We start from the raw sequence: 57,038 nt of genomic DNA, 5'->3' as shown, positions 1-57,038 counted from the left end.
CTGGCCCGGCGTGCGTGCGGCCTACGGCTTGCCGCAAACCGCCACCGGGCTGGATCACGATCTGGCTTATCGCGCGCTGCAAAGCGGGGCGATCGAGGTCACCGATCTATACAGCACCGATGCGGAGATTCCGTATTACCAGCTGCAAGTGCTGCGCGACGACCGCCAATACTTCCCGGAGTATCAAGCGGTGTTTTTGTATCGCAAGGACCTGGCGCAGCGTGCACCGGCGATGCTCAAGGCTTTGCAAGGTCTGCAGGGACGGATCGACGAATCCACCATGCAGCGGCTCAATGCGCAGGTGAAACTGCAGCGGCAGTCCGAGGCGGCGGTGGCCGCGCAATGGCTGGGCGTTGCGGCCACGGCGCAGGCGGATTCGCGCATCGGCCGGTTGCTGCGCCACACCCGCGAGCATCTGGCACTGGTCGGCATCTCGCTGGGCTTCGCGTTGCTGATCGCGCTGCCCTTGGGTGTGCTCGCAGCGCGGCGGCCGCGGCTAGGCCAGGTGGTGTTGTCGTTGACCGGTGTGTTGCAGACGCTGCCCTCGTTGGCCGTGTTCGTCTTCATGATTCCGTTGTTCGGCATCGGCGCAAAGCCGGCAATTGCCGCGTTGTTTCTGTATAGCCTGCTGCCGATCGTGCGCAATACCCATGCCGGGCTCACCTCGATTCCGCGCGAGCTACGCCAGACCGCCGAAGCGATCGGGTTGCCGGCCTGGACGCGGTTGTGGCGCGTGGAATTGCCGCTGGCCCGCCGCACCATCGTGGCCGGTATCCAGACCGCTGCGGTCATCAACGTGGGCACCGCCACCTTGGGTGCGCTGATCGGTGCCGGTGGGTATGGCCAGCCAATTCTCACCGGCATCCGTCTCGACGACATTGGCTTGATTCTGGAAGGCGCGATCCCCGCCGCCATCCTCGCCCTGCTGGTACAGGCGGCATTCGAAGGGCTGGAGCGTTGGGCAACCCCACGCGGCCTGCGGCTCAGTCAGCGCGGTTAAGCAGCGGGCAACCAATCCCCCCATGAACCCGTAGGAGCGGACCCGGCCGCGACACCGCGTTACTCGGACAACGCCCCGTCGCGGCCAGGTCCGCTCCTACATGCGCTGGCGTACCGCTTCACTGCCCTGGCAGCGCAGCAATCAAGCGTCATAGCGAATCTTCGGCGACACGCACGCACTACTTGCGACTCAGCCAGCGCGGTGGTGCAGCGATTCAACCGCAGACAACCAATGCGCACGAACCCGTAGGAGCGGACCCGGCCGCGACACCGCGTTACTCGGACAACGCTCCGTCGCGGCCAGGTCCGCTCCTACATACGCTGACGTACCGCTTCACTGTCCTGGCAGCGCAGCAATCAAGCGTAGGAGGGCATCGTCGGCAACACTCAGGTGCGGTGCGATACGTAAACGTCCATGCCGCCGCGTGCAGATCGCGCCCTGCTCGCCGAGCGTCTTTGCCACCGCATCCAATTGGTTGGCCGGCGGCTGCAACGCGGTCAGATGCGGCGCATGGCCGGGGGTGCACCAGCTGCCGAGCCCGTGCGCGGATAACGCCGCATCCCACTGCGCGGTCAGTGCGCCGAGCGCCACAGCGATACGTGCGGGTTGCCAGGCCGTCACCTGCTGCAGGGCGGCCGTTGCCATCGCAATCCGCAACGGGTCGGCAACGCCGCCGGCATCGAACCGCCGTGCCCCTTCGCGATACTCCGGCGCCTGCGCCACCGGAAATTCCCAGCTGCTGCCGGCATCCCGGCCGATCCAGTGTTCTTCGATCGGCACGCCCTGCGTGCGCCACTGCGGCGCCACCCATAGCCAGGCCAGGCCCATCGGCCCCAGCAGCCATTTATGGCCGACACTGACCACGAACTCGGGTTTCCAGCGCGGCAGGTCGGTCGGCATGACGCCCAGGCTTTGGCTCAGATCCAGCACCAGCGCCGCACCGCGCGCATGCACCGCCGCGCTGATCCGGTCCAGGTCCAGCTGCCGCCCGTCCAGCCAGTACGCATGCGGCAGGCTGACGATGCGCAGCGCAGGCGTCTGTTCAACCGCCTCCAGCACCGCGTCGGTCAGCACCGTGCCGGCAGTGGTCGGTACCGCCACAATGTGTGCACCGACCTCGGCGCAGCGCCGTTGCCAGATCAGCAGGTTGGACGGGAATTGCCCGTCCAGCAGCAGCACCGCGTCGCCGCGATGCAGTGGCAGATTGCGTGCAGCCGTGGCCAGCCCATGCGCGGCCGACGGCAACAGCGCCACCGCATCGACATCGTTGTCGAACAGACCTGCGGCCAAGCTGCGTAACTGCTCGATGTCGTGCAGCCATGCATCGAATGGCAACCGCCACGGCGTGGCCATCGCATCGACCGCCTGATGCGCCACAGCCTGCACCGCAGTCAGTAATGGCCCGCGCGAAGCAGCGTCCAGATAGATGACCTCATCGGGTAGCGCAAATGCGCGGTGCCGGTGTTCCCAGGCGACAGGAGTGGGGAGCGAACTGGGCAGCGAAGACGATGGCATGCCAACAGCTTACCGCTGGCTGCCATGCCGCCGACACGGCGCGTTCACGGACGCTCCTCAAGCATATGGCGATGTCTGCACTCTCACCCCTGGTGGTCGACCGCCAGCAACAGCAGTTGACGCTGCTGCGACGCTATGCGCAGACCCGCGCGCTGAGCGACCGTCTTGCCGCACCTCTGAGCGCGGAAGACGCGATGGTGCAGAGCATGCCCGATGCCAGCCCCAGCAAATGGCATCTGGCGCACACCACCTGGTTTTTTGAACGCTTCGTGCTGCAGGCCGACCCTGCGTACCGCGTTTTCGACCCGGCGTGGGATTTCTTGTTCAATAGTTACTATCAAAGTGTGGGCCCGATGCATGCGCGTACACGTCGCGGGGTGTTGTCGCGGCCATCGTTGCAGCAGGTGCGCGACTATCGCGCGGCCGTCGACACCCACATGCAGCAGCGCTTGCAAGATGGCGCGCTCGACGCGCAGGCCTGCACCATCGTGCAACTGGGCATCCAGCACGAGCAGCAGCATCAGGAATTGTTGCTGACCGACATCAAGCACGCGTTGTGGAGCAATCCGCTGCAGCCGGCCTACCGCGATGCGCCCGCCCCCGAAGCTGCATTGCCGAGTGCACTGCGTTGGCATGCGCGCGATGAGCAGATTGCAGAGATCGGTGCAGCCACGTGGCCGCAGTGCGACACGTTTGCCTACGACAACGAGTCGCCGCGCCACCGCGTGCTGATCGGGGCGCATGCCTTGGCCAGCCGTGTCGTCACCAATGCCGAGTTCCAGGAGTTCATCGACGCCGGCGGTTACCGCAGCGCCGGTGCCTGGCTCAGCGATGGCTGGGCGATGGTGCAGGCGCAGGGTTGGCAGCATCCGCTGTACTGGGATGCAGATGGACGCGAATTCACCCTGGATGGCTGGCGCACGCGCGATGCGCACGCGCCGGTCTGTCACCTGAGCCTGTTCGAAGCCGATGCGTTCGCACGCTGGGCCGGTGCGCGTCTGCCCACCGAAGCAGAGTGGGAACAAGCGGCTGCCGGGGTGCCGGTGCAGGGCAATTTTGTCGATACCGACGCACTGCATCCACGTGCTGCGCAGGCCGTGGACACCGGCATGCAGCAGCTGTTTGGCGATGTGTGGGAGTGGACCGGCAGTGCCTATCTGCCGTATCCGGGTTTCGCACCATGGCCTGGCTCGTTGGGCGAATACAACGGCAAATTCATGAATGCGCAATGGGTGCTGCGCGGTGGCAGCTGCGCCACGCCGGCCAGTCACCTGCGCGCCAGTTACCGCAACTTTTTCCCCTCCGATGCGCGTTGGCAGTTTGCCGGCGTGCGTCTTGCCAAGGATCTGCCTTGAACGCCGCCGCCCATGCCATGCAACGCGCCCATGCCGCGCTGACCGATCTGCGTCCGCAGCCGGACGACATCACCGCCGACGCACTGGCGGGCCTGTCGCAAACACCCAAGACGCTGCCGTCCAAGTATTTCTACGACGCCCGCGGCTCGCAGCTGTTCGAAGCCATCACCCGGCAGCCGGAGTATTACCTCACCGGCACAGAATTGACGCTGCTGGAAGCCAGCATGTCCTCGATCGCGCACGCGATCGGCCCCGACGTGCATGTGGTCGAATACGGCAGCGGCAGTGGCCGCAAGACCGAGCTGCTGCTGCAAGGCCTGCGCGATGTGGTGGCGTACACGCCGTTGGAAATTTCGCGCACCGCATTGCTGGAAAGCACGGCTCGCTTGACCCAGCAATTTCCGCAGATTCAGATGCTGCCGGTCTGCACCGACTTCACCAAACCGTTGCGTCTTCCCGATGCGCAGCGCCCTTCACGCCGACACGTGGTGTTCTTCCCCGGCTCGACGCTAGGCAACTTCACCGACACCGCCGCCATCGCCTTGATGGATGCGATGCGCCAGACCATGGGCAGCGATGGTTGCGCCTTGATCGGCATCGATCTGGACAAGGATGCCGGCCTGATCGAAGCCGCCTATAACGATGCGGCCGGCGTCACTGCCGAGTTCACGTTGAACCTGTTGGCGCGGCTCAATCGCGAGATCGGCAGCGACTTCGATCTGGATGGTTTCCGTCACCACGCGGTGTATGCGCGCGAACGCGGCCGCATCGAAACCTTTTTGATCAGTCAGCGCGACCAACGCGTGCACGTGGGCGGAAAGGAATTCGCCTTTGCCGAAGGCGAAGCCATGCAGGTCGAATACAGCTACAAATACACCGATGCGCGTTTTGCCGAACTGGCCGCCGCCGCCGGGCTCAAGGTCACGCACGGCTGGAACGATGCGAAGGATTGGTTCGGGCTGCGCCTGCTGCGCCCGGTGTGAGCGAACCGGATTGCCACCATGGCCGAGTGCGGCGTGGCGATACGGTTCCAACCATCGATCAGTTCGATTGCAACAGTGTGCGCATGCGTTGGCACGAAGCGGCGATGGCATCCACCAGCGCATCCAGAACCGGATGCGCGACGCCTTCCTGCCGAAGCACGACGGCAAGATCACGCGCCTGATCGGGCAGGTCGCTTGCGGCCATCTCCATCCAGGCGAGGCAGGTCATGGCGTCCAGGCGCAGCGTTTCGGCCAGTTGCCGCCAGTCGCCTGGACGAATGTCCCACCAGCGATAGTGGCTGCCGACCTTCATTTTCGAAAAACCCGTCGTATTCGCCGCTCGGTGGTTTGAGGAGATGCGTGGTCGGGACGCGTCCGGCCGGGATGACCCACTGTTGCCCGTCGTGCAGCAATGCGATCTTGGCCTGCGCGCCGGCGAGACCGAACTGCCCGACGACATTGGCGCAATGTCGTCGATCGCTTACATCGACAGGCCGATTCGCGCTCAAGCACCCAGTCGTCTCCAGCTGGATGTTGCCGATCGCTTACATCGGCGAGGTGTCATCGCTCGGCGACATCAAGCCGCCTGCACCACATGCAGCACCTTCGGGTTGCGCCACTGCGCCAGCAAGGCCGCTTCGCGCGCCTTGGCCTCACGCAGATGCGCCTCCTTGACGTGCCCATAGCCGCGGATGTGTTCGGGAATGCTGGCGATCTGCGCGGCGAGCCCCACGTTGTCGGCATCCACGCTATCCAGCAGCCCGTCCACGGTGGCGAGGTAATCGACAATCAGCTGGCGCTCGCTGCGCCGCTCGGCGGTGTAGCCGAACACATCGAGCTTGCCCCCGCGCAGGAATTTCAGCCGTGCCAGCAGCTTGAAAGCGCTGAACATCCACGGCCCGTATTCGCGCTTGATCAGATGGCCGTGTGCATCCTTCTTGGCCAGCAGCGGCGGTGCCAGGTGAAAGCGCACCGTGTAGTCGCCTTCGAACTGCTGCTGCAGGCGGCGCTGGAAATCACCACGCGTATATAACCTCGCCACTTCATATTCGTCCTTGTAGGCCATCAGCTTGAAGGCGTAGCGCGCCACCGCTTCGGTCAACGCCGTGCTGCCGGGTGCGCGTTGGGCCTCGTGTGTGCGCACGCGTTCCACCAGCGCGCGATAGCGCTGCGCGTAGGCAGCGTCCTGGTAGTCGGTGAGAAACGCGATGCGGCGGGTAATCGCCTCGTCCAGCGACTGCGTCAGCTGCTCATCGTCGAGTGGATGCACCGGTGCATCCACATCGCCATGCAGTGTGCTGCCATCGGTTTGCGCCAACGCACGCGGTGCGTTCTGTCCGCTGAGAGTGTGGTCTTCCCAGCTACCGGGCGCACGCGCGGCGGGTGTGTCACCGTGTCGATGTGCAGACGCGTCAGCGTTGGCCAGACCTGCAGCGCGTTGCACCGCCGGCAGATCCACCGCCGCCAGCCGGCCCCAGGCGAAGGCTTGCTGATTCATTGCCACCGCCGCGCCATTGAGTTCGATCGCACGCATCAATGCCGCATGCGACAACGGCACCAACCCGTGCTGCCAGGCATAGCCCAATACGAACAGATTGCTGGCGATCGCATCGCCCAGCAGTGCAGTGGCCAGTTGCGTGGCGTCGAGCAATAACGGCTCCTGTCCGCCAAGCGCGGTACGCACACCGGCAATGATCTCGGCAGCCGGGAACTGCAGGTCCGGCTGCGTGGTGAAGCTGCCCGGCATCGCTTCATAGGTGTTGAGCACCACCTGGGTGCGGCCATCGCGCACCTTGGACAGCGCCCAATAATCGTTGACCACCACCATGTCGCAGCCCACCACCAGGTCGGCTTCGCCGGCGGCGATGCGCACCGCATGGATGTCGCCGGGCGTGCGCGCGATGCGGATATGCGTGGTGACCGCGCCACCTTTTTGCGCCAGGCCGGTCTGGTCCAGCACCGTGGCGCCCTTGCCTTCCAGATGCCCGGCCATGCCCAGCAGCGCACCGATGGTGACCACGCCAGTGCCGCCGACGCCGGTGATCAGGATGTTCCAGGGTTGCTCCAGCGTGGTGCGTTGCGGCGGTGCGGGCAGGTTATCCAGCAATGCGCTGGCATCGCGTTGTTTGCCCTTGCGCGGCGCACCGCCATGCACGGTGACAAAGCTCGGGCAGAACCCGGAGACGCAGGAATAATCCTTGTTGCAATTGGATTGATCGATTTGCCGCTTGCGCCCGAATTCGGTTTCTTTGGGCAGCACTGACACGCAAAAACTTTTCTCGCCGCAATCGCCGCAGCCTTCGCAGACCAGCGAATTGATCATGACGCGCTTGGGCGGGTCGACCAGCTTGCCGCGCTTGCGGCGTCGGCGTTTTTCGGTGGCGCAGGTCTGATCGAAGATCAGGATCGACACACCCTTGACCGTGCGCAGGTGCTGTTGCACCGCATCCAGCTCGCCACGATCATGAAATGCCACATCAGCGGGAAATAGATCGCGCCGCCGCGTCCACTTGCCGATGTCGTCGCTGACCACCGCAATCTCATGGATGCCTTCGGCGCGCAGCTGATGGGCGATGTCGGGCACGGTGAGCGTGCCGTCCACCGGCTGGCCGCCGGTCATGGCCACCGCATCGTTGTAGAGAATCTTGTAGGTGATGTTGACGCCGGTGGCGACCGATTGGCGAATCGCCAACGAGCCGCTGTGGAAATACGTGCCATCGCCCAGGTTCTGAAACACGTGCGGGGTGTCGGTAAACGGCGCCTGCCCCGACCACGTCACGCCTTCGCCGCCCATGTGGGTGAAGGTGTCGGTGGAGCGGTTCATCCAGGTCACCATGTAATGGCACCCGATGCCGCCCAGCGCGCGGGAGCCTTCCGGCACCACCGTGGAGGTGTTGTGCGGGCAGCCCGAGCAGTAATGCGGCACGCGCGGGAACTGCGCGCGCGGCAAGGCCATTTCCGCTTCCTTGGTCTCCATCCAGCGCAACCGCTGCTCGATCGAATCGGCAGTGAAAAACCGCTGTATGCGCTTGCCGATCACCGCGGCGATCGTGGCCGGGGTCAGCTCGCCGGTCGACGGCAAAATCCATGCGCCGAGTTCGTCGTACTTGCCGACGATGCTCGGCCGCGCACCGGCATTGGCCGGCCAGTTGTAGAACAGCTCCTTCATCTGGCGCTCGATGAAGGCCTTCTTTTCTTCCACCACCACGATGTCGTCGAGCCCCTGCGCGAACGCGCTGATGCCCACCGGTTCCAGCGGCCAGGTCATGCCCACCTTGTACACGCGGATACCGATCTGCGCGCAGGCCTGCGCATCCAGGCCCAGGTATTCCAGCGCCTGCAATACGTCCAGATAGCTCTTGCCGGTGGTGACGATGCCCAGCCGCGCACGTGGCGAATCCAGCACGATCCGGTCGATCTGGTTTGCCCGTGCGAATGCCTGTGCCGCCGCCACCGCATAGCGATGCAGACGCATTTCCTGGTCCACCGGCGGGTCCGGCCAACGGATGCTCAAACCGCCCGGCGGCAGCGCGAAATCCTCCGGCAGCACGATGCTGCGCGCGAACGGGTCCACCTGCACCGACGCGGACGATTCCACCGTCTCGGCGATGGTCTTGAAGCCGATCCAGCGCCCGGTGTAGCGGCTCATCGCCCAGCCCAGCAAGCCCATGTCCAGGATGTCCTGCACCCCGGCCGGGTTGAGGATGGGCATCATCGCGCTGACGAATTCGTCTTCCGACCCATGCGGCAGCGTCGAGCTGCGGCAGGCATGGTCGTCGGCGGCCAGCGCCAGCACGCCGCCAAACGGCGAAGTGCCGGCAGCATTGCCGTGCTTGAACACATCGCCGCTGCGGTCCACGCCCGGGCCCTTGCCGTACCACATGCCGTACACGCCCTGCACCTTGGCGCCGGGGAGCAGGTTGGTCTGCTGGGTGCCCCACACCATGGTGGCGGCCAGGTCCTCGTTGAGGCCCGGGGTAAAGGTCACCCTGGCGGCATCCAGATGCTTGCGCGCGCGCCACAGTTCCAGATCCAGCCCGCCCAAGGGGCTGCCGCGGTAGCCGCTGATGAAGCCGGCGGTGTCCAGGCCGGCCGCGTCGTCGCGCAGGCGTTGCAGCAACGGCAGCCGCACCAGGGCCTGCACGCCGGACAGATAGATGCGCCCATCGGTGCGCGTGTATTTGTGGTCCAGCGTGTAGTCCGCATCCACCCGGCCGAGCTCCGGCGTGTTGGCAGAGTCGGGAGAAGAGAGTGCAGCGGTACTGGTCATGGCGTGCCCGGAAAGGGTGGCTGGGACCCGGTGCGTGTCATCTGAAACCAATGACCCGCCCGACGGATTCCAAAACGGCGGCGCAAAGTGTAACAGTCAGCCTTCACGCGCCCGTTCGCATGCGGATGCACAGCCGTCGCGCTGCGGGTAGGATGGGGACGGGAAGGGTCGTTTGCTGTTTCAGGGGAAAATACAGTGAAAAGGAAATACGCATGGGCCGCCTTGGTCCTGCTCGGAGGCGTGTGGTCGCTGGCGCAGGCGCAGAGCCTGCCCAAGCCCAAGGAGTTCTATTTCGACGAAGACCGCAGCACCACCAAGGCCGTGGTCGCTGTGCCGGGGCAGGGCGATGCCGTGGTCGACCGTCTGGCAGCGATGGTGCAGCGTGACGCACGCGCCGCCGAACCGCGCGCCCAGCTGGCGTCGCTGGCCTATGCCGGCGGACGGACGCAACTGGGTGACGAGCTCTACCAGGGGGCATTGGCATTGGTCTCCAATGGCAGCCAGCAATATCGCACCATCACCTGGAACTACGGCTGGGACCTGGTGCGCGCCGACAAGCCCGACAAGGCGCTGCAGCAGTGGGCCAACCTGGCCAATGGCCGCCCGGCCACGCCGGAATGGTTGCCCATCACCGCCGCACTGACGTTGTGGCGGGCCGGACGCAAGCAGGAGGCTACCGAGTGGTATGCCGCCGCCGTGCGCACCTGGCCCGATCGCTGGAGCAGCACCGCCAATTACGCCAGCCTGCTGCCGGATTGGCGCGACGCAGAGCGCACCAGCCTGGCCGAGGTCTTTGCGGCATGGCAGGCAAGCCCGCCGGCGTTTCCGTAAGCGACGCACCGCGCTGCAGGGATCGCCTGCAGCGCATGCCGTGCAGTGGTCTGCAGGTTTGCTGCAGGGTCCGTGCCCGCCGACCATCGCGGGACACGCTGCAAGGACCTCCTTGTCAGCCCTTACGCGGCAGCCATACCGCTTAAGGTCCCGCGACGGTGAGCGGGCAAGGGCCAGTCGAGTTGGTCGGTATGCAGGGCTTTCAATAAAACAGCCAGCAACCTGCCGGGTACGGTGTCCTCGCCGATTGCGGGACCGTTGGCGGCATGGATACCGCCATCGAGCCCGCAGCGATGGGTTCACTGCTTGTGCCGCGAGCGGCGAGGGCACCGCGCCCTCGACAGACTGGCTTCGGAATAGGCAAACGATGGAAGTCTCGCTGCGCAGCGACGGCGACGCGTTCTTCGTGCAGGGATTCAATGGCGCGCGCGACCGATTGTTCCGGCTTCGATCTGGTGCGCCCTAAAGGGCTTGCCCATCTGGCCGACGCGTTCCTCGCGTAAGCGCGACGCCAAGCTAGCCCTCCTCCACTCCTTCCCCCGATGCCTGGACCCGGCGCTGTGCGATTCTGTGCATCGCTCTCCAACAGACACGATCAGCCATGGCGGTGGATGCATTTGCGTTGATCCTGGCGATGCTGGGGCTTGGCCTGGTGTTCGCGCGGCTCAAGGTGCTGCCGGACAACAGCGCCGACGTGCTCAACCGCATCGTGTTGTACATCTGTCTGCCAGCCTCGGTGCTGACTTACGTGCCGCGCCTGCACCTGGACGCCTCGCTCGCCGGGGTGATCGCCACACCATGGCTGCTGACCGCGATCATCGTGCCGCTGCTGTGGGGCTGCAGCCGCGTGTTGCGCTTCGGCCGTGCCGAGTACGCCGCGCTGCTGATGTGCGTGGTGTTCACCAACTCCAGCTTCATCGGGTTTCCGATGGTGCGCGCGCTGCTGGGCGACCAGGCCCTGCCGTACGCGGTGGTGTACGACCAGTTCGGCACCTTCGTGCTGCTGTCCACCTTCGGCCTGTACGTGCTGGCGCGCTACAGCGGCGATACGCCGCCCACCGCAAAAATCATACTGACCCGTGTCCTCAAGTTCCCGCCGTTGTGGGCCCTGCTGTTCGCGCTGACGCTGATGCCCGCGCAGCCACCGGCCTGGATCGGCGCAGGCCTCAAGAGCCTGGCCGATGCGATGTTGCCGCTGGTGATGCTGGCGGTGGGCTTTTCGCTGCAGTTGCGTCTGCCCGCCGACGAACTCAAGCCACTCGCGGTGGGGCTGATCTTCAAGCTGGCGGTGATGCCGATCCTGGCGCTGCCGCTGTCCTGGGCGCTCGGCCTGCGCGGGCTGATGCTGCAGACCAACGTGCTCGAATCGGCCATGCCCACCATGATCACCGCCGCCGCGCTGGCCATCTCGCATCGGCTGGCCCCCAGGCTGGCAGCCGCCATGGTCGGCTACAGCATCCTGCTCTCGCTGCTGACCTTGCCCGCCTGGTCCTGGTTGCTGGCGCGCCTGGTGGCTTGATACGCCCGCAGCCGCATGAAATGCTGGCCTGCGGCATGGCGCCGCGCTCACACGGAAGACAAGCATATGCAGGGATATCGTCAGATCGCAGTTGCGCTGCTGTGCCTTGGCACCAGCCTGTCGGCCTCTGCGGCAACAGCGCCTGCCATGCCCGAGCCCGCCAATGCACCCGAGGTGCAGCAGTGGGCACAGCAAGTTGGCCAGGCCATGCAGGCGCGGCTGCAGACCCTGGCCGCCAGCCAACAGCCGCGTCAGCGTTATGTTGCAGGCCTGCTATGGCTCAGCGACGACGCGCAGGCTGATGCGCAGTCCGCCGCCACCGGCTACGCGCCAGCCCAGCGGGCAGTGCTGCAAGGAGCGCTGGATGCACGGCCCCGCGATCTGCTGGTCGCGCGCGTAGAGGCCAACGGCTGCCCGGCGGAGCTGCGCTGCGACCCAGCCGGCGCAGTGGTTTTTCTGGAACAGGCCGATGCCGGCAACGCCGATGCGCCGTTGCGGGCCTTCAGCGCCGCGCAGCGACGTGGCGATCGGCTCGCCGCCGAATCCGCCTGGCAGGCCGCCGCACGCGCAGACCATTTCGACAGCGGCGCCGTTGCGCTGGGGCAGGCCTTGCACGCCGCCTATGCCGGGATGCAATGGCCACAACTGCAATCGGTGCAGCTGCGCGCGCAACTGCAGGCACAAGATCTGCCGTCCACTGGTGCGGAGATGGCGATGGGCTACGTGATGGGCGCCTGGGCGGCGCACGTGATTCCGTCGCTGGCCGAGGTCACGCGCCGATGCACCCCGCCCATCGCCGCACCTGCATTGCGCGATGAGTGCATGGCCATCCTCGGCAACCTGGGCAACGACGACGCAATGCTGGTAACGGCGTTGATCGGCTCCGAGCGCATGGCAGACCTGAGCACCGGCCGCGATGCTGCGTATTGGCACGCGCGGGTACGCGAGTTGCGGTGGTTGCAGCAGCATCAACAGCGCCGCACGCCCAGTTTTGCCACGGCCGCTGCTGAGGTCGAGATCACGTTGACGCAAGGTGAAATCCCCTCATTGCGCGCGTCCTTGCAACGCAGCGGCATTGCCGCTTTGCCGCCGGCGGACTGGCATCCCGTCGCCGCAATTCGCTGAGACACAAGGTGCGCCGCAAACGTGCGCGGCTGAACCGTGCGCCGATGCTGCACTGCGATGACAAACGCACGCATCGCGTTTAACGCGTTTCGACTACTTCCTCACCTTGCCGCGGTGTACGCTGCCGGCTTGCTCCCGGAAGCGAGGCGTGCATGAAGACAGTCCTGGTGGCCGCTTCCAAAGGCGGCGTCGGCAAGACCACGATCGCCACCAACCTGGCCGCATATGCGGCCCTGCAGGGCCAGCGCACCGTGCTGGCAGATGCCGATCCGCAAGGTTCGTCCACGCGCTGGGCGCAGCGACGCGCCAGCCTCGAAAGTGCGGTGCTGCCGATCGACGCCACCAAGCGCCGCAACTGGCAGGCGGCGGTCCCCGATGGTACCGACCAGCTGATCATCGACGCGCCGGCCGGTGCGATGGCCGACGACCTGAGCGGGTTCCTGGACCACGTCGACGCCATCGTGGTGCCGGTGCTGTCCTCGGCACTGGATATCGAAGCGGTGGTGGGCTTTCTCAACACGCTGGCCAAGGTGCCGCGCGTGCACCAGCGCAAGCTCCCCGTCGGCCTGGTGCTCAATCGCGCCCGACCCTGGACCCAGACCTCGCAGCAGGCCGCCGAGATGATCGGGACTTGGCCATATCCGCTGGTGACCCAATTGCGCGACACCCAGGCCTACGTGGTCATGGCCGGGCTGGGGCGCAGCTTGTTCGATTACCGCTCGGCGCAGGTGCGCGACCATCAACAGGACTGGGAGCCGCTGTTGAAGTGGCTCAAGAAGTCCTAGAACCGGAAAGTTCCTATGCGCGAATTGATCTTGTTGCGACACGCCCATGCAGAGCCGGCCGATACCGGCCAGGCCGATTTCGACCGCCCGCTGTCCCCGCACGGCATCGCCGAGGCGGAGTCTGCCGGGCGCTGGCTGCGCGAACAGCGGCTAGTCCCCGACCGCGTGCTGTGCTCGCCGGCCCGGCGCTCCCGCGAGACGCTGGAGGCGGTGCTCGAGCTCACCGGTTACATCGAACAACGCCTGGACGAACGCATCTACGAGGCCACTCCCGGCACCCTGGCCAGCCTGGTGGACGAACACCGCGAGGCCGAGCGCCTGCTGCTGGTCGGCCACAACCCGGGCCTGGAGCGGCTGGCCGCGCTGATGCATAGCGGGCAGACCGGCGACTACCGCGGCATGCCGACCGCGTCGATCGTCTTGCTGGCCCTGCCGCTGGACGCCACCATCGAGCCGGGGATCGCCCGTTTGACCGCCTTCTGGTGGCCTTGATCTGTGTCATCGTCGCTGCGCTGGTTTGCCTGGCTCGCGCTCTGGGTCACGTTTCCCTGCCTTGCACAGCAGAAAGTGCACGCCATCGACCCGGCGCAATCGCGCTTCGGGTTCGAGATCAAAACCCGCTTCGGCATGAAGATGGAGGGGTTTTTCCCGCGCTTTCGCGGTGAGCTGGTGGAGTTGCCCGATCGGCGCATGCAGGTGCGCTTCCGGCTGGATGCTACCCAGGTGGAGATTCCGGGCAAGGACCGCTACACCAGCTGGATGCGGGGCGAGGATTTCTTCGACGTGGCGCGCTACCCCGTGGTGGAATTCGAGTCGCTGCCCTATGCCGAAGAGGTAGTCAGGGGAGGGGGCGACATCACCGGCAACCTGACCATCCGCGGAATCACCCACATCGAGACCCTGCATGTGGCACCGGCTGAATGCGCGCGGCCGGGCTATGATTGCGACGTGATCAGTCGAGGTACGGTCCTGCGTGGACGTTACGGAATGAATGCGTGGCAGATGGCCCTGGGCGACAGGGTGACGTTCATTCTGCGTGGGCGGTTGCAGGAGGCGCGGCGCCCGTGAGGTTCCTGTTGAGGGTCCTCGTGCTGGCAACCCTGTTGCTCGGCACCGGATGCGCCGGCCTGTCGCAAATAGAGCGCAACCGTGCCGCCGGCGTTGCCGCTGCGGCACGCAGCACCGTGGTGAGCTGCACCCAGGCCAATCACTGCGCCCAGCCCTCGCCGCTGCGCACCCTGGGTGGCGACGCCATCACTGCCTCCACGCCGGCCGCGCCGCGGCATTACGCCACCATCGTCGACCACGGCGAAGAATCGCTGGTGGCGCGGCTCAACCTGATTCGCAGTGCAACCCGCACTATCGACCTGCAGACCTACATCTTCGACAAGGACGACAGTGCGCGCATGATTCTGGATGCGCTGACCGATGCGGCGCAGCGTGGGGTCAAGGTCCGCATATTGATCGATCAGCTGTCGGCTATCGCCGACCTGCAGATTCTCGGTGCGCTCGCCAGCACCCACGAAAACCTGCAGCTGCGCATCTACAACCCCACCTTCGGCAAGGTCAAACCCAACTACTTCGATTACGCCGGTAGCGTGGTGTGCTGTTTCCGGCGCTTCAACCAGCGCATGCACAACAAGTTGCTGGTGGTGGACGACGTACTCGGGGTGGTCGGCGGGCGCAATTACCAGGACGACTATTACGACTGGGACAGCGAATACAACTTCCGCGACCGCGACGTGATTCTGGCCGGCCCGGAAGTACGCGCGATGGCGGCCAACTTCGATGCATTCTGGCGCGCGCGGCGCAGTGTTCCGGCCGAGCGCCTGAACGATGTGGGCAGGCTGCTGCTGGAACAGGGCGCACCGCAGATGCCGACCGCACAATTCCGCCGCCCGGATCGGGTGGCGCGGGTGGATCAGGAAGCGCGCGATCCGCAGTTCGTGCGCGATGCCTTCGTCACCCCGGCGATGTCGGTGCAGCGTGTGCTGTATGTGGCCGACCTGCCGCAAAAGCATCGTAAGGAACATGCCTCTAAAGCAGTGTCGACGGCGCCGGAGCTGGATAGCCTGATCGCCGGCGCACAGCAGGAAGTGCTGCTGCAAACGCCGTATCTGGTGTTGTCCGACGAGGCCCAGGCGATCTTCCGGGAGCTGCGCAAACGCCCGCAGCCGCCGCGCATCGTGGTGTCGACCAATAGCCTGGCGGCCACCGACAACCCCATCGTGTATGCGCTGTCGTACAAGTTCAAACGCCGCAACATGCGCGAGCTGGGCTTCAATCTGTACGAGTTCAAGCCGTTTCCGCTGGATGCGCCGGTGGATTACGCCAACCTGGTGCCGGACCCGCTCAATCCTTCCTCCGAAATCAACGAAGACAGTCGCGACAATCGCCTGATCGGCGGCAGTGCGGCCGGCAATGCGGTGCGTGGCAGCAGCGGTGCAGACACCCGCAGTACTGGCGGCAGCGTGATTCGTGGCAGCAGTGGCAGCAGTGGCAGCAGTGGCGCCGGCCGTACGCCCGGCGGCAGCGAAGTCGATCGCCGTGTGCTGCGCACCGAAACCCGGCCCTCGTTTCTGGGAACGCGTGCGGTCAACAAACCGCTGCCGGTGACCCGCGCCGGTGCGCGCATGGGGCTGCACGCCAAATCGCTGGTGGTGGATCGCCGCATCGGCGTGATCGGCACGCACAACTTCGATCCGCGCAGCGAAAACTACAACACCGAAGCGGCGGTGGTGATCGACGATCCGCGCTTTGCGCAGGCGCTGGCGGCCAGCATCGAACGCGATATGAACCCGGAAAACGCCTGGACGGTGGCTCCGCGCGAAAAGCCGCCGGTGTTGAGCGGATTGAACTACAGCGTGGGCAAGGTCTCCGAAGCCTTGCCGGTGCTTGACTTCTGGCCGTGGCGCTACGCGACCAATTACGAGTTCCAGCCCGGCCCGGGCTGCCCGTTCCCGCTTAAGCGCCAGGACCCGCAGTTCCTGCAGTGCTATGTGGCAGTGGGCGATTTCCCCGAGGTCAACGTCGGCCCCAAATGGTTGCTGGTACGCATGCTGACCGCATTCGGCGCCGGCCTGGTGCCGATTCTTTGATCGACAGCTAAGAACACCTAACAAAACGACTGTGCTCACCGCCAGGTGGGCGCGGCCTGCGCTCGGTGTGGGCACGTACCACGCGTACACTCCGGCTCTGAGCGCGCCGTCCACGCCTTGACGACTGCTCGCTACGGTTTGTTAGCCGCTCCAAGGCGGCAATGGTTCGACGGCGGCAAGCGGCGCGCGCGCTGTCGGGAGCTGGTAAAACCACCCTGGAATCTAGCGGCGCGGCCGCTCCCGCCACTCCGGGGCAAGCAGCGACACCGACGATTGCAGTAGCCTTGAATCCACCAGACAGCGGCAGGCGTTGCACCAGTCGCAATCTCGCAGATGCTGTTGCGATTCCCGATTCCCCCCAAATCCCAAATCCCAGCCCATGACCTTCCGCGCTCCCGTCGATCTTGCTGTCCTCAACGCCTCCAGCCGAAATACCCTGATCGAACATCTGGGCATCGTGTTCACCGAGGCCGGTGACGATTGGCTGCGCGCCACCATGCCGGTGGACACGCGCACCAAGCAGCCGTTTGGCCTGCTGCATGGCGGCGCCTCGGTGGTGCTGGCTGAAACCCTGGGCAGCAGTGCCGGCAATCTGTGCGTGGAGATGACCACCCAGACGTGCGTGGGGCTGGAGATCAACGCCAACCATCTGCGCGCTTCCACCGAGGGCCTGGTCACCGGTACCGCACGCGCGGTGCATGTGGGGCGCAGCACCCATGTCTGGGACATCGTCATCGAAAATCCGGCCGGCAAGCGCGTCTGCGTCTCGCGCCTGACCCTGGCCGTGGTGGCGCGCACCAGTGGCTGAGCACGCCTGGCAGCTGCATGGGTGGAACAGCGCCATCCGCTGCCGGCACTGCGCCGCGGCCGAGCTGCTGTCACAATAGTCGTGCCTTCTTCCCCCGTTACCGGTCCCGTTCGTCGAATGAGCGAGTCATCCCTGGACGCCACGCGCGACGCTGGCGGCCCGCTGCGTTGGTTCCGGTACCTGTACCGGGTGCCGCTGCTGCTGTTGCATCTGTCTGTGTTCCTGCCGATCACCATGCTGTGCGTGGTGACGCCGCCGCTGGCGCGCATCCGCACCGGCGCTGAGGACACCCTGGACGAGCTGATGATCCGCTGGTGGCAGGGCAACCTGATGCGCATTTTCGGTTTTCGTCTGCGTCGCTTCGGCACGCCGCTGTCGGGCGCCACCCTGTTCGTGGCCAACCACGTCAGCTGGGTCGACATCTCCATGCTGCACAGCCAGCGCGTGATGGGCTTTGTGGCCAAGCGCGAAATCGCCGGCTGGCCGCTGGTGGGCTGGCTGGCGGCCAAGGGCCAGACCATCTTCCATCAACGCGGCAACACCGAATCGCTGGGCGGGGTGCTGCTGGAAATGCTGCAGCGTTTGCGCAGTGGCAAGCCGGTCGGCGTGTTTCCGGAAGGGCGCACCCGCGGCGGTACTGAAGTGGGCCCGTTCCATGCGCGCATCTTCCAGGCGGCGGTGGAAGCCGGGGTGCCGGTGCAGCCGGTGGCGCTGCGCTACGGCACCCGTGGCGCTGCGCAGGCGGTGGTGGCGTTTGGCGAACGCGAAAGTTTCTTCGCCAACATCGTGCGCCTGCTCGGCGAGCCGTCGCGCCTGGCTGAAATCCATTTCCTGGAGCCGATCGGCGCGTTCGATATCGAAGGACGTCGCCGCCTGGCCGACACCTCGCGTCAACGCATCATCGCCGCGATGGAGTCCTGAGCCGGCGATGTGCGCGCTCATCCATCCTGCGGCCAGCGCTTTCGTGGCTGGCCCGATGAGCGCATGAACGCCTCCGACTTTCAGCCGCCGCGCTGGCTGCGCAATCCGCATGTGCAATCGGTGCTGGCCAGCAGCGGCTTGCGCCGGTTGCGCAGCCGCCAGTTGCTGAGCGCCAGCGGCGCGGTCACCAGCGAACATATTCTCGACGGCGGCGACGGCGTGCGGCTGCAGGGCTGGATGAGCGTACCGCCCGGCGATACGCCGGTACGTGGCACCGTGCTGTTGCTGCACGGCTGGGAAGGCAGCGCCGATTCCAACTACATGCGGCTGACCGCCGCGCGCCTGCTCGGCCTGGGCTACCAGGTATTCCGGCTGAATTTTCGCGATCACGGCGGCACCCACCATCTCAATGTGGACCTGTTCCACTCCGATCGCATCGACGAGGTGGTCAACGCGGCCGGCGATCTGTGGCGGCGCTTTCCTGCGCCGCAGCTGCTGGCGGCGGGGTATTCGCTGGGCGGCAACTTCGCGTTGCGGCTAGCGTTGCGGGCACCGGCGGCGGGCTTGCCGCTGGCGCGGGTGGCGGCGGTGTGTCCGTTGCTGGACCCGGCCGCCACCATGACCCAGCTGGAAAAAGGCCCGCAGTTCTACGACTGGTACTTCCGCCGCAAATGGCGCGAATCGCTGCTGCGCAAGCGCAAGCTGTTTCCGGACCAGCACGGCTACGACGACGCCACCCTGGCGCTGGACATGCGCGAGCTGATGGCCTGGCTGGCGGTGCAGCACACCGGCCACGGCTCGCTGGAAGCGTATTTCGACAGCTATTCGATCGCCGGCGAGCGCCTGGCCGGCCTGCAGGTGCCTTCGGACATCCTGATGGCCGAAGACGACCCGGTGATTCCGTTCGAGGACTTCGCCGGCTGGCAATTGCCGCCGCACGCGCATCTGGAAATCGCGCGCTGGGGCGGCCATTGCGGCTTTCTGGAAAACGCCCGCGGCGACGGCTTTGCCGAACGCTGGGTGGCCGAGCGGCTGGCCGCCGCTCTTTAGGGCGACTAACAAACCGTAGCGAGCAGTCGTCAGGTGGCTGCGGACGGCGCGCTCAGAACCGGCGTGTCTGCGTGGTCCATGCCGTACCGAGCGCCGGCCGCGCCGCCTGGCGGCCGCCTAGGAGTTTTGTTAGCTACTTTTAAGGAACCTCTGAATAACTTATGGCCCAGCGAGAGAGAGTTGCAATCTAGCCTAATCAAGACAAGCGCCGGCGCTTAAAATCAAGCACTTGCGCGTGATTTAGTCTGTCCAAGGGATCGATCGGAAGCCTATGAAAGAGTTGTTCAGAGCTTCCTTAAGTCATGTTGAAAAGACATCCGTCTCTCGATGCCTTGGTCGCGGTTTTATCAGCGGTTACAGGCGGTCTGTTGGCCTACTTCAGCTCGGTCAGGCTCTACGCGTCTCTGCAGACCGGCGAGATCCTGTTCCGTCCACGGCTAGGACCGGCCTCCGTTGGTCCCCAAGCTGCGATCTGGTACACGGAGCATCTGGTCCTTGGGGTGCCCTGCGTGGCCGACGGCGCAAGCGTGCTGCGCCGGATGTCGGCACGCGTCTCAACGCCCGACCTGCGCGATCAATCGCTTTGAGAACCGCAATGGTGCTGGGTGCAGGGCCTTGCACAGGCGTTGAACTTCCACTTGAACGCCGGGCAGTCACAACGCGGGCGTGGCGATAGGTCGCAGCGTCCGTCGCACACCAAGCCGCCGCAGCGCGCATCGTTACAATAGCGGTTTGTCCGGGACACGCCGCCGCCATGCAAGACGCCATTCTTCAAGCCCTGCGCCGCAATGCGGCCGACGATGCGGTGGCGCTGGCCCGCGAGTGGGCGACCACCGCGCCCGATAACGCTGCCGCGCACCGCTGGCTCGGGCTGTCCTTGCAACAGCAAGGCCAACCGGCGCTGGCGCTGGCCAGCATCGAAACCGCGCTGACGCTGACCCCGGAAGACGCCGATCTGCACCTGCTGCACGCCGGGCTGCTGCTGGCCACGCGCAATTTGTCGGCGGCCGATGCCGCGTTGTCGCGCAGTACCGCGCTGGACCCCAACCAGTTCAACGCCTATGTGATGCAGGCGCATCTGGCGGTGGGGCGCGGCGATCTGGACGACGCCGAGCGACTGAGCCGTACCGCCGCACGCCTGGCGCCAGACCACCCGCAGCTGCTGGCGGTCGATGGCGTGGTGGAGATGCGTCGCGGCCAGAGCGACCGCGCGCTGTCGCTGCTGACACGCGCCGCCGAGCAGCTGCCGGACGACCCACGGGTAATGTTCGCGCTGGGCTTTGCGTATCTGCAGAAGGAACATTTTGCGTTTGCCGAACGCGCGTTCGAGCGCGTGGTGGAGCTCAATCCACCGGGCACCGCGCTGCGCGCCTTCATCGCCCAGCTGGCCCAGCGCCAGGGCCGCCTGGACGATGCGCTGACCGCGATGCAGGGCGTGCTGGCCCAGCCCGATGGCGACATCCCGGCGATGCGCCGGCTGGCCGGCGAGATGGAATTGCAGGCCGGTCGCCCCGATCAGGCGGCTGCGCATCTGCGCCTGGCGCTGGCCCACTGGCCGGCCGACCGCCGCACCTTGCATGCCTTGCTCACCGCCTGGGAGCGTCTGGGCGCGGTGGACGATGCGCGCGACACGCTGGATGCGGCGCTGGCCACCTCCAGCAATGCGCACGATCTATGGCTGGCGCGGCTGGCGGTGGAGCCGGTCGGCGGGCCGCAGGCGCAGGCGGTGATCGAGCGCTGGCTGCTGGGCATGCCCGAGCACCTGCCGGCGCTGGAAGCGTTGATGCGCGTGCACGACATGCAGGGCCATGCCGAGGACGCGGAAATGGTGGCGCGGCAGATCGTGGCGGTGGAGCCGGGCCGCATCAGCGGCGAACAGCGCATCGTCGAAGCGCTGCTGGAGCGCGACCCGCCGGCGGCGATCGCCTGCGTCGAATCCTTGATCGAGTCGTTGCCCGCAGCGCAGCAGACCGTGCTGCGGCCGTGGCTAGGCAATGTGCAGGACCGCGCCGGCCAGCCCGACGCCGCCCTGGCCACCTGGATGCAGTTCCATCGCGAACAGGCCCAGCACCGCCTGCCGTTGCCGCCGCAGGCTGCCAAACAGCCGATGCAGTGGCCGGCGTTGGGTAGCATTCCCGACACCGTTACCGCGCGTCCGCTGTTCGTCTGGGGCACCCCGGGCTCGCATGTCGAACGCCTGATCGCGGTGATGGACGCCGCCACCCCGCTGGTGCGCGGCGACCGTTACGGCGCCACGCCGCCGTCCGATGCGTTGCAGAGCTACCGCAGCGTCGAGCAATTGGTATCCGGCGAACTGGCGCCAATGGCCTTGGTGGAAGGCTGGAAAGCGCAGCTGCTGCGCCGCGGTATCGACGATGGCAATGTCATCGACTGGCTGCTGTGGTGGGACAACACCCTGCTCACCGCGCTACGCCCGCATCTGCCGGAGGGGCGCCTGGCAATCGCGCTGCGCGACCCGCGCGACATGCTGCTGGACTGGCTCTCGGCCGGCGCATCCGCGCCGCTGGCCGTGCAGTCGCCGCAGCAGGCCACCGACTGGTTGTTGGCGGCGCTGGAACAGTTGGCCGTGCTGCACGAACGCGATCTGTACCCGCACCGGATCATCCGCCTGGATGGCATCGAAAGCGACCCGCAGGGCATTTCCACCGCGCTGGAGCAGGCGTTTGGGCTGAACTTCCCGCTGGTCGAACCGCGCGGCCCGGCACGTCTGGCGTCCGGTCGCTGGCGCAGTTATCGCGGCGTACTCGGCGCCCAGTTCGACCTGCTCACCTTGATCGCAGTGCGCTTCGGGTATCCGCAGGACTGACGCACCGCCTGCCGCTTGCATCTTGCAGCCGCAGTGCTGTCGTAGGAGCGGACCCGGCCGCGATGAGGCATTACCGATACCGGTGAAGCCCGTCGCGGCCAGGTCCGCTCCTACGGATGTCCGGATGTCGCGGTGCGCGTGGACGCGGGCGGCGGATAAAGCGAGCTACGGATAACGATGGCAGCGATCCGCGCTGTAGCGGTGACAGTGGCGGTGACATAGGTACGGCTGGTGTGGTGCTCGCCGCTGCCGCGCTGCTCGCCATGGCATCGACGGAGGATGTTGAACACTGACCAGCACACCGCCTGCCGCTTACATCTCCCAGCCGCAGTGCTGTCGTAGGAGCGGACCCGGCCGCGATGAGGCGTTACCGATACCGGTGAAGCCTGTCGCGGCCAGGTCCGCTCCTACGGATGTCGCGGTGTGCGTGGACGGCGGGCTACAGATAAAGCGGGCTATGGATAACGATGGCAGCGATCCGCGCTGTAGCGGTGACAGTAGCGCTGACACAGGTACGACTGGTGTGGTGTTCGCCGCGGCCGCGCCGCTCGCCATGGCATCGACGGAAGATCTTGAGCACTGACCAGCACACCGCCTGCCGCTTACATCTCCCAGCCGCAGTGCTGTTGTAGGAGCGGACCCGGCCGCGATGAGGCGTTACCGATACCGGTGAAGCCCATCGCGGCCAGGTCCGCTCCTACGGATGTCCGGATGTCGCAGAGCGCGTGGGCGCAGGCGGTGGATCACATGTGCGCGATCAACGATGCATGCGATCCGCGGCAGTGGAGTGACATGCGGGTGGCCGGCAGTGCTAGCCCAGGCCGCACGACTCGCTGCACGGTCAACTGTTTCGCAACGCATGCACCCAACCGCGCCACACAAGGTTCCATCGCGACCGCTTCCGCTGCCGTGCCAATCCAGGCAGGCTGAGGGCTTCGATCCACGGAGACTTTGCATGCGTCTGACCAGCAACAGCATCGAAAACGGCAAGCCCATCGCGGTGGAATTTGCCGCCGGCACACCGGACGGCTTCGCGCCCAACCGCAACCCGCACCTGGCTTGGCGCGATGTTCCGCCAGGGACGCGTTCGTTCGCGCTGCTGTGTCTGGACCCGGATGTACCGACGGTGCCGGAAACGGTGGGGCGCGAGGATGTGCAGATCCCGGTCGAGCAACCACGCGCCGATTTCGTGCATTGGGCGATGGCCGATATCCCTGCCGACGTGCACGAGATCGCGGCAGGCAGCTGCAGCGACGGCTTTGTAGCCAAGGGCAAGCAGCAGCCTGCCGGCCCGGCCGGCGCACGCCAGGGCCTGAACTCTTATACCCAATGGTTTGCCGGCAACCCCGACATGGCCGGCGACTATCTGGGCTATGACGGCCCGTATCCGCCGTTCAACGACCTGCGCCTGCACCGCTATTTCTTCCGCGTGTTCGCGCTGGATGTGGCCACGCTCAGCCTGCCCGCCACCTTCACTGCAGCCGATGTGCTGTCGGCCATCCAGGGCCACGTCCTGGCCGAAGCGGCGCTGCATGGCACCTACACGCTGAACCCGTCGCTGCGCTGAGCGCAGATCGGCACGACCGCATGGCTGCCAAGCCGTGCGGTCGTGGCGGTACCGACGATCAAGAAAGCTGCAAGCGCCGCATCCGCACGTTGTGTCCGGACGATCCGGCCGACGTGCGGCTGCTCAAGGCCCGCATGGAAGCGCGTAAAGATCGACTTCCGTCTAGCGGAACGCTCCCGGAAGAGGTGCGTAGATGCCCGTCAAGCGTAACAACAGCGCGCATTGATCTGATGCATGCGTTGACTGGCGGCTGAGCATCATCCTGGATGGAAGGGAAGCCGATCCGCCCACACACGCGTGGTACGCGCGGATGTGCTCAGCCCGTAGGTTCTTTGCGGCGAGCCGGGGTGCCGGCGACCTGGTCTTGATGCCGTGCGACGCAGAAGCCAAAAAGCGAATCCGGCATGGCGTCTGCACCAGGCGACGATGACCGGGCCGCTGCTGTGACGGCACCCAGCTGGCCAAACCTCACTTGCGTTGCAGTGCAGAGCGCGTCAACGCTGCCGATGCGCCAATCGCATCACCAATCGGGCAACGCTCGACGATTTCCGATTTCCGATTTCCGATTTCCGATTTCCGATTTCCGATTTCCGATTCCCAATTCCCAATTCCCAATTCCCAATTCCCAATTCCCAGGGCTAGCCGCTCGCCTCAATCATCTGATCCAGCACATACACCGGCGCACCGTCCGTCCCGGCCGCAGCCGGATAGCGAGTGACGCGCAGCAGGGTGCGGATGCCGGCTTCGTGTTCGAAGCCTTCGATCCTGCCGTCGAAGGTTTGCCAGGACGCGGTCGCAGGCTGTCCATCGGCGCGCTCGCGCAGCTGCAGGCAGGCGCGCGACGGGTCGGAGGCGCATGGCACCGTATCGGCCGCCACTTCGATCAACAGCGTCTGCCCGGGCCCGCCGTAGCGGGTATCTGCCGTGGGCGCGCCGGCGAACAACAGGCGGGTGCCGTCGCTGCGGGTCAGGGTCAGCCGCGGTGCGGCTTGCGCCGTGTCCAGCGCCACCGCAAAACGGCCGGACAACAGCTCGCTGGCAGCGCGTTCCTGCGTCATCTTTTGCGGCTGCGCGCACAGACGTTTGCTCGATACCACCCGGCCGATCTGCAGCTGCGCCGCGGCCACGCTGTAAGTAGCTCCCAGCGCGTTGCAGGTCTGGCTGACCTGGATGCGTTGATCGCCGAAATCCAGCTGCAACGGCGCGCTACCGGCCACGAACAGGCTGCGCAGTGCGGTGCCGTGCGCATCGCTGGCCTGCTGCAGTTGCCAGTGTTGTGCCTGCAGGGCGGCCCGTAACGGCGCGTTGTCGCTGACGGGGGTTGTCGCTGCGGTCGAAGCCGCAGTCGCGCCCGATCCGGAGCCGTCGGCACCGGGCACAGCGGGGCTCGCGCCCGAGCCGCAGGCCGTCACGCCTGCCGCCAGCAGGGCTGGGGCAAAGAACACGGCACGCATCGGCGGCTCCCGGTGGTCAAGGCCTCAGTGATACCGCCAGCGTGCGGCCAGGGCAATGACCGGCGTCACTGCCCGGCAACGTGCCGCCGATGCGCGTCTGCACAAACGCGCCATCGGTTGCCTTGGCGAGTGATCGCCGCCAGCCGCCGACAGGGCGGCTTGGACGGGGCGCCAGCGACAACTGCTGCCGCCCGCCGGTGGCAGGCCGGTAACAATCGGCGACGGGCAGGGCCTGCGCGCTTGGCGGCTCAGGCCGCGGCCGGCAACCACAACAGCAGGGCCGCGCCGAGCACGATGCGGTACACCGCAAACACCGTGAAGCGATGCTTCTTGATGTAGCCCAGCAGCCACTTCACCACCACAAAACCGGTGATGGTCGCTGCCACGAAGGCCACTGCCACGTCGGTCCAGTTCTCGCTGCCGAACCCGCCTTCCTTGTACATCTCCAGCAGCGCGTAACCGCTGGCCGCGAACATGGTCGGAATGCCGACCATGAACACGAAATCCGCTGCCGCCGAGCGCTTGCTCAGGCCCAGCAACATGGCCAGGAAGATCGCCGAGGCCGAGCGCGAGGTGCCGGGGAACACGCCGGCCACCACCTGCGCCAGGCCCACGGCAATGGCGACTTTCCAGGTCACCACGTCGCGCTCCGGCAACTTGCCGGCAAAGTGCTCGGCCACCAGCATCCACAGGCCGCCGATCAGCAGCGCCCAGGCCACCGGATGCACGGTTTCCGGCAACTGCCAACCGGCCTTGCGCACGATCAACCCGACCACAGCAGTGACCATGAAGGCCACGCCGATCTTGAGCACATAGTCGCGGTTGGCACGCTCGCCCAGCCCGGTGGCCAGGCTCCACAGCTTCTGCCGCAACGCCAGGCAGATGGCCAGGATCGCGCCGGCCTGGATGACGATATTGAAGAAGTCAGAACGGCGTCCGAGCCATTGTTCGGCGATCAACAGGTGGCCGGTGCTGGAGATCGGCAGAAATTCGGTCAAGCCTTCGAGAATGCCCAAGAGCAGGGCGGAAATCAGATCGGACATCGGACGAGAGGGGAGGATTGGGGGAGGCGTCAGGATAGTGCATTGCGACATGCACCATATCGGTGCACCATCAATGCAGATAGCACCAATAAGGTGCTATCGCGTGTGTAGCGGTCTCAAGTGAGGCAAGCAAAATCAACGACTTGTGAACATCGACGATTTGGCATGGTCCCTGCTGTAGTACCGCCCACGATCCACTTCACTCCAATCCGAGGTTTCTTCCGATGTCCGTGGAAAACGTTGAAAAGCTGATCAAGGACAACAAGGTCGAGTTCGTCGACCTGCGCTTCGTCGATATGCGTGGTGTACAGCAGCACATCACCTTTCCGGCCAACATCATCGAGCCGGCGTTGTTCGAAGAAGGCAAGATGTTCGATGGCAGCTCGATCGCGGGTTGGAAGGGCATCAACGAGTCGGACATGGTGTTGCTGCCCGACGCCGGCACCGCGTATCTGGATCCGTTCTTCGCCGATCCGACCATCGTACTGACCTGCGACATCCTCGATCCGGCCACCATGCAGAGCTATGAGCGCGACCCGCGCGGCATCGCAAAGCGCGCCGAGGCCTACCTGAAGTCTTCCGGCACCGCCGACCAGGCCTTCTTCGGCCCGGAGCCGGAATTCTTCATCTTCGATTCGGTCCGCTTCGCCAACGACATGGGCCACACCTTCTTCCAGGTGGGTTCCGAAGAGGCCGCCTGGAACACCGGTGCCAAGTACGACGGCGGTAACAGCGGCTATCGTCCGGGCGTGAAGGGTGGCTACTTCCCGGTGCCGCCGACCGATACGCTGCACGACCTGCGTGCGGAAATGATCAAGACGCTGGAACAGGTCGGCATCGAAACCGAAGTGCACCACCACGAAGTGGCCACCGCCGGCCAGTGCGAGATCGGCACCAAGTTCAGCTCGCTGGTGCAGAAGGCCGACGAACTGCTGACGATGAAGTACATCATCAAGAACGTCGCCTACCGCAACGGCAAGACCGCCACCTTCATGCCCAAGCCGATCGTCGGCGACAACGGCTCCGGCATGCACGTGCACCAGTCGCTGACCAAGGGCGGCACCAACCTGTTCGCCGGCGACGGCTACGGCGGCCTGTCGCAGATGGCGCTGTGGTACATCGGCGGCATCTTCAAGCACGCCCGTGCGATCAATGCATTCGCCAACTCCGGCACCAACAGCTACAAGCGTCTCGTGCCGGGTTACGAAGCGCCGGTGATGCTGGCCTATTCGGCGCGGAACCGCTCGGCCTCGTGCCGCATTCCGTGGGTCACCAATCCGAAGGCGCGCCGCATCGAAATGCGCTTCCCCGATCCGTTGCAGTCCGGCTACCTGACCTTCACCGCGCTGATGATGGCCGGCCTGGACGGCATCAAGAACCAGATCGACCCGGGCGCTCCGAGCGACAAGGATCTGTACGACCTGCCGCCGGAAGAAGAGAAGTTGATCCCGCAGGTGTGCTCCAGCCTGGATCAGGCACTGGAAGCGCTGGACAAGGATCGCGAGTTCCTCAAGGCCGGTGGCGTGATGAGCGACGACTTCATCGACGGCTACATCGCGTTGAAGATGCAGGAAGTCACCAAGTTCCGTGCGGCAACGCATCCGCTGGAATACCAGCTGTACTACGGCAACTGAGTTCCACCGCGGTGATGGCGGAGGCCCCCCCTCCCACCTCCGCCATCGCCGCACATGTTCGATGGCTCCCTGGCACCGCCACGGAGTCGAGGGGTACGAGAGAGCACACAGTTCGCGGCGCGCGGGCCTGACCTCTCCCACGAGGCGGATGCATGGCATCCGTCGGGGTCTGCGCGATCCGCGAACGATTGGATGCCGGGGTTGGCATCCAGGTGACTGACACCGCCGGGCGGCGCAATGCCGGCCGGTTCCTTCCACCTTTCGGGGTATGCGCATGAAATTGATCACCGCCATCATCCGGCCGTTCAAGCTCGACGAGGTCCGCGAGGCCCTGTCCGCCGCTGGCGTGTCGGGTATCACCGTCACCGAGGTCAAGGGCTTCGGGCGTCAGAAAGGCCACACCGAGCTGTATCGCGGGGCCGAGTACGTCGTGGACTTTTTGCCCAAGATCAAGATCGAGACGGTGGTGACCGACGATCGGTTGGACGCTGTGGTCGAGGCGATCCAGAACGCGGCCGGCACCGGCAAGATCGGCGACGGCAAGATCTTTGTGACTGCGATCGAGCAAGTGGTGCGGATCCGCACCGGCGAAATCGGCGCCGATGCGCTCTGAGTCCCCCACCTCTGGAGGTCGTATGAAGACAGCTCTTTTTGCCGGGTGGAAAGCCCGGTTCTACAGCGTGTGCATGCTGATGCTGTTCAGCGCGCTGGTGGTGGGCGGCATGGGCAGCGCCCAGGCGCAATCCACCCCGCAGGTCACCCCGTTGCCGACCGAACCGGTCACCACCGAACCGCTGCCGTCTGCGCAGCCGGCCGCCGCGCCGGCCGCTGCCGCCGAAGTCGCGCCGGTGGTCGACAAGGGCGACGTCGCCTGGATGCTGACCTCCACGCTGCTGGTGTTGCTGATGGTGGTGCCGGGCCTGGCGTTGTTCTACGGCGGCATGGTGCGCGCCAAGAACGTGTTGTCGGTGCTGATCCAGGTCGCAACGGTGTTCTCGCTGCTGACCATCCTGTGGGTGCTCTACGGCTACAGCCTGGCGTTTTCCGGCGAAGGCCCGTGGATCGGCAATCTGGACAAGGCGCTGCTCAAGGGCGTGACCATCGAGAGCCTGTCGGCCACCTTCACCAAGGGTGTGAGCCTGCCGGAATACGTGTTTATCGGGTTCCAGGCGACCTTTGCCGGCATCACCGGCGCGCTGATCGTCGGCGCCTTTGCCGAACGCGCCAAGTTCGCCGCGGTGCTGCTGTTCTCGGTGATCTGGTTCACCTTCGGCTATCTGCCGCTGGCGCACATGGTCTGGGCGACCGGTGGCTATCTGTTCGGGCTGGGCGCGCTGGATTTTGCCGGCGGCACCGTGGTGCACATCAATGCCGGTATCGCTGGTCTGGTGGGTGCCTACTTCGTCGGCAAGCGGGCCGGGTTGGGGCGTGAGGCGATCAAGCCGCACAACGTGACCCTGACCTTCGTCGGCGCCTCGCTGCTGTGGGTGGGCTGGTTCGGCTTCAATGCCGGCTCCAACCTGGAAGCCAATGCCGGTGCGGCGCTGGCCTTCCTCAACACCTTGCTGGCAACCGCGGCCGCCATCCTGGGCTGGTCGCTGACCGAGAAGATCATCAAGGGCAAGTCGTCCGCCCTGGGTGTGGCCTCGGGCATGGTCGCCGGTCTGGTCGGCATCACCCCGGCCTGCGGCACCGTGGGTCCGTTCGGCGCCATCGTGATCGGCCTGGCGGCTGGCGTGCTGTGCGTGTGGGGCGTCACCGGTCTGAAGCGCCTGCTGGGTGCCGACGACAGCCTGGACGTGTTCGGCGTGCATGGCCTGGGCGGCATCATCGGCGCGATCCTGACCGGCGTGTTCTCGGCGGCCTCGCTGGGCGGCCAGAAGGGCGGCGATTACGACATGCTGCATCAGGTCGGTATCCAGGCCCTGGGCGTGGGCATCACCGTGGTGTGGATCGGCGTGGTGTCGGTGGTCGGATTCCTGGTCGCCAAGCTGGTCTTCGGCCTGCGTGTCACCGAAGAAGCCGAGCGCGAGGGGCTGGACATCACCTCGCACGGCGAAGCCGCATACGAGTCCTGAGCATGCACACCCGCGGCGAGATCTCCGCGGGTGGCGCAACGACCCGGCCGGCGCTGCCCGCGCCGGGTCGGTTTCTACCGCGGCCGCTGCCGGCGCGGATCCATTGCCGAGGTGCCTGCATGACCAGCCTCACGCCCGTCACTGTCGGCGCGGATGCGCGCCGGGTCGGTGCATTCCACTGCCACCCGGCCTCAGATGCTTCGATGCAGGCTGCGTTCGGCGCGCCATTCGCGCACGCCGATGCTGTTTGCACTAAATTGGTGCAATGCGGATGACGACCTCCACACCGTCGCTCGACAGCCTGGGCACCCCGGTGGCCTGGGCCGACCGCGACGGCCGCGTGCTGGGGGTCAACCCGGCATTCGCGCGCTGGCTCGGCGTCAGCGCGCGGCGGCTGGTCGACCAGCCGCTGGCTGCACTGGAAGTGCAGGGCGACGCACTCGCGCGCTTCCTGCTCAACGACGAACGCGACGTGCTGCGCCTGCATCGGCTGGCGCTAGGCCTGCCCAACGACGCGCCACGCTTTGCCGAAGGCTGGCTGTCGCGGCTGGACGACGGCGGCTGGCTGTTGGAAACGCACCCGGTCGACGAATTCCCCGCGCTGGACCCCACCCACGCGCTGCCCAATGCCTTGAGCGCCGCGCTCAAGGGCCTGGCGCACGAACTGCGTAACCCATTGGCCGGTTTGAAGGGCGCCGCGCAATTGCTGGCGCGCCGCTCGGCCGGCCGCGATGAAGACGAGCGCGAGCTGATCGAGCTGATCGGCACCGAAATCGAACGCCTCAACACCTTGCTCGAACGCCTGCTCTCGCCGTCGCCGCTGCGTCCGCACGAGGGCCTCAACATCCACGTGGTGCTCGAACGCGTGCTGCGCCTGGCCGAGGCCGAGGGCGGCTGGTCGGTGCAGGTGCAGCGCGATTACGACCCCAGCATTCCCGACATCCTGGGCGATGTGGATCGGCTCACCCAGGCGGTCTGGAATCTGGTCCGTAACGCGTTTCAGGCGGGCGCCACCCGCGTCACCCTGCGCACCCGCGTCGAGCACGGCCAGCGCATCCGCGACCGCGTGCACGCGATGTCGCTGCGGCTGGAAATCATCGACGACGGCGGTGGCGTGCCGGAAGAGTTGGCCGAGCACCTGTTCCTGCCGCTGGTCAGCGGCCGCGCCGAGGGCAGCGGGCTGGGACTGGCGCTGGCCCAGCAGGTCTCGCGCGAGCACCACGGCACCCTGACCTACCGCTCGCGTCCGGGCCATACCGTTTTCACACTGCTGCTGCCCGAGCTGGTCGGCGATCACGACAAGGAGCATCTGCATGGCTGAGGCCGCCGCCGCATCCCACCACATCTGGGTGGTCGACGACGACCGTTCGGTCCGCTTCGTGCTGTCCACGGCCTTGCGCGATGCCGGTTACGCGGTGGATGGCTTCGACAGCGCCGCCGCGGCGTTGCAGGCGCTGTCGATGCGGCCCATGCCGGACCTGCTATTCACCGACGTGCGCATGCCCGGCGAAGACGGCCTGAGCCTGCTCGACAAGCTCAAATCCAAGCACCCGCAGCTGCCGGTGATCGTGATGTCGGCCTATACCGATGTCGCCAGCACCGCCGGCGCCTTTCGCGGTGGTGCGCACGAATTCCTGTCCAAGCCGTTCGATCTGGACGATGCGGTGGCGCTGGCCGCTCGCGCGCTGCCCGACGCCGATGCCGGTGTCGACAAGATCATTGGCGCCCCGCTGGCCGAAGGCTCCGCCGCGCTGATCGGCGACACCCCGGCGATGCAGGCTTTGTTCCGCGCGATCGGACGGCTGGCACAAGCGCCGCTGTCGGTGCTGATCAACGGCGAAACCGGCACCGGCAAGGAGTTGGTGGCGCGCGCGCTGCACAACGAATCGCCGCGCGCACGCAAACCCTTCGTCGCACTCAACACCGCCGCCATTCCTGCCGAGTTGCTGGAAAGCGAGTTGTTCGGCCACGAAACCGGCGCCTTCACCGGCGCCACCAAACGGCACATCGGCCGCTTCGAACAAGCCGATGGCGGCACCTTGTTTCTGGACGAAATCGGCGACATGCCGCTGCCGTTGCAGACGCGCCTGCTGCGCGTGCTGGCAGAGAACGAATTCTTTCGCGTCGGTGGGCGCGAGTTGATCCGTGTCGATGTACGCGTGATCGCCGCCACTCACCAGGATCTGGAAGCGTTGGTCGAACAAGGCCGCTTCCGTGCCGATTTGCTGCACCGCCTGGATGTGGTACGCCTGCAGCTGCCACCGCTGCGCGAGCGTCGCGGCGACATCGCGCAACTGGCGGAAAATTTCCTGGCCATGGCCGGGCGCAAGCTCGACATGCTGCCCAAGCGGCTATCGTCGGCCGCACTGGAAGACCTGCGCCAATACGACTGGCCCGGCAACGTACGCGAACTGGAAAACGTCTGCTGGCGCCTGGCCGCCCTGGCCACCGCCGACATCATCGATGTGGTCGACGTGGACGCAGCGCTGGCGCGCGGCCGCCAGCGCACCGGCCGTAGCAGCGTCGGGCAATGGGACGACTTGCTGTCCAGCTGGGCCGCGCAACGCCTCAGCGAAGGCGCCCAGGGCGTACACGCCGAAGCGCGCGAACGCCTGGACAAGACCCTGCTCGAAGCCGCCCTGCAACTCACCCAGGGCCGTCGCGCCGAAGCTGCCGCACGCCTCGGCCTGGGCCGCAACACCGTCACCCGCAAACTCGGCCCGGGCCGCAAGCGCCGCTGAGCGGTCCGGCGGCTAGCCCAGGCGGGGTCGGGATCGTGCTTGGGTGGTTGCGTGGGCGTTTTTGCGCTTACGTGAGCGCAATTGCACCGGTCACTCGGCGGCAAGCGCTGCCCCCATCCGCCCTTCGGGCACCTTCCCCCGCACGCGGGAGAAGGCAGGCAGGTGATCGCTGCGGTAAAGCCCTGCCGATCACTGCGATGAAATGCCTCGATCACTGCGGCGAACCCTGCCGATCGCTGCGATGAAGCCCCTCTCCCGCCTGCGTGGTGAGGAGGTACGGCTTGCGCGCTGCGCGCGTGCCTTGGAGCACCCGCGCCGCAAGCGCGGGCCGGGGCGCGGAGCTGGGGGTGGGGTGAGGGCACCCAAGCCGATAAAAGTGCAGCCGCCTGCGTCGCTCCTTTGAATCAGCTCGCGCACGAAACGCGTGAATCACCTAGTGCACGCAACGAGCACGCAACGAGATTGACCAGCATCACCACACATTGAGCACCCTCACTGCACGTGTTTCACCATCCACACGACACGCATCCCCCTGGCCATCGATGAACCCGTGGTAGCCCCTGATCGGCCTACGCCATCGTCGAAGCCGCGCAAGGCTCCCCGCACCGCATCCCGCACCGCGGGCACGCAAACGACCCGACCATCCACACCAACCCCGTAAACTCCTGCGCTGCCCCAGACGCATTTCATGACACGTGAACATGCGCCCGCATAGGTTTCCAGCCTGACCAGGAGAACAGCTCGATGCGTTATCGGTCGTCCACGATCGTTGCCCTTACCGCTCTGGCGCTAGCCGCCTGCAGCAGCACGCCGCCACCTCCCCCGCCACCGCCGCCAGCGGCGCGCGTGGTGCCTGCGCGTCCGGTGCAGCAGGCCGAAGCCGCGCTGGCTTCGGCATCGGGCAGCCTGGTCAGCGGCCGGGTCGTGCTGGTGCCGGCGCTGCAGGGCATCCGCATCACCGGCACGGTCGGTGGCCTGCGCCCAGGTGGCGTGGCCGGTTTCCATGTGCACGAACGCGGCGATTGCAGCGCGGCCGATGCCAGTAGTGCGGGCGCGCATTTCAATCCGACCGGCGCCTCGCACGGCCGCGCCGGAAGCGGCGGCCATCACCTGGGCGATATGGACAACCTGCGTGCCGACGCCGAGGGCGTCGCGCATCTGGACATGATCCTGGCCGGCATCAGCCTGGGCGATGGCGCGCCCAGCGATGTGATCGGCAAGGCGCTGATCGTGCACGCCGATGCCGACGACTATCGCAGCCAGCCCAGCGGCAATGCGGGTGCACGCCTGGCCTGCGGCGTCATTCGCGTCACTCAATGGCGCACACCCCCTTCGCAGCCCTGAGTTGGGGCATCAATGGCCGCAGCTGCGGTCTCTACAGGAGCTTTCCCATGCGCATTCTTCCCACAACCCTGTTCCTGGCGACCGCCCTGGTGTTGACCGCGTGCAAGCGCGACGAGCCCGCACCGGCCGAGCCCACACCCGCACCGACGGCCAGCACCCCGGCCGACGCGGCGCACAGTGGCGAGCATGCCGCCGCCATGGTGACCGGGGCGGCCGCCACCACCACGGCCACCGCCGAGCTCAAGCCGACCAAGGGCAATGACGTCAAAGGCACGGTGACCTTCAAGACCGTCGATGGCGTGCTGCGCGTGACCGGCCAACTCAGTGGGCTCACGCCCAACACCGAACACGGCTTCCATATCCACGAAAAGGGCGACTGCAGCGCCCCGGACGGCAGCAGCGCCGGCGGCCATTTCAACCCGGCCCAGTCCGATCACGGCAACGTCAGTGCCGACCCGCATCACGGCGGCGACATGCCCAACATCAAGTCCGACGCGCAGGGCAATGCCAGCATCGACGGCCCGGTTTCCAGCAACGTCAACCTGGGCAAGGCCGATCAGTTCGACATCGCAGGTCACGCGGTGATCGTGCACGCCGATGCCGATGACTACAAAACCCAGCCCACCGGCAACGCCGGCGGCCGTCTGGCCTGCGGCGTGATCACCACCGACAACGCGCAGGCTGCAACCAAGTAAGCGCATGGACGCGGCGGCATTCGATGGCCGTCGCGTCTTTTGTCTTGTAATGCACAACCGCCGCGGTAAGCAGCTGTGTGTCAGGCTTCGGCGCGTTGTTCCGCCGGACATAATGGCCTGTTGGCAACGCGAACGCGGCATCCCGCTCATGGTCTTGCAGACGCTGATGCTGCTACGGCGCGGCAACGTTGCTCAGCGGAGCGTGCATGGTTGGACCGTGCATCGATAGAGCGGTAAATACTGCAGTTGACGCATCAGTGCGCCAACTGCTGCGCTGCCGAGCGTGTGCACGCATACGCGCTCTGAGCAGCCAATCCGTAGCAAGCAATCTTCAGCTGGGTAGATGGCGCAGTGGTAACCAGTGCGGATGAATCGTAAGCGGATCCGAGCACGAGCGGTACGTGTTGCGGTGAGTGGCTTTGCCAACCGCGCTCAGTAATCTGGCCGAAGGCCAGGCGTCGCCACCCAGCAAGTGCGCATCGGTATCGCGGAAGTGAATACGTTCCCGCCACCGGCAACTGCGTGCAGCCTTCGATCAGCGCGCCGCACGCCTGCAAAGGCGCTTCCTAACCGGTCAGTGCATCGCTAGCGATCGCCAGTGCATAGCGCGCGCGTCCGCTACTGTTGTGCGGTGGAATCGTCCCGCCGGGTCATGTAGCCGTGTTCGAGGTACTTCCCTGCAAGAATCAGGAGCAACACTTGCCCCGGCGCAATCGCGTACGCCGGCATGCGCGCATCGGCTGCAGGCCAAGTACACGCGCATGAAACGCGCAGGCACGCTCCAGGTCTGCCGCATACACGCCGGTGTCCAAGACGCCCTGCAATGCAGGCGCGGTGGACACCGACATCGCTTATGCAGATAAGGCCTGGCGCGGGTCCTGGCCCGGCTCCACATGCACGTACAGCACCGGCAACCCGTGCGCTTCCAGTACGGCAGCCATCTGCCGCTGGCGCGAGAGGAATTGCTCGTAGACGCCGCGCAGGCGCTCGCAATTCTCGCGGTCGTGCGTGTAGTAATCGCACCAGCCGGCCGGGTCGAACAATGCAATGCGCACTTCGCCATCGACATAGCGCAACACCGGCTCGGGCGATTGCTGCAGCCATTCTTCGCTGTCGGGGGCGAGCAGGGCGGCTTCGATCAGCGGCCACAGCGGTGCCAGGCCCTGGTTGTCGTACTGCATCGAAATCATTGCCGCCAGATCGTGCGCGGTGAGATAGCGGGCGTGCTCGATGCGCGCGCCGAAGCTTTCCTGCGCCAGCAGCGCGGTGTCGGCCTGGGCCATGCCCTGGGCCAGCAGCACTTCTTCCATCGCATCGGCCACGCTCGCCACGATGTCAGGGTCGCCGGACAGCAGGAACGGCAGGACGCGCAGGCCGCCACCGGTCAACTGGGCATCGGCCTGGAACGGCAAGGGAATCTCGCCCTGCGCATCGGCACCGAAGGCCAGCACCCGCGGGCCCTGGTCGCGGCCCGGCGCGCGGGCATGCAGTTCCTCCAGCCGGCGATGCAGCGGCCAGCCCGGCCGCAGCACTTCGGCGGGGTCGAAATGCGCCATCGCCACGCTCAACTCCAGCGCGCGGATCTCCGGGATCCATTGCGCCAGGTCGCGGCCAATGCGTTCGGCCAGCATGCCGGCCTGCTCGGGCGCCAGGGCGCCGCGCTCGGGGGCGGTGCCGCCCGTCAATTCCAGCGCCATCACACCCATGGCGGTCACGCCGTGTTCGGTCTTGCTCATGATTCGCGGTTGGCCCATCACGGGGTCGAAGCTACACTGCGGCCATTATGCCTGCCGGCCCTGTGCAGGCCATGTCCCCGAGTCCTCCATGCCAGGTCAACCGATGCCCGCAGCCCGTCCCGTCGCCATTCTGGGCGGCGTTCGTATCCCGTTCTGTCGTCAGAACACCGCTTATGCGGACGTGGGCAACCTGGGCATGTCGGTGCGCACGCTGGGCGCGCTGGTCGAGCGCTTCGGCCTGCATGGCCAGCAATTGGGCGAAGTGGCGATGGGGGCGGTGATCAAGCACTCCTCGGACTGGAACCTGGCCCGCGAGGCTGCGCTGTCGTCGGGTCTGTCGCCGCTGACGCCGGGCATCACCTTGCAGCGCGCCTGCGGCACCAGCCTGGATTCGGTGATCACCATCGCCAACAAGATCGCGTTGGGGCAGATCGATTCGGGCATCGGTGGCGGCTCGGACACCACCTCCGAAGTGCCGATCGTCTATGGCAAGAAGTTGCGCGCGCGCCTGATGGCCGCCAACCGCGCCAAGGCCACCGGCGACAAACTCAAGGCGTTGCTGCGCGGCTTCAAGTTGAGCGAACTCAAGCCGGACTTCCCCGGCGTGGCCGAGCCGCGCACCGGCAAGAGCATGGGCGCCCACTGCGAGGACATGGCCAAGGAGTGGAACATCTCGCGCGATTCGCAGGACGAATGGGCAGTGGCCTCGCACCACAAGCTGGCGGCTGCGTATGAGCGCGGCTTCTTCGATTCGCTGATCGCCCCGTTCCGTGGGGTCTCGCGCGACAACATCCTGCGCGCCGACACCTCGCTGGAAAAGCTGGCGACCTTGCGCCCGGCGTTCGACAAGACCTCCGGCCGTGGCACCTTGACTGCCGCCAATTCCACTCCGCTGACCGATGGCGCCGCCGCAGTGCTGCTGTCCAGCGAGGCCTGGGCGCTGGCGCACGGCCACACGCCGATGGCGTATCTGCGCGATGCGCAGGTGGCGGCAGTGGATTTCGTGCATGGCGAAGGCCTGCTGATGGCGCCGACCATCGCGGTACCGCAGATGCTGGCGCGTCAGGGTCTGACCCTGCAGGACTTCGACATCTACGAAATCCACGAAGCCTTTGCCGCGCAGGTGCTGTGCACGCTGCGCGCGTGGGAGAGCGAGGATTACTGCCGCACGCGTCTGGGGCTGGACGCACCGCTGGGCCGCATCGACCCGGACAAGATCAACCCGCTGGGTTCGTCGCTGGCCACCGGCCACCCGTTCGCCGCCACCGGCGCGCGCGTGGTGGCCACCGCCGCCAAGCAACTGGAAGAACGCGGCGGCGGCCGCGCGCTGATTTCGATCTGCACCGCCGGCGGCATGGGCGTGGTGGCGATCGTCGAGCGTTGACGCTGCTGCGCAGCGTGGGATTTGGCATTCGCGATTAGGGATTGGCAACATCAGGAGCGGAATCCTGTTTTTGCGAATCTCTAATCCCCAATCCCCAATCCCAGATCCTCAACCAGCAAGGACGCATGGATGTCGAATGACGCGTTGCGCGAGCCGCCCAGTCTGTCTCTGCCGCCGGTGAACGGCGATGTGTGGCGCGAGGGCGATGTGCTGGTGTGTACGGCGGGCGCCAATCTGCCGCCACGGTGCGTCAAGTGCAATGCGCCTGCCGACATGCCGACATGCCGACATGCCGCCACGTCGCTACATCTTTCATTGGCACCACCCGGTGATCTACGCCGCGCTGCTGCTGGGCGTGTTGCCGTACGTGATCCTGGCCATTGCGCTACGCAAACGCAGCGCGCATGTGCTCACCCTGTGCGCGCAACACGAGCGCCGCCGCGCCCGTTTCGTCGCGGTGGCGATGGCATCGGTGTTGACGTTGCTGGTGTGCGGGCTGTCGCTCGATAGCCAGTTCCGCTGGGTGATCGGTGCCGGCGTGATGGCGGCGATGCTGTTGATCGGCCGCCTGGGCTCGCGCGTGTTGTCGCCGACGCAGGTCGACCATGCGCAGGCACGGTATCTGGGTGCCTGCGATGCATTTCTGAGCGATTTGCCGCCACCGCCACAGGCATCGCGCCAGCGTTGATGCAACGCGGCGCACCTGTGGTGTGCGCCGCTGCAAGGTCGAACAACCGCAGCGATTACAGAATGCGATCGTCCGGTGCGAGTGGGTCGGCCGCAGGCGCCGGACTTGCCGACACGATCGGCCCGCGCAGCGACTGTTGCGGCATGCCTTCATGCACCGGCTCGCCGCGTGCGGCGCGCAATGCATTGGCGTAGCAATGCTGCGCAGAGAGCAGGTCGCCGGCGGCAGCAAATCCATGGCCCAACTCTTCCCAGGCCTCGCTGCCGGCGCCATTGGCAAGCGCGCGGTGCAGGAACTCTTCGGCCTGCGACCACTGCTGCTGATGGCGTGCCAGCCGCGCCAGCGTCAACAGCAGGCCCGGGCTGTCCGGATACTGGGTCAGCCAGCGCTGCGCACTGGCCCGACGCGAATCGTATTTTTCCAGCGGCAACACGCCGTACAGGCGCACCAGCGATTCGTCCCATTGCGTATCCAGCGCCTGTTCCAGGCTGTGCACGGCGGCATCGTCCCAATGCAGTACCGCGGCACGTTGCGCGTATGCACCGACCACGGCCGGGTAGGTGCGCAGCGGCTTGGGCAGCGCCTCCCAGCGCTCGGCCAGCGCATTGGCATCGCCGGCCTGCAACAGGGTCTGTTCGGCCAGTGTGGCCTCCAGCGCGCTGTAAGCCTCCGGTGCCAGCACCGCTTGCTGACGCAAGGCACCGAGCTGGCCGTAGGCTTCATCGGCACGGCCGATCTGGGTCAGCGCATGCGTGCGCAGCAACAGGCCGCGTGCCGGCAGCGGTTGGGCATTGGCAGCATCGAGCGCATTGATCGCCTCGACCGGCCGTTGCCGCGCCAGATGTCGCTCACCCTGCAACAGCGCGTACGCGGTGGGATCGCGCTCGGCCAACTGCTGGGCGAGCGCAGTGGCCGATGCCTCGTCGCCGCGTGCATCGGCCACGCGCACCGCGCTGGCGAGCGCAATGCCGCTGACCTCGTCGTCTTCGCTGGCAGTGACCAGCAGGCGCTCGGCGCGTTGCCACTGGCCGTGGTCGGCGGCGCGCAGGCCTTCGATCAGGCGCGCGCGGCCCTTCTTGCGGCGGTACTTGCCCCACACGCGGAACGGCAGGCTGATGAGCGTCCACAGCAACCAGATCACCAGCAGCGCGATGATCAGGATCAGCACCGCCTGCGGCATTGCGGCGCGGTAGTCGTTGCCACCCACGCTCACCACCACGTTACCCAGGTCGTAGCTGTTCTGATGCGACAACCACTGCGCACCGAGCACGCCCAGTGCCACGGCAACCAACAGGATCAAGACGGTACGCAACACTTTCATTGGGTGGATCTCCCTTCACGCATGGCCTGCAGTTGCAGCAGGGTGGTGCCCAGTTCCGGCAGTCGCGGACGCAGTGGCGCTTGTTGCAGCGTGCGCAGGTGCGCACGCATCTGACGGCGTTGCGGCGAGTCTGGCCACAACCGGGTGGTCCAGGTCTCCACGCGGCGTAGCGATTGTGCAAACCCTTGCGGATCGCCACGTTCTGCAGCGGCGCGGGCGAGGCTGATTTCGATCTGCAAGGCATCGCTGGCGGCGTTGCGGTCGCCGGCGGTCAGCAAGGCGTCGCCACGGCTGGGGCGAATATCCACCAGCGGTGCGAGCACTTTTTGCCACCACGGCCGCGCCGCTTCGGTGGTTTGTGCGGAGTGTTCCGGCAGGCGCTGCAGATCGATGGCCAACTGATCGAGCGCCTGCGCCGCCTGGGCCTGCGGGCCGGCGCCGAGGCGGTCCAGCGCATCGCGCTCCTGCACCAGTGCCTGGCGCAGATTGAGATAGCCCGGATCGTCGATCCCGTTGAGTGCGCCGTTGGCCAGCGCGTAGGCGCGACGGGCGCCATCGGCGTCGCCGGCAATGCTCAGCCGCTGCTGTCCGAGCCGCAGCAACAGTTCCACTTCATCCAGCCGCAGCGCCTGTGCGCCATGCCGGTTCGGGTCGGCAAGCTTTTGCACGGTGTCTTCGAGCAGGGCGCTGCGCTGGCTCAGGCCCAGCATTTCATCGCGCAGCACACGATTGGTGGCGGCCGCATCCTGCAGGCGCTCATTGGCCAGGCGTTGATCGCGGCGCAGTGTTTCCAGCAATTGCTGGGTGCCGTCCCAGCGTTGCTGCTGCGCCTGCGCTGCCTGCAATTGCGCGTCGTGATAGCTCTGCCACGCACGCCAGCCGAGAAACAGCGCCACGCCCACGGCGGCAATGGCCAGCACAAGCAGCAGCCAGGCCCAGGGAAACCGTCGCGTGGTGGCGGGCATTTCGGTCATTCGGACATCCTCGGGCGGTCACGACCGGCGCAGGCGCCGCAGTCATCTGGCACAGCATGGCGTGCGCCGGCAGAGCGCCGCAAGCTGTGCTTGAGTTCGCAGTTCAGCAAGGTCGCGATGGTGTCACGATCGCTGCAGCGGCAGCGACCAGTTGCTCCGGCAATGGACCTGCCGCGCGGACGACGTGGCAGAAGCCCGACGCTTGCGCGGCGTCGCACAGACGCTCGCTGGAGGCGACCAGCGGGCGTTGCCGCACCGCCTCGCTCAGCGCGGCGGGCAACTGCTGCAGCACGAGCGTCAGCGCCTCGGCACTGCTCATGGCCAATACGCTGCGCGGCAGTGCGTCGGTCAAGGCGTGCAGTGCCGACGGGCGCAAGCGCAGCGGCACGCGTTGATACACATCCGCACGCAGGATGCGCGCACCGCGGTGTTCCAGCGCAGGCGCCAACATGCCGCGTCCACCCGGCGCGGTGATCAGGCCGACGCTCTGCAACGGCGCTGCGAACAGCGGCAAGGCGAGCAGGCCTTCGCTGTCCATGCGTGCGGGGCGCACAACCGCGTCGATGCCACAGGCGTGCAGCGCACGCGCGGTGCCTTCGCCCACGCTGACCCACTGCGCCTGCACCGGCCGCTGCAAGGGCCGCAGCTGATGCGCGGCGCGCACGGCTGCCGGGCTGGTGAACACCGCGATGGGCGCCTCCAGCGCGCGCTGCAAGGCGGCGCGCGCCTGCGCGGTGTCGTTGGTCTGCAGGCGCCACGGCGACAGGGCAAGCAGCCGCCCGCCATGCCGTGCCACCGCCCGCCGCAATGGCGCGTGCTCCCCGCTGGGACGCAGCGAGAGCAGGGTCCAGGGATCGGCGAGCGGGGGAGGGCGGGTCATCTGGCGATTATGCGAGAGCCATGCCGTCTCGGGGTGGTGCGCGTGCTGCGTTGGCGCGCACGACGATGCAGAGCGGCCAGCGAACACGGCGCGAGCCGCTGCCAGGGGGATGGGCAGTGCACAGAAACCTTATCGGACGATTGGGGCGTGCCGATTCCGGGCACCAGCCGCACCCGTGTGGTGGTCGTGAGCGGTCGTTTTCGTCGTTCCTCCTCCTCGCGCCTTGCCTGGCCACGCGTGCCCGCTCGGCGGGATACCTGCGTTTGTGCGGCCACAACCTCGTACTCGGGGGTGAGCCAATCAGCGCCTCCGCTCACGATCCGCCACGACAATCGAGCTGGAGTGGCACCGTGATCAAGTCATACCTCATCAACATGCAGCGCAGCGGCGATCGCCTGCAGGCCATGGCGGCGCGGTTTCAGGCGTTGGGGATCCCGTTCGAGCGCCTCCCCGCCATCGACGGCGCCACCCTCACGCCGGAGCAGATCGCCGACTTCGTGCGTGAGCGCCCGCTGGAAAACTCCGGCGATGCGTTCAGCACCGGCCCGCGCAAATGGACCGCGTCCAACATCGGCTGCTTCCTGAGCCATCAGGCGGCCTGGCGTATCGCCGCCGAGTCCGACGCTGCGTACACCGCCATCTTCGAAGACGACATGCACTTGTCCGATGCGCTGCCAGCGCTGTTGCGTAGCACCGACTGGCTCCCGTCGGGCAGCAGCATCGTGCGCCTGGAGCCGTCCTACAACCGGATCAAGCTCGATGCCAAGGTCGCCGACATTGCCGGGCGCCAGTTGCGGCTGGTGCGCCCATCGACCTACCAGCATTGCTGGCCGGTGTGCGCCGGTGCGCTGATCATCAGCCGCGAGGCGGCGCGACTGCTGCTGGCCGCCGACGCACGCTGGCACACCATGGCCGATATCTTTTTGTTCGGTTGGAACGAATCGCCGGTGGCGCAGCAGCTGTCCACCTATCAGCTGTCGCCGGCCGCCTGTATCCAGGACAAGTTCTTCCACGCAGCACCGGAGCAGATCGTGTTCACCAGCACCATCGATGCGCCGCTGACGCGCGCGCAAAAGCAACGCAGCGCGCACTGGAAGGCCAAGGCGACGACGCTGCTGCGCGTGGCGCAGGGCTATCGCAAGGTCGTGTTCGCGCCGTAAAACGGCGATCGACACCGTGGCGCCATGGGCTGATCGCAAGTCTCGCACTTGTGCGCGCGCACGCCGCAATTGCATGCACAGTCCACAGCGCCTGATGCCGACGTGCTTACCGGGTCGTTGAAGCAAAACCTAAGGCGTGCAACAGCCCGATGCTGCACGCGTTCACCATGCGGTACCGCATGTCATCCACATGCACAAGACGCTCGCCGGACATTGCGGCATGATGCCGCCCTTCGCCGTCTGCCAGCCTTTCCAATGACTCCTTCGTGCACGCTCGTCTCCGCCCTGCAGTCGCTGCAGCAGCAGTTCATCGCCATGCCGCCGGTGTTGTCGATGGGCATTGCCGTGGATGGCTTGCACGATGGGGCGCTGCGCCTGCGCGCGCCGTTGCAGGCCAACGTCAACGACAAGGCCAATGCGTTCGGCGGCAGCCTGGCCTCGTTGATGACGCTGGCCAGCTGGGGGTGGCTGACGCTGCAACTGCAATTGGCCGGCCACGAAGCCGACGTGTATGTCGCCGACAGCCAGCTGCGCTATGTCGCGCCGGTGTACGAAGACCTGGTGGCCGATGCCGAGCCCGCCGAATTGGGCGGCTGGGACGCCTTTCTGGCGACCTTCCGTCAGCGCGGCAAGGCGCGCATCGGCATGCGCGCGCAGATCGCGCTGGGGTCGGGCGCAGCGGCGGCCACGTTGAGCGGGCGCTTCGTGGCGTTTCCAAAACGGTAGGATGCGGGCTGGATCAAGGGGGAATACGTATGCGTGCACTGATGGGAGCAGTCGTCCTGCTGGGGCTGGCGATGCTGAGCGGGGTGGCCACTGCCGGCAGTCGCGCCCAGGGGCGCGCGCTGGAAACCACCCAGGCTGCCTATACGGCGGCGGTGCGCTGGAGCGATTTCGATGCCGCGCAGGGGTTTGTCGAACCGACCTACGCCCAGGCCCATCCGCTCAGCGACCTGGAACGCTCACGCTATGAGCAGGTGCAGATTTCCGGCTACCGCGAGTTGCGCGTGGGCGAAGAGCCCAATGGCGACCTGCGCCGTGAGGTCGAGCTGCGCGTGATCAACCGCAATACCCAGGCCGAACGGCTGGTGCGCAGCATTGAGATCTGGCACTGGAATCCCGAACAAAAGCGCTGGTGGCTGGCCAGCGGCCTGCCCGATCTGTGGAAGGGTCAGTAGCCCGGCTGCTGCCTCGCTGGCCGTCGCGCGCGCCAGCTGTGCGACAATTCCCGCCCGCTCGACTGACCCTGACCCCGTGAATTTCGAAGAGCTGCAGGCCTTTGTCGGCCGCAACCCCATGTTGTCGCTGGCCCTGGTGGGCCTGACCATCGCCCTGATCGTCACCGAGGTTGCGCGCCTGTTCCGCGGGTATCGCGCACTCAAGCCGGCCGAGCTGACCCGTTTGATCAACAGCGAAGATGCGCTGGTGATCGACCTGTCGCCCACCGCCGATTTCGAAAAGGGCCATATCGCCGGCAGCCGTAACGTGGCCCTGGCCAAGTTCGACCCGGCCAGCAAGCTGCTTGCCAACGCCAAGGCATCGCCGGTGGTGGTGGTCTGCCGTAGCGGCAACACCTCTGCAGGTGCGGCCAAGACGCTGAAGAAAGCCGGCTTCGAGAAGGTGTACTGGCTCGAAGGTGGCGTCGCTGCCTGGCAAATGGCCGAATTACCACTGATCAAGGGCCGCTGATCCGCCTTGTGCGGCAGCTCGCAAGCCCCCATTGCTTGCGTGAGATACTCGCGTTTTCACGTCTGCATCACTCAACGCTGCATCCACCGAACCGCTTTTGGAGTTAGGAATGTCCGACGAAATCCTCAACGGCGCCGCTGCGCCGGCCGACGCCGCTGCTGGCCCCGCTTTCACCATCGAAAAGATTTACGTCAAGGACGTTTCTTTCGAATCGCCGAACGCGCCGGCCGTCTTCAATGACGCCAACCAGCCCGAGCTGCAGCTGAACCTCAATCAGAAGGTCCAGCGCCTCAACGACAACGCCTTCGAAGTCGTGCTGGCCGTGACCCTGACCTGCACCGCCGGCGGCAAGACCGCCTACGTGGCCGAAGTACAGCAGGCCGGCGTGTTTGGCCTGGTCGGCCTGGAGCCGCAGGCGATCGACGTGCTGCTGGGCACGCAGTGCCCGAACATCCTGTTCCCGTACGTGCGCACCCTGGTCAGCGATCTGATCCAGGCCGGCGGCTTCCCGCCGTTCTACCTGCAGCCGATCAACTTCGAAGCCCTGTATGCAGAAACCCTGCGTCAGCGGTCGCAGGGCGAAGGCACCTCGCTGGCCGATTCCGAGCCGGCTGGCAACGCCTAAGCACTGTCTGCGCCGATGAGCGATTCGACCCACAAGATCGCCGTTCTCGGCGCCGGTTCCTGGGGCACGGCCCTGGCCGCGCTTCTCGCCAGACACGGTCACTCGACCGTGCTCTGGGGACGCGATGCGGCGATGGTGGATGCCATCGACCGCACCCACGAGAACGTGCGTTATCTGCCGGGCATTCCGTTGCCGGAGACGTTGCGTGCCACCACCGACCTGCAGGCCGCCATGGCCGATGCAAGCTGGATTCTGGTCGTGGTGCCCTCGCATGCATTCACCGAAACGATTCGCTTGATCGCTCCGTTGCGTCCGGCCAACGCCGGCGTGGCATGGGCGACCAAGGGCTTTGAACCCGGTTCCGGGCGCTTTCTGCATGAAGTGGCGCGCGATCTGCTCGGTCCCAGCGTTGCGCTGGCCGTGGTGACCGGGCCGTCCTTCGCCAAGGAAGTCACGCTCGGCTTGCCTACTGCCGTCACCGTGCACGGCGACGATGCGGCGTTTGCCCAAGTCGTGGCCGATGCGATGCACGGCCCCACCTTCCGCGCCTACACCGGCGATGACATGGTGGGCGCCGAGCTGGGTGGCGCAATGAAAAACGTGCTGGCCGTGGCCACAGGTGTGGCAGACGGCATGCAGCTTGGCCTCAACGCGCGTGCGGGTCTGATCACGCGCGGCTTGAACGAGATGTTGCGCCTGGCTGCAGTGATCGGTGCGCGCCCGGAAACGTTGATGGGGTTGGCCGGGTTGGGCGATCTGGTGCTCACCTGCACCGGCGATCTGTCGCGCAACCGCCGGCTGGGGTTGGCGCTGGGGCGCGGGCAAAGCTTGAACGATGCGATCCGCGAGATCGGCCAGGTGGTCGAGTCGGTGCAGACTGCCGACGAAGTCATGCGCCAGGCCGAACAGCACGGTATCGAGTTGCCGATCTCCAATGCCGTACGCGCAGTGCTGCATGGCGAAATCACACCGGAAGCGGCGTTGAAGGAACTGCTGGCGCGCGAGCGCAAGCCCGAGTATCCGCAGGCCTTGTTCACCTGATCGGGCAGCAATGCGTATCGCGTGATGCAACGAAGACAACAAAAAGCCCGGCACTGCCGGGCTTTTTGTTGGTGCATATCCGACGCATCACCGCTTCGCGGCAACTCAAGTGCGAGGTGACTCCGGTGCTTCGTCCAGAAGCGCTGCGTGCGCACGTGTGCGAAACAACCACGCGACGCTGCGTCGCCATCGACCAATCGCGCAAAAGAAAGAAGCCCGGTCGGGGGACCGGGCTTCCAATGCAACGCGGGAGAGAGAGTCGCGTTGCAGTCAAACGAGCGGCTTACCAGCTGAAGCGCGGGCCGACCGACCATTCCTTGTTGCCGTCGCCATCCATACGGATGTCGCCGTTGATGCCCCAGTTCTGGTTCAACTTCACCTGGGCGCCAAGGCGGCCGTAGAAGTTGTCGCCGATGTCGATGCCGCGCTTCTTGGAGAAGTCTTCGTAGCCAGCCAGGGCATAGACTTCGAAGTGCTCGCCGAACGCGTTACGCAGACCGGCTTCTACGCTGTAGCCGTCGAAGCTGATGTTCGGGCTGTCCAGGTCCAGCTTGCGGTAAGCAACGCGGGCAACGAAATCGGTGCTGGTGGCGATCTCATGGTTGTAGCCGACACCGACGCCCCACTGCTGGAAGTCGGAGTTGGAGCTTTCGAACACGCTGTCGTTGTCGTCAGCGTTCTGCTTGCTGTAATCGCCGAACACGTGGAAATTCGGAGCAACGGCGTAAGAAGCCTTCAGGCCCCAACCATCTGCATCGCGACCTTCGGTCGGAGTGCGCACGTAGTCGCCTTCGACGAAATTGTAGGAGAGGTTTTCAGCAGCGGAGGCCGCAAACGGCAGGGCTGCGAGGAGGCCGAGGGCCAGCAGTGAAGTCTTCATGATCAATACCTGTACTTATGGTTTGGGCCGGCGCTGAGGCGAATGCCGTTCGCTGCCGAGATGTAAATTCTCCGTTATTCGATGGAACGCGACATGAATTTTGGACTGAGCAGTGAATGAATCATCGCGCCAGATTCAGCTGCGCTTTCTTGTGGTCCTCAACGGATGCGCGTAGCGCACGTGTAAAGCGTGACGCGGCATTCACTGCGCACCTGCAATGTGAGACGTGTGTGCACAAACATTTAAATCATCTGGTTTTTCAGTACTTTTCATGCACGAGCACATTGCACTGACATCGCCGCTGGGAGCATTGCAGGCCTGTTGACTAGTAGCGGAGCTTCATCGTGGCGAAGAAGAAGACGGTGGCGCGGTTTCTGGCCGAGACGCTGCAGAGCGCGGGTGTGGAGCGGATCTGGGGCGTGACCGGCGACAGCCTCAATGGCTTGACCGATGCATTGCGCGAGATGCAGACCATCGAGTGGATGCATGTGCGCCACGAAGAAGTCGCCGCGTTTGCCGCAGGCGCCGAGGCCGCGGTGACCGGCACGCTGGCGGTGTGCGCCGGGAGTTGCGGGCCGGGCAATCTGCACTTGATCAACGGCTTGTTCGACTGCCATCGCAGCCGGCAACCGGTGCTGGCGATTGCCGCGCATATTCCATCGTCCGAGATCGGCCTGAGTTATTTCCAGGAAACCCACCCGCAGGAGCTGTTCCGCGAGTGCAGCCACTTTGTGGAGCTGGTGACCAATCCGGCGCAGCTGCCGGAAGTGCTGCATCGTGCGATGCGCACGGCCATCCTGCAGCAAGGCGTGGCGGTGGTGGTGATTCCCGGCGATATCGCGTTGCTGGAGGTGGACAAGCATCTTTCGAGCGCATGGCCTGCCCTGCGCGCGCCGCGCGTACTGCCTGCGGCCGACGATGTGCAGCAGTTGGCCGAGCTATTGCAGCAGAGCAAGGCGGTCACCTTGTTGTGCGGCAGCGGGTGCGCAGGCGCACACGATGCGGTGGTGGCGCTGGCAGAGAGGCTGGGCGCGCCGATCGTGCACGCGCTACGCGGCAAGGAATATGTGGAATGGGAGAACCCGTTCGATGTCGGTATGACCGGTTTGATCGGCTTCAGTTCCGGTTATCACGCAATGCTCAACTGCGACACCTTGATCATGTTGGGTACGGATTTCCCGTATCGGCAGTTCTATCCGAAGGACGCCACCATCGTGCAGGTGGACCGCGACCCGGGTGCATTGGGACGGCGCACGCCGCTGCAGCTGGGCATTGCGGCGGATGTGGGCGAAACCATCGCGGCCTTGCTGCCGCAGTTGCAGCGTCGCGAAGACCGCCGCTTCCTAGAAAAATCGCTGGAGCACTATCGCAAGGCGCGCGAAGGGCTTGATGACCTGGCAGTGCCGGCCGATCCTGGTGAGCCGTTGCATCCGCAGTTCGTAACCCGGCTGATCAGCCAGATTGCCGATCAGGATGCGGTGTTCACTTGCGATGTCGGCACGCCCACGGTGTGGGCGGCGCGTTATCTGCGCATGAACGGCAAGCGCCGTTTGCTGGGGTCGTTCAACCATGGCTCGATGGCCAATGCGATGCCGCAGGCACTGGGTGCGCAGGCGGCGTTCCCCGGGCGGCAGGTGATTGCGCTATCCGGCGATGGCGGCTTTGCGATGTTGATGGGCGATTTCATCTCGTTGGCGCAGTTGAACCTGCCAGTGAAGATCGTGGTGTTCAACAATGCCTCGCTGGGCTTTGTGGCGATGGAAATGAAGGCTGCCGGTTATCTGGATACCGGTACCGAGCTGCGCAACCCGGATTTTGCCGCGATGAGCAATGCGATGGGCATCCTGGGCATCCGCGTGGACGAATCGTCGCAGCTGGAGCGTGCGTTGCGGCAGGCCTTTGCGCATTCCGGTCCGGCGCTGGTGGATGTGCGCATCGCCACGCAGGAACTGGCGGTACCGCCGGCGATCAAGCTCGAACAGGCCAAGGGCATGGGCCTGTACCTGCTCAAGGCGGTGATGAGCGGGCGGGGCGATGAGGTGATCGAGCTGGTCAAGACCAACCTGCGCTAACGCGGCCAGTTCTATCATCGGCCGACCTTGCCCGGATCGCTTGCATGCCACGTTCGCTACTGCGGCAATTGTTGCTGATCTGGATGGTGATCGTGGCCGCCTGCCTGGGCGTGGCCACGATGTTGTATGGCCTGTATCGCCAGACCGAAGGTGTGCGGCTGGAAGACGCGCGGCAACAGTTGAGCGGGCAGTGCATGCGCATCGTGCAGCGCTATGCCGGCGCAAGCGAGGCCGCGCGCAGCGGCGACAACGGCGCCGGCTTGGCCGCGGTGGTGGTGCAATTGGTGCTGGCCGATGCGCCCGGCGTGGAAGGCGGCGTGTGGAATATGGACAAGGGCTTCATCGCCTATGCCTACCCCACCTATGACGGCAGCGATCACAAGACCGATATCCCGGCAGCCGAGTGGACAACCATCGTGGGCACTGCACGGCAAAGCGCGCAGGGACGCAAGCCCGTGCAGTTCCGCCGCGATGGCAGTCGCGAGGTGCTGCTGATCAGCGCCTGCCCGTTGGCGGCCGGCACAGCCGCGTGGACCATGTCGCGGGTACCGGCGAGCAGTTCGGATGCGTGGCGGCCGCTGGTGGTCGGCATGGTGTTGATCTTTGCGATGGTCGCGGTGTCTGCGATTGCGCTGGGCGTGGTGGTGCGGCGCTGGAGTCAGCGTCTGCAGAAGATTCAACACGCACTGGCGGCCGATACCGAGATACCGCAGATTCCGCACACGGGTGCGCCCGAACTCGATCGGCTCGGCGCTGCGGTCACCCGCTACGCGCAGCGCACTGCGCAGGCGCTGGCGCAGACACGCAAGCTGGCCGACGAGCTATCGCGGCACGAGCGGCTTGCCGCGCTCGGGCGCATGACTGCAACGGTGGCGCATGAAATCCGCAACCCCATCGCCACCATGCGGCTTGCGGTGGAAAACGAGATCGCACGACGCGATGTCACCCCCGACGACGCCGCGCATGGTGCGCTGATGCTGGCGCAGATCCGGCGTCTGGATGGCGTGGTCGAAAGCCTGCTCGGCATGGTGCAGCCGATCCGCCTTCATCTCGAGACAGTGGTGGTGCAGGACTGGTTGAAGGAGCTGCTGGATCCCTCACTGTTGCCGCACGCGGCGCATCAACTGCAGCTGCAGGTGCCGGATGCACCGCTGCAGTGGTCACTGGATCCGCAGCAACTTGGGCGCGCATTGCACAATCTGCTGCGCAATGCGTTGCAGCACGCCGACCCAGGCACGCAGATTGTGATGTGTGCGGAGCAGCGCGAAGGCATGTTGCATTTGCAAGTTAGCAATCGCGGTGCGCCCGTGCCCGAGCCGATTGCGGCGCAGCTGTTCGAACCGTTCGTCAGCGGCCGCAGCGACGGCAATGGGCTGGGGCTGGCACTGGTGCGCGAGATCGCGCGCGCGCACGGCGGCCAGGCGCACTACACCCATGCCGACGGCATGACGCATTTCAATGTGGAGCTGCCATGGCGCGCATCCTGATCATCGACGACGACGCAGCGTTTCTCGCCACCTTGCAGGCGACGCTGCGCTCGCTCGGGCACAGCGTGATTGCCGCAAGCGACGGCGCGCAGGGGCTGGCGCAGTTGCGCGAAGGCGGTGTCGATCTGGCGTTTGTGGATTTCCGTATGCCGGGCATGGACGGGATCGAAGTGTTGCGCGCGCGGGCGGGCGATGCGCAGGCGGCCCAGGTGCCGCTGGTGATGCTCACCGCCCATGTGTCCAGCGGCAACACCATCGAGGCGATGACGCTGGGTGCGTTCGATCATCTGGTCAAACCGGTGGGGCGTGCCGATATCGTCGATGTGGTGGAACGTGCGTTGCTGAGCCGCGCCGATGCTGCAGCCGACGAGCCGCCGATCCCGCTGCCCGAAGAAGACGATGCGCTGGTCGGTCACAGCCCGGCGATGCGCACCGTGCACAAGCGCATCGGGTTGGCGGCCGCATCGGACTTGCCGGTGCTGATCACCGGCGAGACCGGCACCGGCAAGGAGTTGGCCGCACGTGCACTGCATCGCGCCAGTGCGCGTGCGAATGCGGCGTTTGTCGCGGTCAATTGCGCGGCCATTCCGTTGGAGTTGATGGAGAGCGAGTTGTTCGGTCATCGCAAGGGCGCCTTTTCCGGTGCGACCAGCGACCGCATCGGCCTGATCCGCGAGGCCGATGGCGGCACCTTGTTTATGGATGAAATCGGCGACATGCCGTTGCCGATGCAGGCCAAGCTGCTGCGCTTCCTGCAGGAAGGCGAAGTGACGCCGCTGGGCGGCCGCGGTGCCCAGAAGGTGGATGTGCGCGTGCTGGCGGCCACCCATCGCGATCTGGCCGCGTGGGTGGCCGCCGGGCAGTTCCGCAGCGACCTGCGCTACCGCTTGAACGTGGTGCCGATCGAGCTGCCGCCGCTGCGCGAGCGTGGTCAGGACATCGTGCTGCTGGCCGACTACTTTCTGCGCACAGGGCAGGGCAGTGCACGCACGCTGTCGCCGGCCGCGCAGGCTCGCGTGCTGGCTTACCCGTGGCCGGGCAATGTGCGCGAGCTGCGAAATGTCATGCAGCGTAGCCAGGTGCTGGTGCGCGGGCACAGCATCGAGGCGGACGATCTGGACGAGGCGCTCGGCGACCTCGCGCCGCCGCAGGCGCCGCCGCCGGCTCCGGAAATGCAGCTCCCAGAAGCGGTGGCGCGGCTGGAGAAACAGATGATCCAGGATGCGCTAGTGCACAGCGGCGGCAATCGTGCCGAGGCCGCACGCCGGCTCGGCATTCATCGGCAGCTGCTGTACCGCAAGCTCGACGACTACGGCTTGCAGTAGGCGCGCGGGCTGGCGCCTGCAAGGCTGTGCGGACGGGCGACGAACCGGTGCTGATCGAGTGGTCCGCCCGCCCGGCCCGATTGCCGGCAGGACGTTGCAAACAGAGGCATCCCGCCGCCAGGGCATGGACAGGTGGCCATGGGCCAGCGCTAGCATTTGCAGCCGTGCAGCCGTGCAGCCGTGCAGCCGTGCAGCCGTGCAGCCGTGCAGCCAGCTACAGACACAGACACAGACGCAGCCTGCAATCGTGAACGCCGGCCTCCGATGCTGCCCAAACACGGGAAACCGCTGCGCACGTGTCTGAAAAACGGACAACGCTGGATGAAGTGCAGACATCTTAGGTGCCCTGTTCCAGGCCATCCGCCTTGAAAAACAAGGCTTTCAGAGTTGGCACGATGTCTGCGTTGTACCCATAGCGAGCGGCATTCCTGCCGCATTGGAGACATCACATGCTTCGTCAGACCGCACTTGCTGTTGCATTGGCCTGTAGCGTGGCTACCGCGGCGGCGCAGGTTCCGCCGCCGCCTGCCGCGCCGGTCGCACCGCGTCCGCCGGTGGGCACGCCGCCCCCACCGCCGCCCCCACCGCCGCCCATGCCGCCGGCGCCGCCCGCACCGGTGGCTGCTACGCCGGTGCAGGTCAGCGGCACCGTCGAGCGTTTCATGCTTAATCCCAACGGCGACGTGGACGGGCTGTGGTTGCGCGACGGCACCCAGGTGGCGTTTGCACCGCATCTGTCAGATGACCTGCAGGCGGCCGTGCGCCGCGGCGATGCGGTGAGCGTGCAGGGCTATCGCCTGGGCGACTTGCCGGTACTGCGTGCCAGCAGCATCCGCTCCACGCGCAGCAAGCGCGAGGTGGTGGACCGCCCGCCGTTGGCCGGCGACATGCCGCCGCCGCCCGCGCCTGCCGCACTGACGCCGTTAACAGCGGACGGACGCATCGAGCGCCTGGTCTACGGCCCGGGCGGCGAAACCAACGGCGCGTTGCTGAGCGACGGCACCGTGGTGCGGATGCCGCCGCATCTGGCATTGCAGTTGCGCGACCTGCTGCGTACTGGAGCACCGCTGAGCGTGCGCGGGTTCGGTGTCGCCACCGCGGCCGGGCGCGCGATCGAAGCCACCGCAGTGGGTCGCGACCGCGCGTCGCAGCGTGCGTTGTTCGTTCCTCCGCGCCCTGATGGCCCGCTGCCGCCGCCACCGCCGCCCGCACCACCTGGGCCGCCCGTGCCGCCAGCGGCCCCACCGACACCACGCTGAAGCAAGCCGCCGCTGCGAACGCGACGGCGGCGCCCACCCAGACGTTCGTTTACGCGCTTCCGCCATGCCACCCGCGTGGCGCGGGCGCGGCTTGCCGGCGTTGGCCGGTCCTACCTAGTTGGAGTCCACAATGCATTGGGTCGATCCTGATTTCCTGCCTGAAACCCGCGGCACCCTGGCGCGTTTTCTGCTCAATCCCAAGGCCGATATCGACGGCCTGCTGTTGACCGACGGCACCGAAGTACACACGCCGCCGCACCTGTCGGCGGCCTTGCTCAAGGCGCTCAAGCCCGGCAGCGCATTGACCGTGCGCGGCCTCAAGCCACGCGATGTAGACATGCTGGTGGCCCTGGCGATCGACCCGGACGGCGGCAAGCGCATCCTCGACGAGGGCCCGCATGGGCCGCATGCCAAGCCCAAGCCCAAACCGCCGGCCGGCAAGCCGCCCAAGCCGCAGCTCACCCAGCACGCCGGCACCATCGCGCGGCTGCTGCATGGCCCACACGGGCAGGTGCATGGCGTGCTGTTTGACGACGAAGTGACGGTGCGGTTTCCGCCGCATGCCGGCGTCGACTTCGCCAAGCAGCTGGTGGTCGGCAAGCCGTTGGTGGTCGAAGGCGACACCAAGGCCACGCCGCATGGCGTGTTGATCCACGCGCATGCGCTGGGCAGCAAGGCCGCTGCGTTGAAGCAGATCGACCATCCGCCGCATGGCCCGGGCGCGCACAAGCCCAAGCCCAAGCCCAAGCACTAGGCGCCGCAATGTGCCCGCTGCGCTGCAATGAGACAGGCGTCATCGGCGTTGCCCTGCAGGCAGGCCGTGCAGGGCAACACGCAGCAGGGCGATGCGCATGAGCACGTCGACCCGACCGCGTGGCACGCGCGCGCTGGAAGCGCTGCATTTCAGCGTGGCCGATGTCCAGGACGGGCTGGGGCCGTTTTTGAGCGTGTTTTTGCAGTCCAAGGGCTGGTCGGTGGGCGCGATCGGCACGGTGATGAGCGTGGGCGGCATTGCCGGCATGCTCGCCACCACGCCGGCTGGCGCATTGGTCGATGCCACCCGGCGCAAGCGCGCCGTGGTGGTGGTCGGCTGTCTGGCGATCCTGCTCGCCACCGCGTTGATCTGGCTGCGCCCAACCGCTTCCGGCGTGGTCGCTGCGCAGATCGCATCGGCGCTGGCGGCGGCCGGCATCGGCCCGGCGCTGACCGGCATCACGTTGGGCCTGGTGCGTGCGCGCGGGTTCGATCATCAGCTGGCGCGCAACCAGGTCGCCAATCACGCCGGCAACATGCTGGCCGCGGTGCTGGCCGGCTGGTTGGGATGGCGCTACGGGTTTGGCGCGATCTTCGCGCTCACAGCGGTGTTCGGCGTGTTGGCGCTGACGGCCGTGCTGTCGATTCCGGCAACCGCCATCGACCATCGCGCTGCACGCGGCCTGGGGCATGCCGATGGCGCAGACGCATTGAGCGCCTGGCGGGTGTTGCTGACCTGCCGGCCGCTTGCATTGCTGGCGGTCACGCTGGGGCTGTTTCATCTGGGCAACGCGGCGATGCTGCCGTTGTATGGCATGGCGATCGTGGCTGCGCATGCCGGCGACCCGAGCGCGCTGACCGCCACCACGATTGTGGTCGCCCAAGCCACGATGGTGGTGGTTGCGTTGCTGGCGATGCGCTGGATCCGCGTGCACGGACATTGGTGGGTGCTGCTGCTGGCCTTCATGGCCTTGCCGCTGCGCGCGCTGGTGGCGGCCTCGGTGATTCACGGCTGGGGCGTATTTCCGGTGCAGATCCTCGATGGGCTCGGCGCCGGTCTGCAAAGCGTGGTGGTGCCGGCATTGGTGGCGCGCTTGCTGCATGGCACCGGGCGGGTCAACGTCGGCCAGGGCGCGGTGATGACGGTGCAGGGGATTGGCGCGGCGCTCAGCCCGGCGTTTGGCGGCTGGCTCGCGCACGCCTTTGGCTACCGCATCGCGTTTTTGAGCCTGGGCGCAATCGCCTTGCTGGCAGTGGCGTTATGGGCTGGATGCCGCAGCCTGTTGCAGGCAGCGACCAGCGTGCAGACCGCGTCGTAGTGGCTGCGCAGGTGCGTGCAAGAAAGCGCGTGTGTATTGATTCCATCGTTAGCGGTGCGTGGTGCATTGCGCGGTGTTGTCGAGGATCGCAAGCCTGGATGTAAAGACTGAAGACCTGCAGCGCGCATGCACACAACACGGCAATCACCATCGCGCTGTAAGGCGTGGGCAGTGCCGGGTGTCTGGGGGTCGACCAGTCCTGTCGAACACCTGCGGCAAGTGATCGGTAGACGCCTGGGCATCTCGCTCAGGAACCGAGCGTGCAGTCGTCCATGCCGATTGCTGATTGCCGATAGCGGGCGCGCAGTGCTTGCTGTTGGTGCTGCGTCGAGGCTACTGACCGCCAGCGAAGTTCCACTGCCGCCAGGCTTCGAACACCATCACCGCAACAGTGTTGGACAGATTGAGGCTGCGATTGTCCGGCCGCATCGGCAGACGCAGACGATGCTGCAGCGGGATCGACTCCAGTACGTCGGCCGGCAGGCCGCGGGTTTCCGGGCCGAACAAAAACGCATCGCCGTCGGCAAACTGCGGTGTGTCGTAACGCACCGTGCTGCGCGTACTCAGGGCAAACACACGCGTGGGCGCGATGGCAGCCAAGGCAGTTGGCAGGTCGGCGTGCACTTGCAGGGTCGCGTATTCGTGATAGTCCAGGCCCGCGCGCTTGAGCTGCTTGTCGCTGAGGTCGAAGCCGAGCGGCTCGATCAGGTGCAGGCGCGCGCCGGTATTGGCGCACAAGCGAATCACATTGCCCGTGTTGGGCGGAATTTCCGGTTGAAACAGGATGACATCGAGGACGGGTGCTGACATGCGCGCAAGTGTAGCTGCGCGCGTGCTTAAAGGCTGATGGCGGCGCTGACCAGGGCTTCCAGTTCGGCCGGCGACGGCTGCAGCTGCGGCACCGGCAGATTGACCATGACCTGACCCATCAACGCACCGATCGCGGCGGCGGTCTGGCCGGAGGCGCTCTGGGCAGTGGCGGCGCTGCTGCGAACCACCAGCTCGGCGCGCTGTTCGGCCGACGGACGGACCTGCACCGCGGCAAGGGTGACAACGCGCGGGCCGGCCTGTTCGGCAGCGAAGGCAGCCAGCTGCTCGGCGGACGGGCGCACCTGCACGGCAGTCAGGGTGCGGATATCGCTGCTGCGTTCCAGCGTCTGCTGGGCGATCTGGTCGGCTGCCGGGCGAACCTGGACGGTGTCCAGCGTGGTCAGGCTGGCGGCTTGGGCAAAACCGGCGAAGGTGGTGCCGGCCAGGAGGGCGGCGGAGAGGGCGATGCGCAGGGTCTGGGTCTTCATGGCGAGGTCTCTTGGTGTGAGTGATCAGTGGTGTGGTAGTAAGGTAGTACACCGTTTCGGTATGTGCAAGAACTTTCGAGGCTGCCGTTTATTTGTTCAGCAAAAAGTCAGCTTTCTGTTGCGTGCTTCCGGTGCCGGTTGAATAAAGCAAACCGCGTGCCATCTTCAAGACATTGTTTTTAAAGATGTATTTGATGTTTGCGGGTGTCCGCGTCCGGACACCCGGACGCGTTTGCGGGCAGTGGACAGCGACGCCATCAGTTCCATGCGGCGGATATGGGCAGGTGCCGGTGTGCTGAATGAGGCGTATGGCGCATGCCGGGCACGCGTTTGACCGCCGGACAACTGCGGCACAATCCGGCTTTGCCCTTCGGTGTGGATGACTTATGCGCGTGCTGATGCTGTCTGTTCTGGTTGCCACCACCACCGCGGCGTGCACCTGGGTGCCGATCGAACAAAGCGGCAAGAGCGTGCAGGTATTGCCCGCAGGCCCTGTGCCAGCTG

At 66.1% G+C, this 57,038-nt stretch carries 49 protein-coding genes, 2 other RNA genes and 2 pseudogenes (2 of these 53 only partly in view); 39 read left to right on the top strand and 14 right to left on the bottom strand.

The genetic code is table 11. The features are described from left to right. Nucleotides 1-1,000 carry the 3' portion of an ABC transporter permease/substrate-binding protein gene (locus ABQZ00_RS19940; protein WP_323538391.1) on the top strand. Its footprint begins 473 nt before the window's first position, so 1,000 of the gene's 1,473 nt are visible here — the last part of the coding sequence; its start codon lies off the left edge, out of view; the stop codon is at nt 998-1,000. A gap of 333 nt (nt 1,001-1,333) precedes the next feature. Here the strand turns inward: ABQZ00_RS19940 and ABQZ00_RS19935 are convergent, their stop codons facing one another. Beyond that, a complete protein-coding gene (locus tag ABQZ00_RS19935) occupies nt 1,334-2,515 on the bottom strand; it encodes an aminotransferase class V-fold PLP-dependent enzyme (protein ID WP_323538392.1) in 1,182 nt (393 codons plus the stop codon). A 65-nt stretch (nt 2,516-2,580) separates the two neighbouring features. Here ABQZ00_RS19935 and egtB point away from each other — a divergent pair, with 65 nt between their 5' ends. Together egtB and egtD are read left to right on the top strand one after the other, a co-directional pair. Next, entirely contained in the window at nt 2,581-3,870 is a 1,290-nt protein-coding gene (gene egtB / locus ABQZ00_RS19930; protein ID WP_323538393.1) for an ergothioneine biosynthesis protein EgtB, read from the top strand. Beyond that, nucleotides 3,867-4,853, top strand: a complete 987-nt coding sequence (gene egtD, locus ABQZ00_RS19925) for an L-histidine N(alpha)-methyltransferase (protein ID WP_323538394.1) — start codon at nt 3,867-3,869, stop codon at nt 4,851-4,853. Before egtB ends, egtD begins: the two co-directional genes overlap by 4 nt. A 58-nt stretch (nt 4,854-4,911) precedes the next feature. Here the strand turns inward: egtD and ABQZ00_RS19920 are convergent, their stop codons facing one another. Together ABQZ00_RS19920 and ABQZ00_RS19915 are read right to left on the bottom strand one after the other, a co-directional pair. Continuing rightward, the gene (locus ABQZ00_RS19920; RefSeq protein ID WP_323538395.1) at nt 4,912-5,166 is read right to left on the bottom strand and encodes a hypothetical protein; all 255 of its coding nucleotides are present in this window, start codon (nt 5,164-5,166) and stop codon (nt 4,912-4,914) included. A gap of 264 nt (nt 5,167-5,430) precedes the next feature. After that, the gene (locus tag ABQZ00_RS19915) at nt 5,431-9,123 is read right to left on the bottom strand and encodes an indolepyruvate ferredoxin oxidoreductase family protein (protein WP_323538396.1); all 3,693 of its coding nucleotides are present in this window, start codon (nt 9,121-9,123) and stop codon (nt 5,431-5,433) included. A gap of 195 nt (nt 9,124-9,318) precedes the next feature. Between ABQZ00_RS19915 and ABQZ00_RS19910 the strand changes: the two genes are divergently transcribed. The 11 genes from ABQZ00_RS19910 to ABQZ00_RS19860 all read left to right on the top strand — a co-directional run bounded on the left by ABQZ00_RS19910 (nt 9,319) and on the right by ABQZ00_RS19860 (nt 19,260). Next, a complete protein-coding gene (locus tag ABQZ00_RS19910; RefSeq protein WP_115514957.1) occupies nt 9,319-9,954 on the top strand; it encodes a tetratricopeptide repeat protein in 636 nt (211 codons plus the stop codon). A 601-nt stretch (nt 9,955-10,555) separates the two neighbouring features. Then, entirely contained in the window at nt 10,556-11,473 is a 918-nt protein-coding gene (locus ABQZ00_RS19905) for an AEC family transporter (RefSeq protein WP_055853790.1), read from the top strand. Between the two features lie 66 nt (nt 11,474-11,539). Then, complete coding sequence (locus ABQZ00_RS19900) at nt 11,540-12,598, top strand: hypothetical protein (protein ID WP_323538397.1); 1,059 nt, start codon at nt 11,540-11,542, stop codon at nt 12,596-12,598. Nucleotides 12,599-12,750: 152 nt separating this feature from the next. Continuing rightward, the gene (locus ABQZ00_RS19895) at nt 12,751-13,383 is read left to right on the top strand and encodes a ParA family protein (RefSeq protein WP_055853787.1); all 633 of its coding nucleotides are present in this window, start codon (nt 12,751-12,753) and stop codon (nt 13,381-13,383) included. A gap of 15 nt (nt 13,384-13,398) precedes the next feature. Next, the gene (locus tag ABQZ00_RS19890) at nt 13,399-13,875 is read left to right on the top strand and encodes a SixA phosphatase family protein (RefSeq protein WP_055853785.1); all 477 of its coding nucleotides are present in this window, start codon (nt 13,399-13,401) and stop codon (nt 13,873-13,875) included. Between the two features lie 3 nt (nt 13,876-13,878). Next, entirely contained in the window at nt 13,879-14,451 is a 573-nt protein-coding gene (locus tag ABQZ00_RS19885) for a YceI family protein (protein ID WP_115514961.1), read from the top strand. Further along, nucleotides 14,448-16,481 (top strand): phospholipase D family protein, encoded by a 2,034-nt coding sequence (locus tag ABQZ00_RS19880; protein WP_323538398.1) that lies wholly within the window; start codon nt 14,448-14,450, stop codon nt 16,479-16,481. The genes ABQZ00_RS19885 and ABQZ00_RS19880 overlap by 4 nt, the downstream gene beginning before the upstream one ends. Nucleotides 16,482-16,554: 73 nt before the next feature. After that, nucleotides 16,555-16,628, top strand: a non-coding RNA gene (locus ABQZ00_RS19875) — sX9 sRNA. 232 nt (nt 16,629-16,860) lie between these two features. Continuing rightward, nucleotides 16,861-17,289: a hotdog fold thioesterase gene (locus ABQZ00_RS19870; RefSeq protein ID WP_323538399.1), complete on the top strand. Its 429-nt coding sequence runs from the start codon at nt 16,861-16,863 to the stop codon at nt 17,287-17,289. A gap of 21 nt (nt 17,290-17,310) precedes the next feature. Continuing rightward, nucleotides 17,311-18,210, top strand: a complete 900-nt coding sequence (locus ABQZ00_RS19865; RefSeq protein ID WP_193552833.1) for a lysophospholipid acyltransferase family protein — start codon at nt 17,311-17,313, stop codon at nt 18,208-18,210. 63 nt (nt 18,211-18,273) lie between these two features. Beyond that, complete coding sequence (locus ABQZ00_RS19860; protein WP_115526710.1) at nt 18,274-19,260, top strand: YheT family hydrolase; 987 nt, start codon at nt 18,274-18,276, stop codon at nt 19,258-19,260. A 3-nt stretch (nt 19,261-19,263) separates the two neighbouring features. Here ABQZ00_RS19860 and ABQZ00_RS19855 read toward each other — a convergent pair. After that, a non-coding RNA gene (locus tag ABQZ00_RS19855) (sX9 sRNA) lies at nt 19,264-19,340 on the bottom strand. A 674-nt stretch (nt 19,341-20,014) separates the two neighbouring features. On the opposite strand from ABQZ00_RS19855, the gene ABQZ00_RS19850 reads away from it, so the two are divergent. The 3 genes from ABQZ00_RS19850 (at nt 20,015) to ABQZ00_RS19840 (ending at nt 23,908) form a co-directional block, all read left to right on the top strand. Further along, entirely contained in the window at nt 20,015-22,087 is a 2,073-nt protein-coding gene (locus ABQZ00_RS19850) for a tetratricopeptide repeat protein (protein WP_323538400.1), read from the top strand. A gap of 955 nt (nt 22,088-23,042) precedes the next feature. Next, the gene (locus tag ABQZ00_RS19845; protein WP_115526713.1) at nt 23,043-23,654 is read left to right on the top strand and encodes a YbhB/YbcL family Raf kinase inhibitor-like protein; all 612 of its coding nucleotides are present in this window, start codon (nt 23,043-23,045) and stop codon (nt 23,652-23,654) included. Between the two features lie 20 nt (nt 23,655-23,674). Next, the gene (locus ABQZ00_RS19840; protein ID WP_323538401.1) at nt 23,675-23,908 is read left to right on the top strand and encodes a hypothetical protein; all 234 of its coding nucleotides are present in this window, start codon (nt 23,675-23,677) and stop codon (nt 23,906-23,908) included. A gap of 384 nt (nt 23,909-24,292) precedes the next feature. Here the strand turns inward: ABQZ00_RS19840 and ABQZ00_RS19835 are convergent, their stop codons facing one another. Continuing rightward, nucleotides 24,293-25,108, bottom strand: a complete 816-nt coding sequence (locus tag ABQZ00_RS19835; protein ID WP_323538402.1) for an META domain-containing protein — start codon at nt 25,106-25,108, stop codon at nt 24,293-24,295. A gap of 248 nt (nt 25,109-25,356) precedes the next feature. Beyond that, nucleotides 25,357-26,151, bottom strand: a complete 795-nt coding sequence (locus ABQZ00_RS19830) for an undecaprenyl-diphosphate phosphatase (protein WP_055853755.1) — start codon at nt 26,149-26,151, stop codon at nt 25,357-25,359. 224 nt (nt 26,152-26,375) lie between these two features. Between ABQZ00_RS19830 and glnA the strand changes: the two genes are divergently transcribed. The 7 genes from glnA to ABQZ00_RS19795 all read left to right on the top strand — a co-directional run bounded on the left by glnA (nt 26,376) and on the right by ABQZ00_RS19795 (nt 34,643). Next, entirely contained in the window at nt 26,376-27,785 is a 1,410-nt protein-coding gene (gene glnA / locus ABQZ00_RS19825; protein ID WP_055853753.1) for a type I glutamate--ammonia ligase, read from the top strand. A 274-nt stretch (nt 27,786-28,059) separates the two neighbouring features. Further along, entirely contained in the window at nt 28,060-28,398 is a 339-nt protein-coding gene (locus ABQZ00_RS19820; RefSeq protein ID WP_002808480.1) for a P-II family nitrogen regulator, read from the top strand. A gap of 22 nt (nt 28,399-28,420) precedes the next feature. Beyond that, on the top strand, nt 28,421-29,863 hold the full coding sequence (locus tag ABQZ00_RS19815; RefSeq protein WP_115558749.1) for an ammonium transporter: 1,443 nt from the start codon (nt 28,421-28,423) through the stop codon (nt 29,861-29,863). Between the two features lie 271 nt (nt 29,864-30,134). After that, nucleotides 30,135-31,184 carry a two-component system sensor histidine kinase NtrB gene (locus tag ABQZ00_RS19810; protein ID WP_115552572.1) on the top strand — a complete coding sequence of 350 codons (1,050 nt, stop codon included), beginning with the start codon at nt 30,135-30,137 and terminating at the stop codon, nt 31,182-31,184. Then, complete coding sequence (ntrC, locus tag ABQZ00_RS19805) at nt 31,177-32,604, top strand: nitrogen regulation protein NR(I) (protein ID WP_323538403.1); 1,428 nt, start codon at nt 31,177-31,179, stop codon at nt 32,602-32,604. Before ABQZ00_RS19810 ends, ntrC begins: the two co-directional genes overlap by 8 nt. 744 nt (nt 32,605-33,348) lie before the next feature. Beyond that, nucleotides 33,349-33,948, top strand: a complete 600-nt coding sequence (locus ABQZ00_RS19800; RefSeq protein ID WP_055853746.1) for a superoxide dismutase family protein — start codon at nt 33,349-33,351, stop codon at nt 33,946-33,948. A 47-nt stretch (nt 33,949-33,995) separates the two neighbouring features. Beyond that, a complete protein-coding gene (locus ABQZ00_RS19795; RefSeq protein WP_055853744.1) occupies nt 33,996-34,643 on the top strand; it encodes a superoxide dismutase family protein in 648 nt (215 codons plus the stop codon). A gap of 432 nt (nt 34,644-35,075) precedes the next feature. Here the strand turns inward: ABQZ00_RS19795 and ABQZ00_RS19790 are convergent. Next, nucleotides 35,076-35,491, bottom strand: a pseudogene (locus tag ABQZ00_RS19790) (VOC family protein). Between the two features lie 3 nt (nt 35,492-35,494). Next, entirely contained in the window at nt 35,495-36,379 is an 885-nt protein-coding gene (locus ABQZ00_RS19785) for a hypothetical protein (protein WP_161964583.1), read from the bottom strand. Between the two features lie 88 nt (nt 36,380-36,467). Between ABQZ00_RS19785 and ABQZ00_RS19780 the strand changes: the two genes are divergently transcribed. Further along, nucleotides 36,468-37,763, top strand: a complete 1,296-nt coding sequence (locus ABQZ00_RS19780) for an acetyl-CoA C-acetyltransferase (RefSeq protein ID WP_115526719.1) — start codon at nt 36,468-36,470, stop codon at nt 37,761-37,763. A 129-nt stretch (nt 37,764-37,892) separates the two neighbouring features. Further along, nucleotides 37,893-38,451, top strand: a pseudogene (locus ABQZ00_RS19775) (hypothetical protein). Between the two features lie 55 nt (nt 38,452-38,506). Here the strand turns inward: ABQZ00_RS19775 and ABQZ00_RS19770 are convergent. The 3 genes from ABQZ00_RS19770 to ABQZ00_RS19760 form a co-directional block, all read right to left on the bottom strand. Then, the gene (locus ABQZ00_RS19770) at nt 38,507-39,772 is read right to left on the bottom strand and encodes a heme biosynthesis protein HemY (RefSeq protein ID WP_055853736.1); all 1,266 of its coding nucleotides are present in this window, start codon (nt 39,770-39,772) and stop codon (nt 38,507-38,509) included. Continuing rightward, nucleotides 39,769-40,746 (bottom strand): uroporphyrinogen-III C-methyltransferase, encoded by a 978-nt coding sequence (locus tag ABQZ00_RS19765; protein ID WP_323538404.1) that lies wholly within the window; start codon nt 40,744-40,746, stop codon nt 39,769-39,771. The genes ABQZ00_RS19770 and ABQZ00_RS19765 overlap by 4 nt, the downstream gene beginning before the upstream one ends. Before the next feature lie 103 nt (nt 40,747-40,849). After that, nucleotides 40,850-41,713 carry a uroporphyrinogen-III synthase gene (locus ABQZ00_RS19760; RefSeq protein WP_323538405.1) on the bottom strand — a complete coding sequence of 288 codons (864 nt, stop codon included), beginning with the start codon at nt 41,711-41,713 and terminating at the stop codon, nt 40,850-40,852. Nucleotides 41,714-41,976: 263 nt separating this feature from the next. Here ABQZ00_RS19760 and ABQZ00_RS19755 point away from each other — a divergent pair, with 263 nt between their 5' ends. The 6 genes from ABQZ00_RS19755 (at nt 41,977) to ABQZ00_RS19730 (ending at nt 46,141) form a co-directional block, all read left to right on the top strand. Next, the gene (locus ABQZ00_RS19755; RefSeq protein WP_311240526.1) at nt 41,977-42,786 is read left to right on the top strand and encodes a glycosyltransferase family 25 protein; all 810 of its coding nucleotides are present in this window, start codon (nt 41,977-41,979) and stop codon (nt 42,784-42,786) included. Nucleotides 42,787-43,041: 255 nt separating this feature from the next. Then, entirely contained in the window at nt 43,042-43,512 is a 471-nt protein-coding gene (locus tag ABQZ00_RS19750) for a YiiD C-terminal domain-containing protein (protein WP_055853726.1), read from the top strand. 29 nt (nt 43,513-43,541) lie between these two features. After that, the gene (locus ABQZ00_RS19745; RefSeq protein ID WP_055853724.1) at nt 43,542-43,964 is read left to right on the top strand and encodes a hypothetical protein; all 423 of its coding nucleotides are present in this window, start codon (nt 43,542-43,544) and stop codon (nt 43,962-43,964) included. 76 nt (nt 43,965-44,040) lie between these two features. After that, nucleotides 44,041-44,475: a rhodanese-like domain-containing protein gene (locus ABQZ00_RS19740; protein WP_115526724.1), complete on the top strand. Its 435-nt coding sequence runs from the start codon at nt 44,041-44,043 to the stop codon at nt 44,473-44,475. 109 nt (nt 44,476-44,584) lie between these two features. Next, on the top strand, nt 44,585-45,100 hold the full coding sequence (gene secB, locus ABQZ00_RS19735; RefSeq protein WP_055853720.1) for a protein-export chaperone SecB: 516 nt from the start codon (nt 44,585-44,587) through the stop codon (nt 45,098-45,100). Nucleotides 45,101-45,115: 15 nt separating this feature from the next. After that, the gene (locus ABQZ00_RS19730; protein ID WP_115514979.1) at nt 45,116-46,141 is read left to right on the top strand and encodes an NAD(P)H-dependent glycerol-3-phosphate dehydrogenase; all 1,026 of its coding nucleotides are present in this window, start codon (nt 45,116-45,118) and stop codon (nt 46,139-46,141) included. Between the two features lie 283 nt (nt 46,142-46,424). Here ABQZ00_RS19730 and ABQZ00_RS19725 read toward each other — a convergent pair whose 3' ends face one another. Further along, entirely contained in the window at nt 46,425-47,021 is a 597-nt protein-coding gene (locus tag ABQZ00_RS19725; protein WP_104611926.1) for an OmpO family porin, read from the bottom strand. A gap of 362 nt (nt 47,022-47,383) precedes the next feature. Between ABQZ00_RS19725 and poxB the strand changes: the two genes are divergently transcribed. From poxB to ABQZ00_RS19695, 6 genes are all read left to right on the top strand, one after another. Then, complete coding sequence (poxB, locus tag ABQZ00_RS19720; RefSeq protein WP_193552415.1) at nt 47,384-49,093, top strand: ubiquinone-dependent pyruvate dehydrogenase; 1,710 nt, start codon at nt 47,384-47,386, stop codon at nt 49,091-49,093. A 44-nt stretch (nt 49,094-49,137) separates the two neighbouring features. Next, nucleotides 49,138-50,580, top strand: coding sequence for a sensor histidine kinase (locus ABQZ00_RS19715; RefSeq protein WP_323538406.1), 1,443 nt, complete (start codon nt 49,138-49,140; stop codon nt 50,578-50,580). Then, the gene (locus ABQZ00_RS19710) at nt 50,565-51,905 is read left to right on the top strand and encodes a sigma-54-dependent transcriptional regulator (protein WP_323538407.1); all 1,341 of its coding nucleotides are present in this window, start codon (nt 50,565-50,567) and stop codon (nt 51,903-51,905) included. Before ABQZ00_RS19715 ends, ABQZ00_RS19710 begins: the two co-directional genes overlap by 16 nt. A 449-nt stretch (nt 51,906-52,354) precedes the next feature. Then, on the top strand, nt 52,355-53,164 hold the full coding sequence (locus ABQZ00_RS19705) for a hypothetical protein (protein ID WP_323538408.1): 810 nt from the start codon (nt 52,355-52,357) through the stop codon (nt 53,162-53,164). A 130-nt stretch (nt 53,165-53,294) separates the two neighbouring features. After that, nucleotides 53,295-53,918, top strand: coding sequence for a hypothetical protein (locus ABQZ00_RS19700; RefSeq protein WP_323538409.1), 624 nt, complete (start codon nt 53,295-53,297; stop codon nt 53,916-53,918). Between the two features lie 91 nt (nt 53,919-54,009). Then, on the top strand, nt 54,010-55,236 hold the full coding sequence (locus tag ABQZ00_RS19695; RefSeq protein WP_311240629.1) for an MFS transporter: 1,227 nt from the start codon (nt 54,010-54,012) through the stop codon (nt 55,234-55,236). Nucleotides 55,237-55,569: 333 nt separating this feature from the next. On the opposite strand, the gene ABQZ00_RS19690 is transcribed toward ABQZ00_RS19695, so the two are convergent. Beyond that, nucleotides 55,570-56,046: a tRNA (cytidine(34)-2'-O)-methyltransferase gene (locus ABQZ00_RS19690; protein WP_323538410.1), complete on the bottom strand. Its 477-nt coding sequence runs from the start codon at nt 56,044-56,046 to the stop codon at nt 55,570-55,572. A 26-nt stretch (nt 56,047-56,072) separates the two neighbouring features. Continuing rightward, nucleotides 56,073-56,534: an XAC0231 family protein gene (locus ABQZ00_RS19685; RefSeq protein WP_055853704.1), complete on the bottom strand. Its 462-nt coding sequence runs from the start codon at nt 56,532-56,534 to the stop codon at nt 56,073-56,075. Between the two features lie 386 nt (nt 56,535-56,920). Between ABQZ00_RS19685 and ABQZ00_RS19680 the strand changes: the two genes are divergently transcribed. Beyond that, nucleotides 56,921-57,038, top strand: the 5' portion of a protein-coding gene (locus ABQZ00_RS19680) for a DUF4156 domain-containing protein (protein WP_055853702.1). The gene runs 203 nt beyond the window's last position; 118 of the gene's 321 nt are visible here — the first part of the coding sequence; the start codon lies at nt 56,921-56,923; its stop codon lies off the right edge, out of view.

Source organism: Xanthomonas sp. WHRI 10204, assembly GCF_040202875.1.
Classification (GTDB): domain Bacteria; phylum Pseudomonadota; class Gammaproteobacteria; order Xanthomonadales; family Xanthomonadaceae; genus Xanthomonas.
The sequence above is the reverse complement of the archived record's forward strand: the minus strand, read 5'-3'. Positions and strand labels throughout refer to the sequence as shown.

What these genes read in the sequence shown, in the direction of transcription:
- ABQZ00_RS19935 (WP_323538392.1), bottom strand. Translation starts at nt 2,515, where the DNA reads ATGCCATCGTCTTCGCTGCCCAGTTCGCTCCCCACTCCTGTCGCCTGG.
- egtB (WP_323538393.1), top strand. Translation starts at nt 2,581, where the DNA reads ATGGCGATGTCTGCACTCTCACCCCTGGTGGTCGACCGCCAGCAACAG.
- ABQZ00_RS19920 (WP_323538395.1), bottom strand. Translation starts at nt 5,166, where the DNA reads ATGAAGGTCGGCAGCCACTATCGCTGGTGGGACATTCGTCCAGGCGAC.
- ABQZ00_RS19915 (WP_323538396.1), bottom strand. Translation starts at nt 9,123, where the DNA reads ATGACCAGTACCGCTGCACTCTCTTCTCCCGACTCTGCCAACACGCCG.
- ABQZ00_RS19905 (WP_055853790.1), top strand. Translation starts at nt 10,556, where the DNA reads ATGGCGGTGGATGCATTTGCGTTGATCCTGGCGATGCTGGGGCTTGGC.
- ABQZ00_RS19900 (WP_323538397.1), top strand. Translation starts at nt 11,540, where the DNA reads ATGCAGGGATATCGTCAGATCGCAGTTGCGCTGCTGTGCCTTGGCACC.
- ABQZ00_RS19895 (WP_055853787.1), top strand. Translation starts at nt 12,751, where the DNA reads ATGAAGACAGTCCTGGTGGCCGCTTCCAAAGGCGGCGTCGGCAAGACC.
- ABQZ00_RS19890 (WP_055853785.1), top strand. Translation starts at nt 13,399, where the DNA reads ATGCGCGAATTGATCTTGTTGCGACACGCCCATGCAGAGCCGGCCGAT.
- ABQZ00_RS19870 (WP_323538399.1), top strand. Translation starts at nt 16,861, where the DNA reads ATGACCTTCCGCGCTCCCGTCGATCTTGCTGTCCTCAACGCCTCCAGC.
- ABQZ00_RS19860 (WP_115526710.1), top strand. Translation starts at nt 18,274, where the DNA reads ATGAACGCCTCCGACTTTCAGCCGCCGCGCTGGCTGCGCAATCCGCAT.
- ABQZ00_RS19850 (WP_323538400.1), top strand. Translation starts at nt 20,015, where the DNA reads ATGCAAGACGCCATTCTTCAAGCCCTGCGCCGCAATGCGGCCGACGAT.
- ABQZ00_RS19845 (WP_115526713.1), top strand. Translation starts at nt 23,043, where the DNA reads ATGCGTCTGACCAGCAACAGCATCGAAAACGGCAAGCCCATCGCGGTG.
- ABQZ00_RS19840 (WP_323538401.1), top strand. Translation starts at nt 23,675, where the DNA reads ATGGCTGCCAAGCCGTGCGGTCGTGGCGGTACCGACGATCAAGAAAGC.
- ABQZ00_RS19835 (WP_323538402.1), bottom strand. Translation starts at nt 25,108, where the DNA reads ATGCGTGCCGTGTTCTTTGCCCCAGCCCTGCTGGCGGCAGGCGTGACG.
- ABQZ00_RS19830 (WP_055853755.1), bottom strand. Translation starts at nt 26,151, where the DNA reads ATGTCCGATCTGATTTCCGCCCTGCTCTTGGGCATTCTCGAAGGCTTG.
- glnA (WP_055853753.1), top strand. Translation starts at nt 26,376, where the DNA reads ATGTCCGTGGAAAACGTTGAAAAGCTGATCAAGGACAACAAGGTCGAG.
- ABQZ00_RS19820 (WP_002808480.1), top strand. Translation starts at nt 28,060, where the DNA reads ATGAAATTGATCACCGCCATCATCCGGCCGTTCAAGCTCGACGAGGTC.
- ABQZ00_RS19815 (WP_115558749.1), top strand. Translation starts at nt 28,421, where the DNA reads ATGAAGACAGCTCTTTTTGCCGGGTGGAAAGCCCGGTTCTACAGCGTG.
- ABQZ00_RS19810 (WP_115552572.1), top strand. Translation starts at nt 30,135, where the DNA reads ATGACGACCTCCACACCGTCGCTCGACAGCCTGGGCACCCCGGTGGCC.
- ntrC (WP_323538403.1), top strand. Translation starts at nt 31,177, where the DNA reads ATGGCTGAGGCCGCCGCCGCATCCCACCACATCTGGGTGGTCGACGAC.
- ABQZ00_RS19800 (WP_055853746.1), top strand. Translation starts at nt 33,349, where the DNA reads ATGCGTTATCGGTCGTCCACGATCGTTGCCCTTACCGCTCTGGCGCTA.
- ABQZ00_RS19795 (WP_055853744.1), top strand. Translation starts at nt 33,996, where the DNA reads ATGCGCATTCTTCCCACAACCCTGTTCCTGGCGACCGCCCTGGTGTTG.
- ABQZ00_RS19785 (WP_161964583.1), bottom strand. Translation starts at nt 36,379, where the DNA reads ATGAGCAAGACCGAACACGGCGTGACCGCCATGGGTGTGATGGCGCTG.
- ABQZ00_RS19780 (WP_115526719.1), top strand. Translation starts at nt 36,468, where the DNA reads ATGCCAGGTCAACCGATGCCCGCAGCCCGTCCCGTCGCCATTCTGGGC.
- ABQZ00_RS19770 (WP_055853736.1), bottom strand. Translation starts at nt 39,772, where the DNA reads ATGAAAGTGTTGCGTACCGTCTTGATCCTGTTGGTTGCCGTGGCACTG.
- ABQZ00_RS19765 (WP_323538404.1), bottom strand. Translation starts at nt 40,746, where the DNA reads ATGACCGAAATGCCCGCCACCACGCGACGGTTTCCCTGGGCCTGGCTG.
- ABQZ00_RS19750 (WP_055853726.1), top strand. Translation starts at nt 43,042, where the DNA reads ATGACTCCTTCGTGCACGCTCGTCTCCGCCCTGCAGTCGCTGCAGCAG.
- ABQZ00_RS19745 (WP_055853724.1), top strand. Translation starts at nt 43,542, where the DNA reads ATGCGTGCACTGATGGGAGCAGTCGTCCTGCTGGGGCTGGCGATGCTG.
- secB (WP_055853720.1), top strand. Translation starts at nt 44,585, where the DNA reads ATGTCCGACGAAATCCTCAACGGCGCCGCTGCGCCGGCCGACGCCGCT.
- ABQZ00_RS19730 (WP_115514979.1), top strand. Translation starts at nt 45,116, where the DNA reads ATGAGCGATTCGACCCACAAGATCGCCGTTCTCGGCGCCGGTTCCTGG.
- ABQZ00_RS19725 (WP_104611926.1), bottom strand. Translation starts at nt 47,021, where the DNA reads ATGAAGACTTCACTGCTGGCCCTCGGCCTCCTCGCAGCCCTGCCGTTT.
- ABQZ00_RS19715 (WP_323538406.1), top strand. Translation starts at nt 49,138, where the DNA reads ATGCCACGTTCGCTACTGCGGCAATTGTTGCTGATCTGGATGGTGATC.
- ABQZ00_RS19710 (WP_323538407.1), top strand. Translation starts at nt 50,565, where the DNA reads ATGGCGCGCATCCTGATCATCGACGACGACGCAGCGTTTCTCGCCACC.
- ABQZ00_RS19705 (WP_323538408.1), top strand. Translation starts at nt 52,355, where the DNA reads ATGCTTCGTCAGACCGCACTTGCTGTTGCATTGGCCTGTAGCGTGGCT.
- ABQZ00_RS19700 (WP_323538409.1), top strand. Translation starts at nt 53,295, where the DNA reads ATGCATTGGGTCGATCCTGATTTCCTGCCTGAAACCCGCGGCACCCTG.
- ABQZ00_RS19695 (WP_311240629.1), top strand. Translation starts at nt 54,010, where the DNA reads ATGCGCATGAGCACGTCGACCCGACCGCGTGGCACGCGCGCGCTGGAA.
- ABQZ00_RS19690 (WP_323538410.1), bottom strand. Translation starts at nt 56,046, where the DNA reads ATGTCAGCACCCGTCCTCGATGTCATCCTGTTTCAACCGGAAATTCCG.
- ABQZ00_RS19685 (WP_055853704.1), bottom strand. Translation starts at nt 56,534, where the DNA reads ATGAAGACCCAGACCCTGCGCATCGCCCTCTCCGCCGCCCTCCTGGCC.